Here is a 57,671-nt window from a genome sequence, read left to right on the forward strand (position 1 = left end):
GTGGACGCGTTTGGCGGGGAGGGTGAAGTCGATTTTGCCCTCTTCTTTTCGCAGAGGGGGCGCGAGGGTCGCGCGCGAATCGTCTTGTTTCTGGGGTAGAAAGTCGCCGCGGATGTAGCGCGCGAAGCACGAACGAATGGCGTCGGCGCCCATTTGGGCGAGGCGGTCGGCGAGCTCGCCGGCGGTCTCGTTCTCGCCGATGGTGGTCGGAAAGCTCGTGATCATGTTGCCGGTGTCCATGCCCTCGTCCAATTGCATGAGGGTGATGCCGGTCTCCGTTTCACCCGCCATGATGGCGCGCGAAATGGGGGCCGCGCCGCGGAACTTGGGCAGGATCGACGCGTGGACGTTCAAGCACCCCAGACGCGGCCCCGCGAGCACGTCGGAGGGTAAGATGCGGCCGTAGGCGACGACCAGCGCCACGTCCACCGCTTGCGCGCGCACCCACGCGCCGAAGGCGCCCGTCTTGAGCTTGGTCGGCTGCACCACCGGGATGCCGAGCTCCAAGGCGCGCGCCTTGACCGGCGGCGGCGTGAGGGTGAGCCCGCGGCCCACGGGGCGATCGGGCTGGCAGACCACGCCCACCACGGTCGCGACCGACGTGAGCGCTTCCAGGCAGGGGACCGAGAAACCAGGTGTTCCAAAAAAGATGGCGCGGGTCACTACTTTCCAACCTCGATATCGATCTTCGGTGACGTGAGCTCGTGCTCCGATCCTTCCATCACGTGCAGGAGCGGCGTGATGACGTGGAGCTGGTATTTCCCGGGCGGCAGCGGACCCGCCGGCTTGGTCGGATAGCCCATTTCGAGCGGCGTACCTTTGTACTTCTCGGGCGCCCACTTCGTACGCACCGCGTCCCAACCCAGCTTGACGCGCGCGGTTCCGTAGGGGCTCACGATGACCCGCGCGGTGCCGCGCGTGGCCGGCGTGCGCTCGGTGGCATCTTTGGGCGGGGGCGGCGGCTCGCCCTTGGGCAGATCGACGCGCTTGCCGCGCTTGGCGTCATAGGCCTCCACGCTGAAGCGCGGCACGGGGTCGATGAGGAAGTCGAGCGAGAGCGGCAGCTTGCCCTTGTTCACATAGGTGACGACGATGTCGAGGTGCGAGCCCGGGGTGACCTTGGTGCTGCCGGCGAGCGCCTTCACCTCGAGCACGTCTTTGACCTCGCGGTACTTCGGATCCTTCTCGTTCTCGATCTCGCACACCCTCTGGATGAGCGCCGTCTCCAAGTTGATATCGCGCCCGGTGCACACCGCGCGGCTCGTCGTGACCTCGGGCTCCGCTTCGTGCGCCGGCGCCCCCGCGTCCTCCGAGGGGGCCGCGGCCGACGAGGTCGACGTGTCGCTGCTCGCCGGCGCAGCAGGTGGCGCCGAAGAGCCTCCGCAGGCGGAGAGCGCCATCGAAACCCCCAGGGAACCTACGACGAGAACAGCCAATCCAGCGCGTTTCATCGGAACCTCTGCGTTTCAAAGTCGGGCGCCGCGGCGCACCTCCGGGTTGAAAGTCGTCCGCACCGCTGCGGACCGGATGCTGCCATCCACCACCCGCGGCGACCGCGGGCGCTGGACCTGCGGCATCCTACTCCACTATCGGATGCAATTCTGAAACTCCTCCGTGGCCCGCGCTTTCATGGCGCAGGCGAACTGCGCCTTCGACAGATCGCGGTAGCACGCGCTCTTGAACCCGACGAAGTTCGGATCCTGCGCCACCGTCGCCTTGATCATGCCGCGCGCTTGCTCGAGCTCCTTGCCTGACATGCCCTTGAGCGGCGCGCCATCGCCGGTGACCACCACGTCGATGTAGCGGTCCATCAGCTGATCGCACTCCGCCTTCGAGAGCTCCCCTTTGCCGCCGCGCGCTCCACCGCCGGAGCCGCTCGACGCCGCTGCGGTGCCCTTCGAAGTCTTCCCGCCGCTCCCTTTGCCGGACGATGCCGTCGCCGGCGCGCTGGGGGCACTCGGCTCGGCAGCCGGCGGGGGGCTCGCGGCGGCCGGCGGGGCGGCCGCTTGGGTCACATCTTCCCCCACCTCGGGATCGGGGCGCTTGGCCTCGCGCCGCGCCGACTCCGTGTTGATGGGGACCTCCTCCGTCTTGGGCGGGGGCGCCGAGCTCCCCCCGCACGCGCCGAGGCCGAGAAAAAAGGTCGTCGTCAGGGCCAAAAGAGTGACTCGCGACATCATCGACCGACAGCTTAGCGTCTTTTGCCGTCCACCGACATGGTCCTCGGTCCGTGCACCCCAGAGCTCCGAACGGCGCGGGATCAGTCCAGGCAAGCCTCCCAGTCATTCGGCGTTTTTGCGTGCATCGCGCAGTCGTACTCGTGGTGGCGAACCTTGGCTTCGCACTGGTCCTCCACCTGGGCAAAGTCCTTCTCGGTCTTGCGGATCGCGCGCTTCATCTCGCGCGCCACGTCGCGCTGGGCGGGCGAGAGGCGACCGAGCTCCGGATCGAGGTCGATGCTCATGTCGATGTAGCGGTCCAACATTTCCGTGCATTGTGCACGCGTTATCCCGCGCCCGCGCACGAGGAAGAACAGACCCGCGAGCGCACAGACCGCGGCGACGGCGGCGAGGATGGGGACGTAGTTGCGATGGCGCGGGCGGGGCATCAGGGCTTCGGGAAGAACGGCGCGAGCGCGAACGCGAACTGCATGGCCACCAGCTTCTTGCCCCGCACCGCCACGTGCGAATCGGCGATGGCCTCGTCGGGGGCGAGCTTTCCCGCGAGCAGCTTCTCGAAGACGCTCACCTTGGTCTCGATCTCGGCATCGGCCGCGCTCGTCTTCAGGCCGTGCTTCTTCCCGCCGGCGGCCGACACCCGCAGCCCCACGGGCTCGATCTTGCGCCCGATCTCCAGATCGAGCAGGCGCAGCTCGATCGTCCCGCTCGCTTGCACGAGCCGCTTGAGGATGCGCGGATCGGTGATGAGCTTCACCCCTTGCGCGGGGACGAAGCTGGGCGCGAACCGCCGTTCGCCGCCCAAGTCGTCCAGAAAAAACGCCAACCCGGGCGCGTCGACCGTGAGCCACAGATGCGCGCTCTCCTCGTCGCGCATTTGTTTCACGGAGATTTCGCGACCGCGGATCGCGCAGAAATACCCGGAGCCGAGGGGCGCGCCCTCGATGTGCACGCCCACGGCGAGCTCGCCTGCGCTCGCGTCCGCCGGGACGAGCGCGCGGTGGGCGTCGGGCAAAACTTGTTCGAAGAACGACTCGACGCTCGTGCCGGCAGGGACAAAGTTAGGTAGCATCGCCCACCCTGTATAATGCCTTCCGACCAACCCTTGATCGCCAAACGCCCGTTCCCTGGCTCGGCCACGGCAAAGCCGGCCCTCCGCGTCCTCCTCTGCGAGAACATCCACCCCAGCGCGAACGAGGCGTTCTCCGCCGCCGACCTGCACATCGAGACCCTGTCCTACGCCCCGAAGGAAGAAGAGCTTCGCGAGCGTCTGCGTGACATCGACGTCCTCGGCATCCGAAGCAAAACCCTGGTGCGCGCCTCCACCCTCGAGCATGCGCACCGTCTTTTGTCCATCGGGTGCTTCTGCATCGGCACCAACCAAGTCGACATCCACGGCGCCAATATGCGCGGGGTCCCCGTCTTCAACGCCCCCTTCAGCAACACCCGAAGCGTGGCGGAGATGATTTTGGCCGAGGTGGTCATGCTCGCGCGCCAGCTCGGGGATCGTTCGCGCGAGGTGCACGACGGCCAATGGCGCAAGGTGGCCACCGGCTGCTACGAGGTGCGCGGCAAGACCTTGGGCATCGTGGGCTACGGCCACATCGGCACCCAAGTGGGCATTCTGGCCGAAGCCTTTGGCATGAGGGTCCTCTATTTCGATATCGCGACCAAGCTCCCCATCGGCAACGCGCGCTCCGTGGCCTCGCTCGGCGAGCTCCTCGCCAACTCCGACTTCGTCACCCTGCACGTCCCCGCCACCCGCGAGACCAGCCGCATGATCGGCTCCGCGGAGCTGTCGGTCATGAAGAAGGGCGGCTACCTCCTCAACGCGAGCCGCGGCCAAGTCGTCGACATCGACGCCCTCGCCACCGCCATTCGCTCCAAGCACCTGGGCGGCGCCGCCGTCGACGTCTACCCCGAGGAGCCCGAGTCCAACGGCGATCAGTTCGCGAGCGAGCTGCGCAACCTGCCCAATGTCATCCTGACCCCCCACGTGGGCGGATCGACCGAAGAGGCGCAAGAGTCCATCGGCCGCGAGGTCTCCATCGCGCTGACCAAATTCGTCGTGGCCGGCACCACCGCGGGCGCCGTGAATTTCCCCGCCGTGGAGCTGCCGCAGGTCGGCGGCACGCACCGCGTGCTCAACGTGCACCGCAATGTCCCCGGCGTTCTCCGCGACATCAACCGCATCGTGTCCGACCGCAACGCGAACATCCACAGCCAGGTGCTCGCGACCGACGCGAACATCGGTTACCTGATCATGGACTTGGACCAAGACGTTTCGGCCGACGTGTGCAGCGACATCGCCGCCCTGTCGACCAACATCCGGACGCGCATCAGCAATTAGCGCGGGCGCGATCCGCCGAGGCTACCCACGTCCTCGGGCGGGTTGGGTACGCGAGAACCCAGTCGAAACCTCGGCCGCGCGAGGATCCTCGCGCGGCGCCCCTCTCCGTGGGCCGGCATACGCTTTGCGAATGACGCGGCATTCCAACACGGACATAGGGGTACTCGAAAATGCGTTTCTCTTATATGCGCAGCGCGACTCTCTCCGCGCTCGCGCCGTTCATCCTGCTCGCGTGCGGCGCTTCATCGACCGATGCTTCCTCGGACGTGGGCGATCCCGGCGCCGCCGAGCAGGAGGTGGCGAGCGGCAACCTCGCCGCCCCCAAGACCTCGACATTCATGGTCGTCGCGCCGCCGAGCGCGCCCAGCAACGCCCGCGTCTTCATCGGGGGCACGTACAACAAGCTCGGGGTGGAGATCGGGCCGCTGGAGACCACGGGGCATTGGTGGGATCTCGTGTCGTATCCGCTCAAGACGGACACGATTCAAACCTTGCCGCCGGGCCTCACCACGGTGCAAGCGGGCGTCTTCTCCGTCGATATCAAGAACGTGCCGCAGCCCACCCTCGGCATCAGCAAAACGGACACGCTCACGCCGTACGTCAACGTTTACCGGATCGTCAATGGCGTCTCCAAGAAGATCAATCGTGATTATCTGCCGCTCACGTCGGACGGAACGGAGACCATGGCCGTCCTTCCGGGCACGTACAAGATAGCGTATGGATACAGCGAGGCAGACGGTCCGATCTTCGATATCGCGGGCGGCGAAACCAAACGCATCCAAGCATGGGACTACGCCGCGCGAAGGGTCGCAAAAGTCGTAGCGCCGCCCGTCCGCAAGTTCGAGACCGTTCCCTGCGCGCTCGTGTACGCGGGCGCGACCGTCCAGCATTATTTCCTGTATTATGGCAGGACCCATCGCATGATCCTCCCCGATGGGACCAGCTCCGCCGAGTTTGGCGTGCCCGCGGGCTCGTCCTATGAATATCGTTTGTCGATGGAGGGCATTTACCTGACCGACGATGGAGCGCTGTTGGAGGTACCGGTCCCCCTCGGCGAGCGCGGACAAGGCGCATTGCCGTTTCGAATCGGACGCGTCGACGTCGACGACGTCGCCGTTCCACAAAGCGACGGCAGCACGAAGATGGTCCGCGGCACGTACCAGGTATTTCGGAAGTACGGCGTCGACTCGGGCGGCCGCGATCTGTTTTCGACCGCCAACGCGGCGTGCAAACGCGATTCGACGTTCTCGACGCGCACGGGCGTGGATCTCCCGCCAGGGCGGTACAAGCTCGTCGTGAGCTACCGCGCGGCCGATGGCACACAGAAACAGAACGTCAGCGTGGTCGATCTTTAGAGTGGGGAATCGAATGCGTACGATGCTCGGTAGCGCCCTCGCGCTCGTATGGATCGTGGCCGCGTGCAGCTCCAGCTCCAACGAGGATCCCTCGCCGGGGACGGTGGATGGCCGCGATGGCGGAGGCGGCAACTCGGGGGATTCGGGCGGAGGCTCCAGCGGTTCGAGCTCCGATGGCGCGCTGAAGATCGTGAGCCTCACCTCGGACGTGCAAGCCATCACGGGGCTTCACGACCCGCGCCCCACCGTGTCCCACGCGGTGACATTCGTCGCCATCGTCACCGCCCGGGACGGCCTCGACACCATCGCGGGCGGACAGATCGTCGACGAGGTGGGGAAGACGTATGCCGCCTTCGGCACCGGCGCGCAGAAGGGGACGTATACGGCGTCGGTGGAGTGGGCGCAGATCAATCGCATTTCGCCCATTACGTTCCGGGCGCCGAAAGCGGGGCGAAAGTTCATCGCGCAGTTCTTCGACAATGGCGGGCGCAAGGCCGAAGCGCCGCTCGACGTCTCGTTCTTCTGCGGAAACGATCGACACCCCGACGCTTGGAATGCCTGCAGTGGCACCTGCCAACACCCCATCGAGAACCGCACGTCGTGCGGGTGCGATGCCGTCGACTGCACCAAAGCTCACCCAGCGAACACCGTCGGCAACGACTACTGCTGGAATGGCGCCTGCAAGTTCGTGATGACGTACCAAGCGGGGGTATCCTCTGCTCCGGATCGTTGTTTCGAAGGGAGCACCGCCCTCCCCGAGCTCCTCGATTGCACCGACGTCTGCCCCAAAAGGACGGATCCACCGGCGGGCGAGGAATATCCATCGTTGACCGATTGTCGGACCGTGAAGAACGCCTCGAGGATGCCGAGCGGTTCGACATTCAAAACGGGCAAAGCCTACCGCTGCTACTGTTGAACGATGTCGGTGGAGCGGACAATCATGTGCGTATCCAGCTGAGCTGCTGCATCGTTGCACCGAGAACCGTCCATCCACCTACGCGCTCACGCTTGCGCTATTCGCTCCTCGTTCGCTCCGCAGTCCGCCCCTCCATTGGATCGAAAACCTGGTATCGCTTACCCCCCTGAAGGAGGCGAGATGGTTCGACGATTCTCGAAGTTTTCGCGGTTTGCTGCAAATGCCCTGGTGCCGCTGGTCTCGCTCGCATCGCTTGGATCGCTTGTATCGGCCACCAACGGTTGCTCGAACACCACCAACGCCCCCGCATCGGCGCCCGCTCCCCTCGTCTCCGTTCAGGCCGAAAAGGACGCGCAAGGCAATTACACGCTGTCTTGGGATCCCGTCGCGGCCGACGCCACCGTCGAGGTGACGGCGGGGACCTCGCCCGATGCCATCGATCACGGCCGAGTCCTCGCGCGCGCGGCCGCCAGCGCCCGCAAGGTGACGGTGTCGGGGCTCGACGCGGGTAAGCGGTGGTACTTCGAAGTAGGGCCCAGCGGTGGGGCGAGCACCGTGGTGGGCGAGCGCCATGTGCGGCTCACGGGTGCGAGCAATTACCGCGATCTCGGAGGCTACATCGCCGCCGATGGGCGCGCGGTGCGATGGGGCGCCGCGTTTCGATCGGATCACCTGGGGAAGATCGACGCGCGCGACGTCGATTACCTCACCGGCATGGGGGTGAAGCTCGCGTTCGACTTCCGCACGGACAAAGAGGTGCAAAAGTCCCCCGACACGATCGCCGACGGCGCGCGGATCGCGTACGAGCGCGGCGCCATCGTTCTGCCCATCGACCCCAAGGCCATCCTCGAGTCGGGGACGGTCATCGACGAGCCCTTTCTGACCAAGGTGTACACGGATATCATCGACACCAACGCCGCCGTCTTCGCCAAGCTCTTTCGCCAATTGGGCGAAACCGGCACCCGCAGCATGGTCTTTCACTGCACCGGCGGCAAAGACCGCGCGGGCATCGCGTCGGCGCTGCTCCTCGCCTTCCTAGGCGTCTCCGACGACACCATCACCCGCGATTATGCGCTCAGCGATACGTACAACGCCCAATCCGTCAAAGCGCAAGAAGATGCCATGCGCGCGCAAGGGCAAGATCCCGCCAAGTTGGGTGTGGCCCTGAAGTCCCCGCCCGGGGTGGTTCAGGGCATGCTCGACCACGTGCGATCCAAATATGGATCGGTCGACGCCTACCTGAAGTCCGGAGGGCTCGACGACCTAGCCCTCGCCAAGGTGCGCGCGGCCCTCCTGACCGAAGCGCACCCCACGCGCTGAACGCCTACAGGAGCACTTTGCCGGGGTTCAAAATCCCATGGGGATCGAACGCCTGCTTGAGCGCATGCAAGAGCGCGATCTCGTCCTTGGAACGTGTAAAGTGCAAATAATTGCGTTTCAGCAACCCGATGCCGTGCTCCGCGGAGATGCTCCCGCGGTGCGCGCGCACGAGGGCGAACAAATCGAGATCGCGGTCCTTGGCCTGCCGTAGAAACTCCTCTTTTGGCATCGCGTCGGGCTTCATCACGTTGATGTGCAGGTTGCCGTCGCCGATGTGGCCGAAGAGGCAAATCTCCAATCCAGGGTAGCGGGTCGAAAAGACCTGCTCGAACTCCGCGCAAAAGGACTCCAGCTCCGCGATGGGCAGGGCGATATCGTTCTTGTGCGGCAGCCCGGTGGCCGAGAGGCTCTCGCCGATGCCTTCGCGCAGCTCCCACAGCGCGGCGGCGTCGGACGAGTGCTGCGCCAAGGTGCCGTCTTGAACCAGCTGCCGTTCGAAGAGGGAGGTGAGCCAAGGCTCCAAGGCCTCGGTGCTCGGCGCGCCCTCGAGCTCGAGCAGCACGTAAAAGGGGCTGGGCGACGCGAAGGGGGCCCGCACGGCGCGGTGGCGCATCAGGCGCTGCAAGCAGGAGAGGGTGAAGAACTCGTAGGCCGAAATGAGATAGGGCGTTTGCTTGACCTCGCGGAAGAGGCGCAAAACATCGGCGAGATCGTTCACGGCAAAGAGGAACACATCGAGCTTTCCCGGCCGGCGCGAGAGCTTCAAGGTCGCCTCGGTGATGACGCCCAAGGTCCCCTCGCTGCCGATGAAGAGCTGCCGCAGATCGGCCCCGGTGTTGTTCTTTTCGAGCGCGCCGCCCAGCTCCAGCACGCGCCCGTCGGCCAGCACCACCTGGAGCCCGAGCACCCATTGGCGGGTCAGGCCATAGCGGATCACTTTGACGCCGCCCGCGTTGGTGGCGATGTTTCCGCCCACTTGGCTCGAGCCCTTGGACGAGAAATCGACGGGCCACGTGAGGCCGTGCGGCTCACAGTGCTCGTGCACGGCGGCCGTGACCGCGCCGGCTTGAACGCGGACCGTGTTGCCCACGGTGTCGACGGGATCCATGCGGCGCATGCGGGTCAGGGAGAGAACGAGCTCGCCGTTCGCGGCGACGGCGCCGCCTGCGAGGCCCGTGCGGCCGCCCGAGGGGACCACCGGGAGGCGGCGTTGATTGCAGAATGCAAGGATTGACGCGACGTCCTCCGTGGTGCGCGGAAGGGCCAAGGCCGACGCGTTGGGCGCGTAAACGCGGGTGTAATCGAGCCCGAAGGCCGCGAGCTCGCCCGGATCGCGGGTGACGATGCCCGGGAAAAGTCGCTCGAGTTCGCTCCAGGCAGAGTCGGAGGCGGGTTCGGATCTGTGGGGATTCGGGGGCTCGCGGTCCGCGGGCGGGGAGGTGCGATCGGACATGGGGCGCACATGATAGCGCTCGCCGGCGGCTCGACGTAGCATTCGCGGCCATGGAACGTGTCATCAACTTCAATGCCGGTCCCGCTGCCCTTCCGCTCGCCGCGCTCGAACGCGCCCGCGACGAGCTACTCGACTTTGCCGGCACCGGCATGAGCGTCATGGAGCATAGCCACCGCGGCAAAGACTACGAGCGCGTTCACGACGAGGCGATCGCCCTGCTTCGCGAGATTGCCGGTATCGGCGACGACACCGAGGTTCTCTTCGTGCAAGGCGGCGCCACGCAGCAGTTCGCGCAGATCCCGCTCAATTTCCTGCCGGACGGTGGGTCCGCCGACTACATCGTTCATGGCGCGTGGGGTGAAAAGGCGCTGTCCGAGGCGCAAGCCGCCACCAAATGGTCCGGCGGGAAGGTGCGCGTGGCCGCCACCACCGTGCACGATAAACAATATACGCGCGTGCCGGCCGAGGCCGAGATTGCGCGCGATCCCCAGGCCGCGTACCTGCACGTGACCAGCAACGAGACCATCCACGGCGTGCAGTTCCACGAGCTCCCCAAGGCGGACGCGGTGCCGTTGGTCTGCGACATGTCCAGCGACTTCCTCTGGCGCAAGACGGACTTTTCGCCGTTCTCGTTCGTCTACGCGGGGGCGCAGAAGAACGTGGGGCCGTCGGGGATCGTGATCGTGCTCGCGAAGAAGGACTTCATCGCGCGGGGGCGCAAAGACCTGCCGAAGATCTTTCAATATCGGACGGTGGCCGAGAACAACTCGCTCTACAATACGCCGCCGACATTTGCGATTTACCTGATTCGCAATGTGCTCGACTGGATCAAGAAGGGCGGGGGCCTCGCGCGCATCGAAGAACAGAACCGGCAAAAGGCGGCGCTGATCTACGGGGCCATCGACGCGAACGCATCGTTCTACGTGTCGCCCGTGGAGAAGGCGAGCCGCTCGACCATGAATGTCGTCTTCCGGCTGCCGTCGGAGGAGCTGGAGGCGCGGTTCCTCGCCGAGGCCAAGAAGCTGAAGATGGTGGGCCTCAAGGGCCACCGCTCCGTTGGCGGGATCCGTGCTTCGCTCTACAACGCGGTCAGCCTCGAGTGGACCAAGACCTTGGTCGACTTCATGCGCGACTTCGCGAAGAAGGCATAAACATCTGCGACAAAAAGGGGCCCGACCGCCGCGCAAGATCGGCCGGCGAAAAAGATCCGTCGCGGGTGACGGAATCGGGTCCCTCACGCCAAGTCATGACGAGAGGGACCAAACTTCCTTGGCTTAGTGACTTACTTCTTTTTCGTCGTCGCCGTCTTGAGCGCGCGCTCGAGGGCATCGGCGAGATCGGCCGGAACGGTCGCGCCGCGGCCCCACTGATCGGCCTTCACCAAGGTCGTCTGCGCGGCGCGCGCGATTTTGGCGCGGCGGCCCCGTCCGAGCGCGCGGAAAGCGATTTGCGATTCGGTGGCAACGATTCGGAGGGACGGCTGAAGAAATCCACGCATGACGATAATTCTCCTAGAGGATCGCGAGCGAGCGGTATACAGCCCCCGCGGCGGTCAGCGCAAGGTGAAGGAGCAATCGGCGCTTGGCTTCAGGGTCAAGCGATTTTCCGCGGGGTTCGCGAGGTCGAAGACCAGGGCGCCCGTGAGGGTGGCGGTGCCGGTGAGCGCTTTGTTGCCGAGGACGGAGCCCAAAAGCCCCAGGGGGCCGGCCAAATTCGGCTGCGAGGCGGCCGTACCGCTGCCGAGCTCGGTGCAGGGGATGGGCGTGCTCTCGAAGGTGAAATCGAGGCGCGGGGGGATCCCGCGAACCGTTCCCCCCAGGGTGCCGCCAAAGGGGCCGACGGCGACGATGCCGTCCTGAATCGAGGCGCGGTCGCCTTGGCCCTTCCACTTGCCGCCGATCTTCACGTCGAGGGCGCTCGAGAAGCGGCCGACGTGTACGCCCCACGATTGAAAGACGAGCGCGCCTTCCGTTTCGGGGGCGGCGGTGCCGGGCGCGGCGCTGGGAGCTGACGCGCCGGAGGTGCCGGGGGCGGGCGATGTGGTGAGGGCGCTGGCGTCGACCTCGATTTCCGGATCGTCTTCGGCCGTGAGGCCGAAGGCCGAAAAGGGGAGGCCCAGGCTCTTCAGGTGCGTGCGCGGTATTTTGACGTCCAGGTTCTCCTTGCCGGCGCCGCGCGCCAGAATCACCTGCGGAACCTGGGGCTTCGACGGATCGAGCATCACCCGCAGGGTCATCGTATCGCGCGTGCGATCGAAGGTCGTTCGCCAGGGGCCGAAGGGGCTCGCGCCCAGGGAGCCCGTGATCTTCTCCGCGCCCAGGTGCGCTTCATCGCCCAGCGCCGGGGTGGAGAGGAGCTCGCCGCTCACGCCCTCGACCTCCAGCGACGTGCTCGCCCCCGCGAAGCGCGCCAAGTGAACCAGCGCGTTCGCAAACGTGACCCGCCGCAGATCGCCCCCCGCGGGGCCGGCCCCGCGCGCACTCTCCAGCTCGTTCGCCGCGACCAAGAGATCGGGGACGGTGACATCGAGCCCATGAAGATGGATAGCGGCCGCCGAGAAGCCCGCCAGATCGACGTTGGCCTCCTCGGCCTTGGCCACCGCGCCGGGGATCTTCTCGTGGCGCGCCTCCAGGCCAAAAAGCCGAACGCCCAAGAGCGAGAGGCGCGCTTTGGCGACGGTCAGCTGAATCCCGCGGGCGGCCGCGTCCGAGATGGCCCGGCGGCGCACGATCTCGGGCAAGACGAAGAACAAGGTCACGAGCCCCAGCGCGACGATGGCGAGGGCGATACCGAAACGTGAGCCCAAACGGGAACGAGACTTGGTCGCCATCGTTACGTGGTCCACGTGGTGCCGATGCGGCGGCGAAGGGCGATGGCCTCCCCGGAGAGCGCGAAGCGGGCCACGTCGCCGCCGAACGAGTGCTCGAGGACCGCCGCGAGCGCGGGGGCGCCGAAGCGCTCCATGGAGCGCGCGAGGCTGGGATCGATGGTGCAGAGCTCTTCGAGGGTGGCCAGAAGGTCGCCCGTGATGAGCGACGTCGCGCGCATCTCGGCGCGGGCGAGGGCGCTGATGAAGCCGTCCACGGGGATGGGGCGGCCTTGCGGCGCGGCCAGGTGGGGGCCGAGCTCCTCGAGCACCTTCTTCTGCTTTCGCGACATGGCGCGCGCGACGTTGGGCTCGTACTGCGCGACCAGCTTCTGCGAGAGCACGTCGAGCTCGTCGGCGCCGTAGCCGTGCACCACTTGGCGCGCGCACGCGATGAGCAAGCCCTCGATGTGCGGAGGCGGGAGCTCCTCCAGCCAAGGCACGCCGAGCGAGGCGCGGGTGAGCGCGCGGGCGATCGACGCCAGCTGCGCGGGCTCCGGCATCTCCGAGAGCCGCTTGGGCACCACGATCCAGAGCGTGTCCTGCGCGAGCACGCGGGTGCGCGTGACGCTGGGCGAGATCACGAGCTCCAGATCCTCCATGCCGAGGGTGCGCAGCACGCGGTCGAACAGCACCCGGGTGGGGTGCCCGCTGCGCGAGCTCACGCGGTCGCGGCTGGTGATGCCGAGCTCCGACAGATCGGCGCGCAGGATCTTCGACTCGATGCCGGCGACGGCGGCCGCCACCTCGAGCAGCACGTGGCGGCCCTCGACGGGCAGCACGTGGGTGACGATGGTGGGGCGATCGAGCTGCACGTTCTGGCTCTCGGTCGAGGCGATGAGCCGGCGCGATCGCAGCCACGCGAGGCGGCCTTCGTCGACATCGCCCGCGACCGCGCGCAGCTCGCTCACCACCAGCGCCTCTTCCATGCGGCGATCGTTCTGCAAGGTCCGCTCCAGCAGCGCGATGGCCGCCGGGGGCTCGCTGAGGGCGAGGAGTGGCGCGGAGGTGGGGAGCACCATGCCGAGCAGGTGCCGCGCCGCCTCGTCGTTGGCGTTGGCCCGGGCGAGGGCGCGCGCGAGCTCGAAGCGCGTCTCGTGCATGGTCGCGTTGAGCTGCACCGCTTGCTGCAGGTGCCCGATGCCCTCGCGCAGCCGCTGGAGCGACTCGATCTCGAGCTGCCCCAAGGTGGCGAGCCAGCGCGCGTCCACCACGCCGACCTCGCGCCCGCGGGCGATGACGGCCATGAGCGCGCGCGCGAACGCCACGTGATCGCGGCCGCTGGAGGTGCGAAAGTGGGCCGAGAGGCGGCCGAACGCCATCATGCTGGCGGGGGTTCGGGCCACGGCCTCCACCAGCGCGCGCTCGACGGCCACCGGATCGCCCAGGCGCATGCGCAGATCGGCCAGCTTGAGCAAGAGCTCGCACCGCTGCTCCGGATCTTCTTCGACCCGCGCGAGCCGCTCGACCAAGTCGGCCACCTCGGTGCGCGTCTCGTCATCCATGACGCTCACCGGATCGAACGCCACCCCGGTCTCGAGCTCGGGCGGCGCCGTGTGCTGCGCGGTGATGTGGCGCAAGACCCCCCGCAGCGCCCGCGCGTTCAGCGGATCGAGGGCGAGCGCGGTGCGCAAGGTGCGCTCCGATTCGGAGGGGCGGTTCATCACGTGCTCGTAGATGCTCGAGAGCGAGAAGAGCGCCGTGAGCCGCGGCCCCGGCTCGCGCCCGAGCGCCACCACCGACTCGAGCGCGTCCACCGCCTCGGGCCACGTGCGCTGCGCCACGCAGAGCTCCGCCAAGGTGAGCAGCGAGGAAATATGGTTCGGCGCCGCCTCGCGCACGCGCCGCATGGCCGCGATGCCGAGCGGCAGATCGCCCAATTTCTCGCGCGCCACCCGGGCGATCTCCGCGCCCAGGAGCACGATGGCGCCTTCGGCGCGCGCCCGCTTGAGCGCCTGCCGGAACACCTCGACGATCTGCTCGGACTGGTTCGTCTCGCGCCGCACGGTGGCCAGGCGCCCGGCCGCCATCACGCTATCGGGGTTGGCCGACAGCGCCTTCTCCAGCAAGTCCGCCGCGCGCGCGGTGCGGCGCTCGGGCGAGCCGAGGACATCGGACGCCACGGGGCCGAGCAAGAGCTCCGCCGCGTCGATCAAGTAGCGGGCGCGCGCGCTCGGCAGGATGGAGAGATCGGCGAGCGAGATGGCCGCGGTGACCGCGGACTCCACGTCCGCGAGCCGCGGGGCGATGCGGGCGATGCCGGTGGCGGCGGCCACGCTGAGCGGATCGTACGCGAGGATGGTGCGGTAGCGGTCGAGCGCCTCGCGGAGCATGGCCAGCATCGGCGCGTCGGTGATGCCCTCCACCTCGACGGTGCCGCGCAGCGAGGGGTCGTTGGCCGCGTTCTCCAAGATGAGCGCCAGCCGGAGCTGGATGGCGCGGCGCGTCCCCTCGTCGGAGGCGAGGGCGTGCAGCGAACGAAGCGCGGTGAGCACCGTCTTGCGCGTGCGCTTGTCGCCTTTGCGCGCGCTCGCCATCTCGCGGCGTTCGATCGCGTAGAGCGCGCCCGGCTCGGTGGGATCGAGCTGCAAGATGCGCTGGTAGGTCTGCAGCGGATCGCCGCCAGCCTGCCGCCATTCTTCGAGGCTGGCCAGGTGCCAGAGCGCGCCGAGGCGGGCGCGCAGGTTGGAGAAGACGTCGCCTTGGCGCGACAGGACATGGGCGAGCCGCGCCCAGTCGTTGGTCCTTCGGCTGACGCCTTCCAAGGTGCGAAGCGCGGGGATGTGGCGCTTGTCGATCTCGAGCACGATCTCCAGCAGCTTGGTGGCCTGCGGAATATCGCGCCCGGTGCGGAGATAGAGCTGGGCCAGGCCGAAGGAGAGGCGCGCGGCGGACGCGGGGTGCATCTTGTGCTCGAGCCGCCGCACCTGGAGGCTCAAGAGGTTCGTGGTGTTGAACGACAGCGCCTTGCCCTTGGCGGTGGCGATCACCGCGTGGCGCATGATCGCGCGCTCGAGCCGCTCGGCGATCAGCTCGTCCTCGGGCGTCTCGGCCAGCGCGCGCGCGTAGGTGGTGGCGGCGCGCTCGTCGTTGGCCAGGCGGTGCTCGTCGATCTCGGCGGCGCGCACCAAGTAGCGGGCGCGGTCCTCCAGGCCCGAGCAATCGTTCGCCAAGGTCTCCATGGCGTCGCGCAGGGTGACGTAGTCGCCGGTCGCCTCCAGCATGCGCACGATCTCGTCGGGCGGCACGGGGTGGTTCGGATCGATGGCCCGCGCCGCGGAGAGCGAGACCATGGCGTCCTTCGGCGAGCGAAGCCGCAGCTCCTGGATCTGCGCGAGCTCCAGCCACAGATCGAGCCGGTCCCTCGGCACCGGCGCGCACTGGATGCGCGCCTTCAACGAGGCGGCCGCGCGCTCCCAGCGCCCCGCCTCCGCATGGAACCGCGTCTCGAGCGCCCGCGCCGCCTCGTTCGTCGGATCGTAGGCGAGGACCTCGTCGAGCAAGGCGAGCGCCCGCTCGCGATCCACGCGCGCGAGCACGCCGATGGCGCGCACCCGCAGCGCGATCATATCGTCCCGCTCCGTCGCCAGCCGCGCTTCGTCGAGCAGCGCCCGCGCCAGCGCGCGATCGTCTCCGATCTTGGTCGCCGTGCGCGCGAGCCCCAGCACCGCCCCGCGCCGATCGGGCTCCAGCCGCAAGATCTGCTCGTACGTGCGCGCCGCGCGCCTCACGTCGCCCAAGAGCTCCTCGCACAGGAGCGCGATCTTCTCCAGGCTCGAGACCTTGCGCCCGGGATCCTTCGTCAGCTCGACCGCCTGCGCATACAGGTCGATGACCGCCCGCGCCTCGCGATCCGTGGCCTCCGAGGTGGCCGGCGCCAGCAAGCGCGCCAGCGCCTCCAGCACCTCGGGATCCCCCGGCGAAACGACCCACGCCGCGCGCAGATGCTCGACGGCCGTACCGGGCTTCGCGAGCTCGTGCTCGGCAATTTGCGCGGCTCTGACGAGCGCCCGCGCGCGCCGGGCGGCATCTTCCGCGCGCGCGGCCTCGGTGACCCACAGGTCGACCCTTTGCTCGTGGAGGCTCGAGGCGGAGAGGAGCCGGTCGAGCGTCTCGAGCAAGGTGATGTCGCGCGGCTCGATGGCGAGCGCCGCCTGGGTATGCTCGATGGCGGAGTGGATCTCGCCGAGCTGCTCGTCGATGCGGGCGAGCATGCGCAGCTCGTGGGTGAGCACCAGCGGGTCGACCAAGAAGCGCAGCCGCGCGCGCCGCGCCCGCGCGGCCTCCGCCCAGTCGTTGAACTGCTCGTGCAGCCGCACCAGCTCGTCGAGCACCCGCCGATCGACGCTGTTCGACGTGGGCGCACGCGCCGCGGCCCGCTGGAGGAAGCCGATGGCCCTCTCCGGCTCGTTCAGCCGATGGTACGCGATGCACGCGGCGTCGAGCTCGAGCCTCGCCGCGCGGTTCGGATCCGTCTCGAGCTCCGCCTCTTCCTGGAGCAAGAGGCAGAGGGCCGCCGGATCGTCGTGCGACGCCACGTGCCGCACGGCCTCGTCGCGCACGGGTCCCACGCTGGGATCGAGCGCCACCGCCCGCTCGAGCGCCGCGCGCGCCTCCTCCACTTTGTAGAGCTTGAACTCGAGGATCTGCGCCCGCTCGGCGTGGAGCCACGCCGCCAATTTCGGCTCGCTCGCGTACGCCTCGGCCATGCTGGCCAGGTGCCGGGCCAAAACGTCGTACGCCTCCGCGTAGGCGGCCGGATCGTCGGCCGCGCGGCTGGTCGCGGTGTACGCGCGGGTGGTGAGATCCGCCTCGAGCCCCTTGAGCGCCGCGGGGTGATGCGGCGCGCGCGCCCGGGCCTGCTCCCAAATGGAGCGCACGAAGTCGGGGCTCTCGCCGCGCGCATCGAGCAGCCGCGCCTTCTCGACCAACAGCTCGATGGTCGACCCATCCTCCGTGGACGCCGCGAGCTCGTTCTCGAGGTGCTCCAACATGGCCGGCAGCGCCGCGCGCCCATGGCATTTGCGCCGCAAGAGCGCGTGCGCCGCCGCCATCCTCGGGTCGACGCGCAAGGCAGCCTGCGCATGCGCGATCGCCAGCGCATCGTCCCCGCGCAACATCTCGGCCGCCACCGACATCTCGATGTGCGCGCGGGCGAGCCCGATCTTGTCGAGCTCGGGGGAGGTATCGGGATCCGCGATGCGCCCCGGGAGCGCGCTCGTGCGCCCCGCCGCACCCAAAATGTCGATGCGCGCGCGCAAAAGGTCGAGCAGCGCCTCGGGGTGCGCAGCATCGTGCGCCGCCCGCCGCGCCACCGTACCGCCCGTCAGATCGGGATCGATCTTCTTCGAGGCGCCGTGCGCGCCATTCTCACCGTTCGCCTCGAGGGCAGGCGCGAGCTCGAACGGGGCGGGCAGCACGATGGCCACCTTCCTTGCCCCCGGCGCCGCATCCTGCCGGGCCACGGGCGCCGCCGCCGCGCGCAGCACGTGCACTTCGCGGTCGATATCCCACGTCTCACCCGCGCTGGACGCGAGGAGATGATCGATGGAGGAGACACCACTTACGGAATCCACGATTCGGTGCAAACCTCAGGCTCGGTGAACCGAAGTGGACGGAGTCCACATAGGCAGTCGGAGCGTAGCGAAGTGAAAGGTTCCATCGTTGCACGATTTTAGCCCTGATCAGACACCCTTGTGTTGCCCCAAAGAGCCGCCGCATAAAATGCGGACGCACCGGCGATGGTGGCTCTTGGTATGTCCAGTGGTCCTGAGCCTCGGCTGTACATTTCTTGCAAACTTCGACGACCCGTCGCCCAAGCCGGGGCCCGGCGGCGAAGACGGTGGGGTGGAAGCCTCCGCGGTGGCCGACGGGGGCCCGAGCAACTGCCCCGGCTACATGCTCGACCCCAAGGCACAACCCTGCTCCGTGAACCGCGGTCGCGCGCGGGGGATCTACTGCGCGTGCAACGGATTGGCAAATTACCAGGGCTCCCGGGACGATCTGGTCATCTGCGATGGCGACGGCGGCATCGTCGAGGTCACGGCCTGCTCCAATGGATGTGCATTCTATCCAGCCGGCATTCCCGACTCGTGCGATCCCTGCGCCGGCCGCGCCGACGGCAAATGGTGCGCAACGGAGTTCGGCGTCGACGCGGGCCGCGTGCTCATGTCGTGTCAAGCTGGGCGGCAAGCGCCAGGAAGTGCGTTTCAGTGCCCTGCACGGTGCACGGGGGCAGGTCCCGGAGCGGCGTGCAATTAACGCAACCTGCGTTGGAACGGGTCCGATGAATCCGATGAATCGGATGAACCCCATGAAGGATCGTGCGAATGGATTCGGGTTTTCAGGCTGCGCATCGAAGGAGAGCGTGGTGCACCCTCGCTCGTTGGGCTTGGCCGCTTCTGCCCGCATCCACGATCGCCTGCAGCGCACCTTCCGAAGCCAGCTTGCACGCGGAGGGCGCGGAACATCGCGCGGGCAACGCCCTGTCGTCGACCATCCTCGAAGGAAGGCCACCGGAACACTACCGGCGCGATGCCGAGCCAGGGCTCGATGCCGCCTGTGAGGCGATCAACACGTGCTACCGCGGTGCACCGGTGGTCGTTCGGGTTCGAGCTCGATTCGATACGGATGGTCAAGCGACGAACGTCAAGCTCGAGGAGCCTCGGGCCGTGTTGCGGGACTTCATCGCCAGCTGCGTGGAGAGTCGATTTCGACATGCTCGGATAGGGCCCCTTCCCGACGGGCCGATCACGGTGGAGAAGCCGTGCATCGTGGGCCAAGCCGAGTCGTGGGAATGCCCGCCCGGCGGCGAATGCACCGCCGTTCCCGCTCCGGAGATACCGATTCGTCCCATGCCGCGATGGTGAACGTCATCGCGGAGAGGGCACCTTTGCAGCGCCGCAGCCGAACCCTACACTCGCGCGCTGCATGCAACTCCTCCCCGATTCGCGCGATCTCGCCCTTTTCATTTCGGCTGCCCTGGTGCTCTTCGTGATCCCAGGTCCCGCCGTGCTGTACACCGTTACACGAAGCGTCGATCAAGGACGCGGCGCGGGGGTGGCGTCGGCTGCCGGGGTGGCGACGGGGAGCCTCGCGCACGTGCTCGCGGCCGCGGTGGGGCTCTCGGCGCTGCTCGTGTCGTCGGCTGCGGCCTTCTCTATTGTTAAGTACGTGGGCGCTGCGTATCTCATTTATCTGGGGATCAAAAAATTTCGTGAGGGCCCGGTGGCGGCCGACGACGTAAAGCGTGCGGCGCCTGTTCCGCTTCGTGAGGTGTACGCGCAGGGGGTGCTGGTTGGCGTCTTGAATCCAAAAACGGCGCTGTTCTTCTTTGCGTTCCTTCCGCAGTTCGTCGATCCGGCGCGCGGACATGTGGCCTTGCAGTTCTCTGCCTTGGGGGTGCTCTTCGCGGTGATGGGATTTGCGAGCGACTCGATTTGGGCCCTCATGGCAGGATCGGCCGCGCGCTGGCTCCGTGGCAATGCCGGCTTCTTACGCCGTCAGCATTATGTGGCGGGGACGGTGTATGTCGGGTTGGGGCTCGCTACCGCCGTGAGCGGGGCAAAGCACAAATAGTCGCGGCGACGCGATCATCGCGCGACGACGTAGCGTACTTCGTGCGCCTCCGTCATGTCCGGTACCTCCCAGCGGTCCAACATGGCGTGGATGTTCTTATCGGGAACGGCGGCCTCGCGCGCGCGATTCTGCGACCAAAGCACGTCATTGGGCGCCTCGATGTACACGACGGTGATGCGCGCGTGATAGTCGGCCAAAAGCGACAGGAGTGGCGCGCGAAAGCGGCGTGAGATGTTGGTCGCGTTCCATACGAAGCGCTCGCCGCGGCGCAGGTGTTCTTTGGCCCGCTCGCGCGCGGCTTGAATGACCTGGCCCTGATTGTCGGTGGGATCGATGTCGAGCTCGTCCCGCAGGCCATCCAAGGAGACGACCGGCCAATCGGCGAAATGCGTTCGCACGTAGGTGTCTTTGCCCGAGCCTGGAAGTCCGGACATGACCACCACGGAGACTTTGGTGTCGTCCCACGCCTCGATGTCGGGGTGCCGGCCCTCGGAGTGAAAGAAGGTGTAGCGGGTGTGCGGCGATGCAAATGCGCGCGGCGAATCGAGGCAGCCTTCGTCGCGGCAGTACTCGCGGTAAAGGTCGATGTTGTCCACGATGCGCTGCAAATCGCGGCAGATGCGGCCGCGGATATCGGCTTCGGCCACCAGCGCGAGCAAATGGCATTGTGCCACCAGGCTGATCTCGGCCGCCAGGCGCCGGGCGTCGTCGCGCTCGATGAGAAAAAACGGAACTTGGTGGTGCCGGATGAGGCCGCACACCAGCTCGCGGATCGCAAAGGGCTCGCCGAGCTCCCACAGGATCCGGCGCGCCATGAGCTCGCCGCGGCGGGAGTGGCCCTTGGCCGTGATCCGGCCATCGTCCTCGGTGCGTGTGGTCGCGGGCTTGGCCACGTCGTGCAAGAGGCAGGCAAGGTACACGGCGCGCCTCTGGGGATCGGGGAGGTTGCGCCATGCGGGCATGGCCGCCAAGGTTTCGAGCACCATGCGCGTGTGGATCCATACGTTGCCCTCCGCGTGGTGAATCGGATCTTGCGGGCAGGCTTCGAGCGCGCGCAGCCAGGGGAAAACCTGCAGCGCGTCCCAGGGCACGCGGTAGTCGGGCGCCTCGGGCAGATCGATGCGTGCGGGTGCGACCATCGCCTTGCTATAGCGCGAAGCCGCGCGGGGCGCGATCTGCTACGGTGCAAGGGTCGTGTCGTCCAAGTATCCGCGCTCGTTTCATCTGCCATGGTCGCCGGGGGGCACGTCGGACGACAAGCGTCTGCGCGACGTGTCGGGGCTCCTCGGGGTTCCCGTGGTCGTCACCGAAAAGTGCGATGGCAGCAACCTGACGTACACGCGCCAAAATGTCTTTTCGCGCTCGCACGCCGGGCCGCCTTCGCACAAAAGCTTCGACCTCGCCAAGGCCACGCACGCGCGCCTGCGCCACCTCATTTCCGAGGGGACCTCGATTTTTTGCGAGTACTGCTACGCGGTGCACTCGATACCGTACGAGGCGCTCCCGGACTACTCCCTCGTGTTCGGCGTGCGCGACGACGAAGGCGAGCGATGGTGGGAATGGGATAGGGTCGCCGCGCAAGCCGCCGATCTCGGCCTCCCCACGGTGCCCGTCCTCTTTCGCGGCGTCCTCGCGAAGGAGCGGGATCTTCAGGAGCTGACCGAGGAGCTCTCCGCCGAGCCCTCCGTCTTCGGCGGCACCCGCGAAGGCATCGTCGTGCGGCGCGCGGCGTCGTTCTCCAGCGCCGAGTTTTCGAAGAGCCTCGCCAAGTGGGTCCGCAAGGATCACGTGACCACCGATGAGCACTGGATGCACCAGAACATCACGCCGCAGCGTCTTCGCGCAGGGCCCGGCGGCTCGGCGTAGCGTCTTCGCTCAGCGCCCGGCGGCTCGGTGTAGCGCTTCGAGGAGCGCGCCTCGGATCGGCTCGAAGTCGCGCGCGATGGCCTCCCACGTTTCGTAGGCGCCCGCGCAGAGCTGCTCCGACCAGGGGACGGCCACGCGGAAATCGGCGATGCGCCCCGTCTCCGCGATCTGCGCGGCAAAGGCCGGCACCCGCAGCGCGTGCACGATCCGCTTTCGCGCGGCTTCGGGCTCGCGGTCGAACGTCTTTCGCGCCTTGTTCCAATCCGAGTCGGATTTCCCCTTTGCCGACGCAAAGAGGCGGTTCGTGTGGGGCCGATACCGAAACGGCGGACGCGCTTCTTTGAGCCGGTGCTCGGCGGGCGCAAAGAGGCCCTCGAGCGCGAAAATGCTCTGCTCCTCGAGCGCCTTGGCGTAGGTGCCGGCGCCGTGCACCACCACGTTCAGGTCCTCGCCCCAGAGCAAATCCTGGCGGGCTCGCTCGTCGGCGAGGACCACCAGGAAGTCCCGATCGGACCCGGGGCGCGCGGTGCCATACACGTGCGAGCCGCAACGAACGCAAAAGCGCACCTGGCGGTCGTCGCGTCGCAAGGTGTGTAGGACCCGGGCATAGTCATCCATGCGGCGGCCGAGTCTACGCCGATTTGCGAGGGTCAGTCCGCGGTTCGGGTGTCTCGCAGCCATGCGCTCGGCGCGCGCCCGGTCCATCGCCGAAAGGCGCGGGTGAACGAGGCTTGCTCCTGGAACCCCAAGGTTCGTGCGATGCGGGCGAGCGGCTCGCGGGATGCGAGGAGGCGCAGCGCCTCGTCGTGGCGCACGTCGTCGAGCAGCGCGCGGTAGCTCGTGCCCGATTCACGCAAGCGGCGCTGCAGCGAGCGAGTCGATACGGAGAGCTCGCGCGAGAGTCGCGCCTCCGTGGCCCTCGCATGTCGGAGCAGGCGGAGGAGCGCGGTGCGCGCCACGAGGAGAAACGACGGTTGCGAGGTGAGATGATCGCGCGCCACGTCGCGCAAGGCTTGCTGCAGGCGGGGATCGGCCGTCTTCAAGCGAATGGCGCAAGCTCCCTCGGCGAGGCACACCGCCGACGCGCGGCTCCCAAAGCGGACCTTCGTACCCCATAGCTGCTCCCAGCGCGCCGCGCTCGCCACCTCGGCGCGCGCGAGGTGCACGTGCGCGGCGCGCCAAGGGGCTTCGGCGAGCGCCTGCAGCCGCGAGAGCGTGATGGCGAGGGTGAGCTCGTCGCTCCATTCGTGGCCCTCGAAGAGGGGCACATTGTGGATGCGGACCCACACGCATCCGCGATGGCTCCGGTCGATCTCCAGGGAGACGCCCTCGGCGACCAGTCCGAAGCTCGCGCGCAGCGCTTCGAGCGCCTCGCCCACGGTGCCGGCCGAGGCGACCAGGTAATCGAAGATGCCGAACGATCCCATGGGCAGCCGCTGGGCAACTTCGACCGCCAGCGAGTCGCGCCCGCAGAGGGTCATGGCGTGCTTCCACATGCGCGCGAAGTGCTCGTCGGTGAGGTGCGCGCCGGGGATCGCCAGATCGCGGTCGGCGATGCCGGCGGCGGCGCGGATGGCCTCCGCGTCCAGGCCCACCAACTCAAGGCCCTCGAGCATGGCGCGCGCCGCGATCGCCGGGAGCGACATGGATCAGCGGGCTCGCGCGAGCCCGCGGCCGCGGCGCTGGTCCCGCCCGGGCGCGGTCACCGATTGTCGCAATTGGACAAAACATCGGCGCGTGCGGGCAAGCGCGGGCGGGAAGGGGAGCGCAAATAAGGGAGTCGAATGGATACGATGGCGCACCAAACGTTTCGTAGCATGGTTGCCGTGAGCTCGCGGGTGCCGCCCCCAGGATGGAAGACGATGGTCGCCTTGATGCTGTTCGGCGCCGTCGCCATGATCGTCTATTGGGGCATCTGGTTCTTCGGCGACCGAAGCATCCTGGCCACGCAGTCCACCGATGCGTATTCTATCTTCGAGAACGCGTTCCCCTTGGCCGACGCGTGGCTGGGGGCGACCAGCCTCCTCGCGTCCATCGCCCTGATCCGGCAGAGGCCCGTGGGGCTTCTGTGGACCTTGCTCGCTGCGAGCGCGGCCATCTACCTCGGCTGCATGGATGTACTCTACAACCTCGAGAACGGCGTCTACCGGGGTGGAGATGCGGGCGCCGTCGCGACCGAGGTGGCCATCAACGTGTTCTCCTTCGGTACCGGCATCTACGGGATCGTCTTTGCGTGGCGCGGCCGCGCGTTCCTCGCGCAGGAATCGTGAGAGCCCGCACGCGCCCCGCGCCTGAGTCTGGTGGCCTCCGCGGCTTCCACGCGACTCCGCGCCGGGCGATGCTAACTTTATCGGCGCACGCATGCTTACGAACAACGAAGACGTCGCGGCGCTGGAAACCATGGCCGCGCAGCTGCGCGGGCGGCGGGTGGTCGCGCTGACGGGCGCGGGGATCAGCACGGAATCCGGGATACCCGACTACCGCAGCCCCGAGTCGCTCGCGCGCCCTCGGCGGCCGCTCCACGGTCCCGAGTTCATCCGCTCGGCGGCCCTCCGGCGCCGCTATTGGGCGCGGTCCATGGTGGGGTGGGAGCGCTTTCGCCTGGCGCGGCCCGGCTTGTCGCACGCGGCGCTCGCGCAGCTCGAGGCGCGCGGCGTGGTGACCGGCGTGATCACGCAAAACGTCGACCGCCTTCACGCCGCGGCGGGCAGCCGGCGCGTGACCGAGCTTCACGGCGCGCTGGCCGAGGTCGTCTGCCTCGAGTGCCACGCCATCGAGGATCGCGACGCGCTGCAGGCTCGCATGCGCGACCTGAACCCCGACTGGCTCGATGGCCCCATCCCCATGGCGCCCGACGGCGACGCCGATTTGCCCGAGGACATGGTGGCGTCGTTTCGAGTCCCCACCTGCGTGCAGTGCGAGGGCGTGCTCAAGCCCCGCGTCGTCTTCTTCGGCCACAACGTCGCGCGCCCGGTCGTCGACGAAGCGTACGCCAAGGTGGACGATGCGGACGTGCTCCTCGTCGCGGGCACCTCGCTGGCCGTCTTCTCGGGCTACCGCTTCCTCCTTCGCGCCGTGGACCGCAAAATTCCCATCGCCATCGTCAACCGCGGCCCCGTTCGCGGCGAGGAGCGCGCGACCCTCAAAATCGAGGCGAGCACCGGGGAGACGTTGGCGGCGCTGGCCCGTGCCCTCTGCGATTCACCGCATGACTCGGACGTGGTTTGGTGACGGGGTGACGGGGGACGAGCCCGCCCGAGACGTCGATGAGGCCGAAAAGGGCGAGGGCGCGCGCCCGACCGTCCTCCTCGTCGAAGACGATGCGCGCCTCGCCGCCTTGGTGCGCGGCTACCTCGACGAGCACGGGTTCACCGTGGACGTGGTGACCCGCGGCGATCGCGCGGCCGACCGGATCCGGCAGACGAACCCCGACGTCGTTCTTCTCGACATCGGCCTGCCCGGTCAGGACGGCTTGTCGGTGTGCCGCGAAATTCGCGCCGGCTACGCGGGCGCCATCGTCATGATGACCGCACGCGGCGACGAGATCGACGAGGTGCTGGGCCTGGAGATCGGCGCCGACGACTACGTCGCCAAACCGGTCCGGCCCCGCGCCTTGGTCGCGCGCCTTCGCGCCAACCTGCGCCGCATCGCCGAACGCACGCCGCGGGCGGGCGAGCGGGGCGTTCGGGTGGTGGGCGCTCTCTCGATCGATCCCGGGCAGCGCACGGTCTGCTACCGCGGGGCGCGCGTGCCCGTGTCCACCTCCGAGTTCGAGCTGCTCGAAATCCTCGCGCGCCGCGCGGGGCACACCGTTTCGCGCGAGGAGCTTCTGGGCGAGTCGCGCGGGCTTCGCTACGACGGGTTGAATCGGTCGATCGATTTGCGCATTTCGCGCCTTCGCCGAAAGCTGGGGGACGACTCGGAGAACCCGGAGCTCATCGTCTCCGTGCGCGGCGTCGGGTACATGTTGGTCACGCGGCCGTGAACCGGCTCTTTCTTCGTACGTACATTGGATTGTGCGTCACGTACGTGATCGCGACCTTGATTGGCATGGCGTTTCTGTATCCCTCGACGCGCGCCGATGTGAAAGAGTCGTACGAGCGGACCTTCGGCGGAGGGCTCTCGCTGGCCGTCGATCGCATCGCGGGTGCACCGCGCGGTGAGCGCGCGAAGCTCCTCGCCGAGCTCGAAGTGCGGTTCGGTTGCCCCGTCGCCGTGCTCCCGTGGGACTCCGCGCGCATCGAGGATGCCGTGCGGGCCGATCTCGCGGCGGGGGCCTCCAAGAGCTGGTGGTTTTCGGCGCTGGAGGGGGGAGCGTTTCTCGCGGCGGCGTTGCCGGATTCGGCGGCGTTGCCGGATTCGGCGGGTTCGGCGGGTGCGGTAGGGTCGACGGGTGCGGTAGGGTCGACGGAACGGCTCGAGGTGGTTCGGCTTGGCCCGCTGCCCGGTCCGAACACCCCGGGCCCGCTGCGGGTCGGGATCGTGCTTGCGGCGATGGGCGCGATCGCGGCCATCGGCGCCTTCGTCTTGCTTCGCACGATTGCGCGCCCCTTCAACGCGATGGCGGACGATCTTCGCCGTCGGGTGACGGCGCAGCGCGATCTGCTCCGCGCCGTATCGCACGAGCTACGCACCCCGCTTTCGCGCATTCGGTTCGCCATCGACCGTCTCGCGGACACCGATTCGGCCGACGCGCGCGCCGAGCAGCTCCAGGAAATCGACGGCGACTTCGGCGAGCTGGACGCGCTGGTCGACGAGCTCTTGACCTTGTCGCGCTTGGAGCACGGCGACGATCCGCTCCGCCTCGAGCGCATCGCGGTGCGCCCCTTTCTCGAGGAGCTCGCGACGGAGTTTCCTCGGATCGAGGTCGACCTCGCCGAGGACATCGCGCCGCTTCGAGCCGATCGGCGCCTCCTCCGGCGCGCGCTCGTCAATGTCGTCCGCAACGCCTGCCGGCACGCCAAGGCCCGTGTTCGCGTGCATGTGCAGGCCGCGCCGGCGCCATCCCACCTTCGCATCGTGGTGGAAGACGATGGCGATGGCATTCCGGAGAGCGAACGCGAACGCGTCTTCGAGCCGTTCGTGCGGCTCGCAACCGATGGCCGCGGGGTCGGGCTCGGGCTCTCCATCGTGCGCCGCATCGCCTCGCGCCATGGCGGCTCGGTGTGGATCGAGCAGGCGTCGCTCGGCGGTTGCCATGTCGTCCTCGAGCTTCCGGTAGGCGGATAGCCGGCGAGGATACGAACCGATACACACCGTTACCATCGGTGACGGCCGTCCGCCCCCGCCGCGAGCTACATGAAGCTTCGAACATGGAGCCCCGCGAAACACCGAACCCCGCCGTCCCGTCCTCGATGCCCAAGCCCGAACCCCGCCCGCGCACGGAGCCGCGCCCGCGCCCAGGCGCGTGCTCCCGCGCGCTCCGATGCGGGGCTCTCGCGCTGAGCGGCGCCCTTGCCCTCGGCTGTAGCTCGTCGGAGGATCCGCTCCCGCCGCCGGACACGTCGGGCGTCTTGACGATCGACATCTCCGTCTTCGCCCGGCATTTTCCGCCGAACGACTTCGCGTCCATCGCGAAATACCAAGCAGCCGTCGGCAAACCAAGCCGGTACATGGGCGACGCGTACGGCCTCCACGTCATGCAGCCCATCGCCAAAGCGACCTTGCTCCGCGATCTGGTGCCCTCGTCCGCGTCGCTCGTCTCCGACCATGGAAACAGCGTGACGCTCGCCTTCGGCCCGGCGAATCGCGTCGTATTTCACTTCAACAAGACCTTGAACGTGCCCAATAAGTTCACGGACACCGGCCACGATTACGCCTTCATCGAAGCCGAGAACGTGGACCAGCTGCTCGCCGGCCTCGACGCATTCCACGCGGCGCTGGACGCGCGGGGCCTCACGGCCACGTACTTGATCCCCAACCCGAGCTTTGCGCTCGAGCAAGAGGTGACGGCCCTCGCCGCCGCCTCGGACGAGCGGATCGCACCGACCGAGGATCGGGATCTCCGCGGCTTTCGCGCAGCAGGCGCCGACGCCCTCCTGGCCGTGCCGGACGGGCAGCACGGAGACCAGGCGCGCTACGACGAGCTGGTCGGCATCTTGGAGCACGAGACGTTCGACTGGTTCGGCATCGAAATGTATCCCCGCGACCTTCAGCCCCAAATCGACACGTACCTCACGGCACCGGAGGGATCGGCCGAGCTCGTCCTCGCGAAGAAGAAGCTGCTCGCGGCGTCGTGGACGTACTTCCACGAGCCGAACCTCGAGGACAATCACTACCTGCGGCTGCTCGACATTTGCCGAAGGCGAAAGCTTCGCGCGTACGGGATGGACACCAATCGATTTCAAGACTTCTTCGGCCATGGCGAAGTGCCTTTTGGGGCCATGGTTCGAAACAAGTATTGGGTCGATAGCCTCCCCGAGTCCGGCCGCGGCGTCGTGTTCGGAGGCTCGCTCCACTTCAACGACGAGTCGCCCGTCGCGGGGCGCCCGCCGCTGCACGTTTACGACTTCCTCGCGCCCGTTTACCGCGGCCCGCGGCTCTCGATGTATCCGTCCAAATCCAATTAGCGCGCCGGAGCGGCGCCTTTAAAACGGCCGGCCGTGGCCTTTGCCCTCGGCCACGGGGAGCAAGTCGCTGCACGCCTCGAGCGGCAGCGGCTGGTGCTCTTCGGGATCGCGCGCCACGTCGAAGCAGTTCCACGCGTGGTCGCTCTGATTGCCAATCAATTTGCGGGTCCCGCGGATGGCGCCCCAGTTCTTGAAGGCGCACGCCCAGAGCTCGCTGCAGTTGGTCAAAAAGGCGACCTTGTCGGGCGAGCTGCCGCCGCGCAAGAGGCTCTCGCCCGGCATGCGCGCGCGGAAGGTGGCGAGGCGGGGCTCGTCCCAGAGGCCCATCAAATCGAGCACGGTGGGGAGCACGTCGAAGGTCGTGAGCGGGGTGTCCGAGAGGGCGCGAAGGTGGCGCTCTTCGTCTTCGGTCAAGGTTCCGGCGGGGGCGTCGATCCAGAAGGGGATGCGGATCTCCTCCTCGTAGAGGGTGCCGGTGTGTCCGACCGCGCCCTTTTCGCGCAGCTGCTCGCCGTGGTCGGAGAGAAAGACGATGACCGTGCGCGCTCCATCGGGGCGCGCGCGCACCTCTTCGATCAGCCGGCCCACCGCACGATCCTGCAGATAAACGGCGTCGTGGTAGCGGTTGCGGATCTCCAGCTCGTAGCCGGGGCCCGTGGCCTCGTCCTCCGGGAGGAAGGGCGCATAGGCGTGATCGACCTTGTAGGGGAAGTGCGTATTCGAGAGGTGCACCACGCCCGCGTAGGGCTCGCGAAGCTGTCCCACGTCGCCGATGACGTAGTCGACCAGCTTTCCATCGTCGGCCCCCACCTCGAGGCTCGGATCGCGTTCGAGCTGGGTGGCGCTCACGGTGCGCGTCACCGGAATTCCGCTGAGCCACGCGCCGGAGTTGCCGAAGAGCATGTTCTGCGACGTCCAATACGCCGAGTCGAGCTGTGCGGCGTGCAGGTACTCCCAGAGCAGCGGCGCCGAGTGCAAGGTCTTGCGCGACTCGTCTTGGCCGACGCCGCTCCACATGACCGACAGCGAAATGGCGGTGGTCGAGTCCACGCTGCGCATCTGGGTCATGGCGATGCGGTGCGGGGCCTGCGCGTGCGAGAAGGGCGTGACGAGGCAGTTCGAATCTTGGGGCCGCAGGCACACGCTCATGGCGCGCACCGACTCGGTGAGCACCAGCAGCACGTTGCGCCGCACGGTTGGGTGCGCGCGGACGGAGGGGACGTCTTCGGGCGAGCGCGCGCCCGGGTGCACGCGCTCCACCGTCTCGTTGTGGTCCCAGCGGGCGCGCGAGAGCTGGCCCATGGCCGAGAGGTACATCACGTCGGGGGGCTGGCCCTGCTCGGCGCCGTGCGTCGGCGATACGAAGAGCGCGCAAAGCAGCGCCACCACCGCCGTGTCCCGTGCGATGTGCGTGCTTCGCCGGCGCGGCGGGGCGAGGACCCGCACGATGAGCGGCAGAAGGAGCGCGATGAGCACCGGGGGCAAGATGGTCTGCGCGAAGGTGGCGCGATCGCTCCAGAGCTGCTGGCCGATGCTGGGCATCATCGAGGTGCCCACCAGCACCGCCTGATGATCCATGTACGCCATGTAGCGGGTGTAGGTGTACGACTGGGCGCCGAGCGCAAAGCCCGCGAGCACCACCAGCACGGCCCACGCGATCCAGCGCACGCCGCCGCGCTTGCGCGCCGCCATCACCACCAGCGATGCCCAGAGCGCTCCGCTGACCCCCACGCACGCCAGATAGAAGACGAGGCCCGGGGTGTCGAAGTGGCCGAGGTGCCCCGGGCGCCGGATGGCATCGGCCAGGGCGATGGCCAGCGGCGCGAGGACGAGGAGCGCCCGTGCGGCGCGGCGGCGAAAGCGAACGAGCCGTCTTCGGACGGGGGGAAACAGACGCAGGACGCTTGGCTGCCGGGCGGCGTCCACTCCTTCGGCATTCGGGGCTCTACGCGACATGGTGCCTCGAGGCCCTTGCGCACCTCGACTTGTGACGGTGCCGCGACGAAGCCGTGGCGACACGGAAACGGCGTCAATACACCACGCGACTCACCGCACAGGCAAGCAACGTTATGTGCCGGCCCGGTATTGGCACACCCTGGACGCGCTCCGTGTCATGCGCTTCACAGAACGAACGTTCACACGCCACACGGTCGGATGGCATTTTCGCGCAAATTCGCGCTAGTTCGGTCTGGTACGCGACTTGAAGGAAGCCCCGCAACTCGACGCCCTACCGCGTGCGAGCACTTGCTCTTCCCTGCTTCCTTATCTCTTTCCTTCGCTTCTCGCTTTTTGATGGGGGGAGCTGCTTTTCCGATGCTCTCGACTGGGGGGTGGAGAGCCGCTTCGCCTTTCTTCGCGTGCTCTCGACTCCTGTCCCTTGGCGGGGAAGCTGGGCGGGAGCTGCTTCTCGGAGGCTCTCGACCTTTCCCTGGTGGAGTGGGGGAGGCGGGTTGGGAGCCGCTTCATCTTTCTTTCTTCCCGTGCCCTCGACCCTTGCCCCTCGCGGCGGGATGGGTTGGGGGAGCCGTTTCTTCCGGTTTGCCTGTTCGTTCCCGGTCGCTTCTTCTCTGTTCTTTCTTTTTTCGCAGCTCGTCTCTTTCGTTCCGGTTCCCGGTTATGCCGTCCCGGCCGCTTCGTGCCCGGCCGCGGAGGGCCTCGCGGATTCGTCCCGACCTGCCGCCTCCCCGCTCCTCGTCGGAAGAGGAGCGGGGTCGGGCTTCCTTGCGTCTATTCGCATCATCGCATATATGAGAGGGGATGCTCGAAAGCGCCCTCCCTCCCAATCGCTGGGACCTGTATCGGGTCCTCTCCGAGCCTGTTCGGCTGCGGCTCCTGGCGTTGGCCGCGGAAGAGGAGCTGGCGATTGGCGAGCTGGCGGAGCTTCTTGGCGAGAGCCAGCCCAATGTGTCGCGCCATATCGCACCGCTCAAGCAAGCGGGCCTGGTGGTCGTGCGCAAGCAAGGCACGCGCGCCCTGGTCCGCCTTCGCGATGGCGCGACCGCCGATGCCGTGATCGCCGATGCGCTGGCGAGCGGGCGCTCGCTCTGCGAAGCGGATTGCGCCGCCGTGGGCACCTCGGTCCAGGCGCGCATCGATGATGTGCTCCGCGCCCGGGATGCGGTCGCCCGTGAGTACTTTGCCGCGCCGCGTGCAGGCGGTGCAAACGGTGCGGTCGGCGATTCGTCGGCGGGGCCCCGTCCGCCCGTGGAGCTGGGCGCGTACCTCGCGGCCCTCGCCGTGCTCTTGCCGCGTCGCGGTGTCGCGGTGGACGTCGGGACGGGCGATGGAGGCCTGCTCGAGGTCCTCGCCCCCGTGTTCGAGCGCGTGATCGCGCTGGATCGCTCGGGCGTGCAGCTCGCCGAGGCGCGGGCGCGCGTGAAGGCCCGCGGATTTTCCAATGTCACCTTGCTCGAAGGCGATCTCGCGGGTGACGAGGCCCGGCGCGCGGTGGGGCAGGGGGCCGACGTCGTGTTCGCCGCCCGATTGTTGCATCATGCAGCCAAACCGGCGGCGCTGGTCCAAACCCTGGCCGCGCTGGTCGCGCCGGGCGGCTCCTTGGTGGTGCTCGACTACGCCCGGCACGAGGACGAGTCGATGCGCAACGCCGCCGATCTCTGGCTCGGGTTCGAGCCCGCGGAGCTCAAAAAATTCGCGCGCGCGGCGGGGCTCGAGAGGGCCCTGGTCGTGCCGCTTTCGTCCGCACTCATCACGTCCGGACCGGATCATCACCTCCCCTGGCAGGTGCTCGTCGCAACCAAACCGACGGCGCACCCGGCAGGCGAGGCGGCGGCCGGCACGTAACGTTTCATTTCGCGTTCATCAATGGAGTACAGGGAGAGACCGATGGCTGAAAATTACAAAATCAAAGATATCAAACTTGCCGAGTGGGGCCGCAAAGAAATCGAGATTGCGGAGTCGGAGATGCCCGGTCTCATGGCCCTTCGCCAAGAGTACGGCGCGAGCAAGCCGCTGGCGGGCGCGCGCATCGCCGGCTGCCTCCACATGACCTTGCAGACGGCGGTCCTCATCGAGACCCTGACGGCGCTCGGCGCCGAGGTCACCTGGACGAGCTGCAACATCTACTCGACCCAGGACCACGCGGCGGCGGCCATCGCGGCCACCGGCGTGCCGGTCTTCGCCTGGAAGGGCGAGACCGAGGAAGAGTACTACGAGTGCATCGAGGCGCAGCTCAAGGCCTTCAAGGGCGGCAAGGGCCCCAACTTGATCCTCGACGACGGCGGCGACCTCACGCTCGTCGTCCACCAGAAGCACCCGCAGCTCTTCTCGGGCCCCGATCCGATCCGCGGCCTGTCCGAGGAGACCACCACGGGCGTGCACCGGCTCTACGAGATGCACAAGAAGGGCGAGCTCAAGGTCCCCGCCATCAATGTCAACGACTCGGTCACCAAGTCGAAGTTCGATAATCTCTACGGCTGCCGCGAGTCGCTCGGCGACGGTCTGAAGCGGGCCACCGGCGTCATGTTCGCCGGCAAGGTCGCCGTCGTGTGCGGCTACGGCGATGTCGGCAAGGGGTGCGCGCAGTCGCTCCGCGGCCTCGGCGCCCGCGTCATCATCACCGAGATCGATCCGATCATCGCGCTCCAGGCGGCGATGGAAGGCTACCAGGTCACGACCCTCGAGAAGGTCGCGCCGCTGGGCGACATCTTCGTCACGGCCACGGGCTGCATGAACGTCATCCGCGGTGAACACATGCGCGCGATGAAGGACCAGGCGATCCTCTGCAACATCGGCCACTTCGACACCGAGATCGACGTCGCGTGGCTCGAGAAGAACCCGGAGATCAAAGAGAACAACATCAAGCCGCAGGTCGACCAGTTCATCTTCCCCGACGGCAAGCGCATCACCTTGCTCGCCCGCGGCCGCCTCGTGAACCTCGGATGCGCCAACGGTCACCCGTCGTTCGTCATGTCGAGCTCCTTCTCGAACCAGACCCTCGCGCAGATCGCCCTCTGGACGGAGACGAAGAACTACCCCGTCGGCGTCCACGTTCTGCCGAAGAAGCTCGACGAAAAAGTCGCGGCTCTCCACTTGGGGAAGCTCGGCGTCGAGCTGACCACGCTCACCGCCGAACAAGCGGCTTACCTCGGCGTTCCCGTCGAGGGCCCGTTCAAGCCGGATCACTACCGCTACTGATCCTTCCGCAGCCGTAGCGCGGTCGTGGCTCTTCGAGCTTCGACGCATTTCGACGGGCACGTCATCGCGACGTGCCCGTTAGCTTATCTGCGGTCCGACCTCCTTCCGTTGGTCTCGTTGAACTACCTTGGAGCGCGCTCGATCGCGCGGGATCCCGCTGGATCTCGTTGGATCGAGTCGCGGAGCGCGATTTGGTTGCAGACTAGTTTGAAAATCGCGCGTTCTGATTTAGACTAAGTCTTATTCTCTCTCAGCGGTGAACGCACGGCGCTGCGCGCGTGTGTGTGGCGATCGCATCGATCATGGTAGGCTGCGTTGACGCGTCGAAAGTCGGGAGGTCCCGGCCTGGGCGACGATGATCGCGATGATCAGGTGCGTGATCGTCGCGATCGCGCGAACGGGGAAGTTCGCAAAACGAAATGGCGATGATTCCTCCCGGCGGTGTGCGTCGAACGCCGGCACGCGCAGTGCAATCCGCGCGGCGTCTCCGGCCGTTCGCAGGGAAAGCGTTTGTCGTGCGGGAATGGTCGAATGCTCTTACGCCGACCCCGCGAGCGCGCCGGAGGCTTCTGCAGCTCGAAATGCGCGAACGGCCATAATTCGTAAGGTCTGTTCCCATATTCATGTCGAGACGCGAAGCCCGTTCGAGACGGCGCGTGCCGGGCTCGTTCGCAAATTCGAAATCGACGACCATTCACCAGGAGGGATGACATGCACCGTTGGAGCGGCGGCATCCTTGCCATTGTCATTGTCGCTGCCGCCTCGTTCGCGGGGCCCGCGCGCGGCGCCGATCCCGACGCGGCCGGCAGCAAGGAAGCAAAACGGATCTTCACGCAGCGCTGCACGGCGTGCCACACCTTCGGAAAGGGCGCGAAGGTTTGCGCGGACCTCAAGGGCGTTACCGAGCGCCGCGATCGGGCATGGCTGATCAAGTTCATTCGCTCCGCGCAGAGCCTGGTCGACGCCGGCGACCCCACCGCGACGGCGCTCTACGAAGAATACAAACGCATGCGAATGCCCGATTGGAACGATCTCTCGGATGAGCAGATTGGCACCTTGCTCGATTGGTTTGCCGCCAACGGCCCCGAGCACATCGACCTCGACAATCTGTCCGCCGATCTGGCGACACCAGGAGACATCGACGCAGGCCGCGCGCTCTTCGCGGGCGCGACCCGGCTCACCAGCGGAGGGATCGCGTGCAAAAACTGCCACAACGTGAGCGATGGCCGCGCGGGCACCGCCGGGAGCCTGGGGCCAGACCTCACGGGCACGTATACGCGCTACGGCGATCGCGCGCTCGGCGCGTTCCTCAAGCGCCCCTGCTTCCGCCGCGCGCCCGACTCCGCCGCCAACGAGTACCTGACGGCGCAGGAGATCTTTGCCTTGAAATCTTACCTACGCCGGGTCGCGCTCGATACCTCGAGCCATCCCATTGGAGCAAAGCGATGAAGTTTGCGATCCTCTTCGCCGTCATTCCTTACGTGGCCGCCGCGACCTTCGTCGTGGGGCTGATCGGTCGCTTTCTGCTCCTCGGCAAGCGTTGGCCGGCGCAACCCGTATGGTCCCGCGCGTCCCAGCGCCGCAAGCCGGGTCATCGCGCGCTCGCGGGCGCCGTGATCATTCTGGTGACCCTGGCGCACCTCGCGGTGCTCCTCGCGCCGGGCGCCGTCCTGGCGTGGAACGCGGTCGCGTGGCGTCTGTACGCGCTGGAGGGGGCCGCGTTCGCCGTGGGCCTGCTCGCGCTGGTGCTCGGCGCGCGCGCCCTCCGGCGCTGCTTCGGGAATCGAGCGCCCTCGGCGGCCGCCGAGATCACCGACGTGGTCTTTCTCGCGCTCCTGCTCACCGGGATCGTGAGCGGCTTGGGCCTCGCGGCCTTCTACCGTTGGGGCTCCTCGTGGGCCGCGGTCACCTTGACACCGTACGTCGCGTCGTTGACCCATGCGCGCCCGCAGACCGAGTTCCTCTCCGAGATGCCGTTCCTGGTGCAGCTCCACGTGTTCACGGCCTTCGCCGCCCTGGCGCTCTTTCCCTTCAGCAGCGTGGCGTTGGCCGCCATGATGGCCACCCGGCGCGCGCTCACCCCGCCGGGGGAGCAGCCGCAATCCGGATCGCGCTGGCGCATCCTCGGTGACCGGCGGCGTCGCGCATGAAAGCCGTCAAAGCCCTGGCGCTCACCGTGACCGTGGCCGGCACCGCGGGCCTGGTGTACCAGCCGCCGGTCGACCTCACGGACATTCCCAACCGCATCCCCGAGGCGCCGCCGTATGTCACGGCCGAGGCGGAGAGCTTTCCGCCGCCCTACGAAGAGCTCTGGCGCTCGCAGAACCACCCCGCCCAGTGCAAGAACTGCCACGCCACCATCTTCGAGCAGTGGAACGGCTCCATGATGTCCAACGCGTGGCGCGATCCGGTCTGGCGCGGCGCGTTCCTTTTGCTCGCGCGCGCCGTCTCCACCAACGGAGAGTGCGACACCCCCGCGCCGCCCGATGGCACGCCCAAGGCCCGCCACAATCCCTTCGCCAAGGAGGGGGCGTGCGCTTCGGAGTTCTCCCTCGCCTCGGGCACCCACACGGTGTCGCGCCCCGGCTCGTTGCTCGACGGGTTTTGCTCGCGCTGCCATATGCCGGCCAATTTCATCGACAACGTGCCCCTGCACAACGTGACCGTCGATCGCGAGACCGGGCTGGAGTCGGGCAAGCTCGATCCGCGCTTCAATCCCACCTCCGACAATGGGACGGGGTTCGCGTTCGCAACCCTGGATTCGCAATATCGAAATACCGAGCCCGGCAAAAACGGCGTCTTCTGCGCCGTCTGCCATAGCTTCACGGCCACCCGCGATACGCCCTTCCACAATTATGCGCGCAGCGGCAACGAATACGCTCCGGCCGTGGGCGAGCGGACCCGCGCCGAGCTGCTCCCTCCGGCCCAAGAGGACGCCTTTGGCGTCGCCGACCCGACGGTGCGAAACCTGGGCTACAGCATCGGCGCCGGCTCCTACCGCCTCTCGCCCCACGCCATCGCCAACCCCGAGCGCGTGGGGCCGCTCGCCGCGAACGCGCCGCTCTCGCCCATCGATACGAACACCAGCCAGGTCTTCGGACAAGACGTCCCGTACCAGGTGGTGGACCCCTCCAAGCACCGCGGCTTCCACCAAGCCATGTTCGTTCGATCCGAGATGTGCGCCTCCTGCCACGACGTGACGAACGCCTTGCCCATCCGCAACCACGTGGGCAAATGGGTGGGCGGATTTCCCATCGAGCGCACGTACACGGAGTGGGCAAACAGCCGCTACGCCGATCGCCCCGGCAATCGCAACTTCGATCCGCGCACCAAACGCGATTGCCAGAGCTGCCATATGCAACAAGATTTCGGCCAGCCCGGCACCGCCCAAACCCTGTACGAAAACGGCGAGCCGGGACGCCCGCTGCCCATCCCCAACGCGCCCGTCGCCGAGGGCGGCAAGCCGCGCCCCTTCTTTACGCACCACTTCGTGGGTGGAAATGCGCTGGTGCCCCATCTCATCGGCAAAGGCATCGACTCGGCCGGCCGCGTGGCGCCGTACCCCGAGCTGCTCGCCACCAGCTTCTCCTCGGCGGACCACAAGAGCCCGTACTCACGCGCCGTCTGGGCGCACACCGACCGCAAAGGCCCGTACGCGCAGCAAGCGCGCATGGCGTGGGACCGGCTGCGGCACGTGCTTCGAATGGATCTCACCAGCTCGCGCTCCGCGCGCGCCGGCGAGCCGCTCCCCATCGCCATCACCTTGGCCAACACCGGCAGCGGGCACGATTTTCCCACCGGCTTCCCCGAGGGCCGCAACGCGTGGCTGGCGGTGCACGCCTACGACCTCGCCACCGGCACCGAGCTCCCCATCCGCGACGCGGTGTGGGGCCGCACCTCGGTCGGCATCGGCAACTTGACCACTGAAGAAATGGTCGACCCCAGCTTCCCCGGCTGCAACTGGAAGCTCCCGGCCGGCTCCGCCGATCCCTATGCGCCTCAGTTCAAGGCGGTGGCATCCCTCGGCGATGGCTGCCCCACGCTCGATCTGCCCTATGCCGCCCCGCTGAACCTCGTCACCAACAAGGCGGGCTTGCCCATCGACGAGGGCGGCCGCGTGGTGGATGCCTCGAACCCGACGGGGCTCGTACAGTTCAAGGACATCAACGGCAACGGCGATCTGTTCGACGATTCGTTCTTGAGCGACACGCGCTTCAAGCCCATGCCGCAGCCGGAGGCGACGAAGGCCATCCATCGCTACTCGGTCATGGTCCCCGCCGGAACGCGCGGCCCCATCGCGGTGGCGGCCTCGGTGTACTACCAATCCGTGGAGGCCATCGTGGCCCTGAAGTTCCTCGGCAACATGGCCGACACCAACGAAAACTTCGTGCTCGAGCCGTGCGTCCTCGGCGGCCGTTGCGATGGCCGCAAGCCCTCCACCGAGCCCGCGGTGGTCGAAGGCGCTCCGCCCGTTCCCATGGTCGCGCGCAGCCTGGAGATCCCCATCGATGGCGTGGCGCCAGACACCTCGGCGCCGCGCGTGCAGACCTACCCCGCGCCCAACGCCGACCGCGTTTACCCGGACGTGGTGGTCAAGGCCTTCGTCTCCAAGCCCATACGCGCCCTGGATGCGCGCACCTTTACCCTGGAGGGCCCGCACGGCCCCGTGCCCGCTTGGGTCGATCCCATTGGCGACGGCGCCTGGGGGCTCTTTCCGAATGCCATTCGCCTCGAGCCCGGGAAGACGTACACGGCGCGCATCAAGGCCGGCGTCTGCGACCTCGCCAGCAACTGCACCACCCGCGATCTCGTCTGGTCGTTTACGGTGGCGGCCGACGACACGCAGGCCGCCGGCGACACCACCATCCTCGCGGGGTTCATACGCTGAGCGCCCTCCGCGCGCGGCGTGCACGGTGACCGGCGCTACTCCGCGCGCGTATCTTTCTTGGCGGCCGTGGCCAGATCCTTGGCCCAGATCACCAGCTGATCGGGGTTCGGCCCCTCCAGCATGATGCGGAGCTTGGGCTCCGTGCCGCTCCAGCGAATGAGGATGCGCCCCTCGTCGCCAAGCCCCTTTTTCACCTTGTCGCTCAAGGCGCTGAGGGTCGGCATTTCCTCCAGCGGCTTTCGTGCAGCGAGGTTTACGTTTTCCAGCACCTGCGGCACGCGCTCCATCGAGGCGTGCGCGAGGGAGGAGAGCGGCTTTCCGGTGCGCATCATCAGCGCCAGGACCTGCAGCGCCGCGATGGTCCCGTCGCCGGTGGACGCATGATCGAGAAAGATCAAGTGCCCCGATTGCTCACCGCCCAAATTGTAGCCGCCCGAGCGCATGGCCTCGACCACGTAGCGATCGCCCACCGCGGTGCGGATCATCTTGCCGCCCATGGTCTCGATCGCCCGTTCCAAGCCCAAGTTGCTCATCACGGTGGCCACCAATGTATTTTTTTTCAGCTCGCCGGCCATGAGCATCCGGCTGGCGCACATGGCCATCACCGCGTCGCCGTCGACGATTTGACCTTTTTCGTCAACCACGATGAGCCGGTCGGCATCGCCATCCAGCGCAATACCGATGTGTGCACGACGTCGCACCACCTCGGCCCGCACATTATCGGGGTGCAATGCACCGGCGTCGCGGTTGATGTTCGTGCCATTGGGCTTGACCCCCAGGCACCAAAGGCTGGCCCCCAGCTCCGCAAAGACACTGGGCGCCGTTTTGTAGGCCGCGCCATGGGCGGCGTCGACCACCACGCGCACACCGTCCAAGGTGAGATCGCGCGGGAATGTGTTCTTTGCAAAAGTGACGTAGCGTCCGCGCGCGTCTTCCAGTTTTTCGGCGCGCCCGATGCCGGGCCCCGTGGGGCGGGGGCTGAGGAGCGCGTCTTGGCCCATCAAGCGCTCGATTTCCGCCTCTTCTTCGTCGGGCAGCTTGAAGCCGTCCTCGCCAAAAATCTTGATCCCGTTGTCCTGATATGGATTATGGCTGGCGCTGATCACGATTCCCGCGTCGGCCCGCATGGCGGTCGTCAAATGGGCTACCGCAGGGGTGGGGACCGGCCCGCAGAGAATGACCCGACCGCCCATCGAGCAGATTCCAGCGGCGAGGGCTTGCTCCAGCATGTAACCGGAAAGCCTCGTATCTTTGCCAATGAGGACGCGCGGAACGTGCTTTTTCCCGCGCCCCACCAGGAACGTGACCGCGCGTCCGAGCTGCATCGCCAGCTCGGGGGTCATCGGCATTTCGTTGGCCGTCCCCCGCACACCGTCGGTCCCGAATAAATTGCGCATCACCGTGGGCCGTGCAGGAAGCACGGGCTCTGGAGCGTCTGCAGCCGTCGCGGGGATAGAGCCCGCTTCCGATCCATTACCTTGTGTCGAGCGCGCGTTCCGCTTGTTCGTGCTGGGCGTTTTTTCGGTCGATCTCATTCGGGCCCGGAACATTACACGAAAGACGACCCCGTACGGGGCCGAGAGCACCCCATCCGAACGGCCTCCAGCTGCTCTTGCAGGTGCCTAAGGCGCCCGCCTCGCGCAGAAAGCGCGACCCACCGCGATCGACGATCTCGTCATGTCTGCTGAATCCCTGCTGGATTCGTTTTTGTGCGACCCTATTGCTCCCTCCGGAGCGCGAAAACGAATGCGGAACGCACGTGCAGCAGTAGGCCGGGCCCTCCTTGCGGTGTTGGGGCTTATCCTGGTCATTGGAATTCTTGGTGGAGTCAAAGGTTGGCAAATCTCCAACCTGATGGCGATGGGAAAGGAGGCCGCCAAACAAGGGCCGCCACCCGAGTCGGTCGGTACGGCCGTCGCGAGCGAACAGACCTGGGAGGGAACGTTGTCGGCCGTGGGAAGCGTAACTTCCCTCAAAGGGGTGGCTCTGAGCAACGATGCCCCAGGTGTGGTAACTCGGATCAGCTTCGAGTCCGGGCAGGTCGTTCGACAGGGTCAAGTTCTCGTCGAACTCGATGTGAACGTCGAGCGCACGCAGCTTGCATCGGCCGAAGCTCGTAAGGAGCTGGCCATGACGAACGTCACGCGCACCCGTGCGCTCGTCGAGAAGGGCGCCATCGCGCAGTCCCAACTCGACACCGACGACGCGCAGCTCAAGACCGCCACGGCCGACGTCGAGAACATCAAAGCGCAGATCGCGCGCAAGCAGATTCGGGCGCCCTTCTCGGGCCGGCTCGGCATTCGCAACGTCAACCTCGGTCAGTATTTGAGCCCGGGCACCTCGCTGACGGTGCTCGAAGCCATCAACGCCGTGTACGTGGACTTCACCCTCCCGCAGCAGCGGCTCTCCGATATTACGGTCGGTATGCCCGTTCGCCTCGAGAGCACCGAGGACGCGGGCGCGCCGCGTGAAGGAACGGTCGCGGCCGTCGACCCTTCCATCGATACGGCGACCCGCGCGATCAAGGTGCGGGCAAGCGTGCCGAACAAGGACGAGAAGCTTCGGCCCGGTATGTTCGTCAACGTTTCGGTCGTTCTGCCCACGCGGGCGAGCACGGTGACCGTGCCCCTCCCGGCCGTGGTCCACGCGCCGTACGGGGACTCGGTCTTCGTGGCCGAGGACAAGAAGGCGGATGCTCCGGGTGGTACCAAGACGCCGGATGGCAGGCCCATCAAGACCGCGCGGCAGCAGTTCGTGCGGGTGGGGGAGGCGCGCGGCGACTTCGTCGAGATCCTCGATGGGATCAAGGCGGGCCAGGAGGTCGTGACCTCGGGCGCGTTCAAACTGCGCAACGGCGCGCCCATCACGATCGATAACAAGGTGCAGCCAAAACCGCAGCTCAACCCTGCGGTCGAGAACAAGTGAGCGGAGAAGGCCATGAAATTGACCGATCTGTTCATCCGCCGGCCCGTTCTGGCCATCGTCGTCAACTTGGTGATCATCGTCGCCGGGTTGCAGGCGATTCGCACCTTGAACACGCGGCAGTACCCGAAGCTCGAGAGCGCGACGGTCACTGTCAAAACGGTGTACGTCGGCGCCGCCGCCGACTTGGTTCGAGGCTTCATCACCACCCCGCTGGAGCGCGCCATCGCGGCGGCCGACGGCATCGACTACATCGAGTCGCAGAGCGTTCAGGGATTATCGACCATCAACGTCCGCCTGAAGCTCAACTTCAACGCGGGTGACGCGTTGGCCGACATCAGCGCGCGCGTCAACCAAGTGCGCGCCGATTTGCCTCCAGAAGCGGAGGTGCCGGCCATCAACATCGAGCCCTCGGACGCGGCCATCGCCGCGATGTATCTGAGCTTCAGCTCCACCATCCTGGCGGAGAACCAGGTCACCGACTACCTGACCCGCATCATTCAGCCGCGCCTCACGGCCATCGACGGCGTGCAGCGCGCCGACATCCTCGGCGGGCGCTCGTTCGCCATCCGCGCGTGGCTCAAGCCCGAGCGCATGGCGGCGCTCAACATCAGCCCCGCGCAGGTTCGCCAGGCGTTGGCGGCGAACAACTACCTGTCCGCGGTCGGTGAGACCAAGGGCCAGCTCATGACGGTCAACCTGTCGGCGACCACCGACCTGAAGACCCTCGACGAGTTCAAGAAGCTGGTGGTCAAGCAGCAAGGCGACACCTTGGTCCGCCTCTCCGACGTGGCCGACGTGGTGCTCGGCGCCGAGACCTACGACCAAGACGTGCGCATGAGCGGCACCCAGGCCGTCTTCATGGGCGTGTGGGTGCTCCCCAGCGCCAACTCGCTGGACGTCATCAAGAAGGTGCGCCGCGAGATCGAGATCGTGCAGAAAGAGCTGCCGACCGGCATGCAAGCCTTCGTGGCCTACGACTCGACGCAGTACATCGAGAGCGCCATCCACGAGGTTACGCACACGCTCATCGAGACGATCCTCATCGTCATGGTGGTCATCTTCCTGTTCCTCGGGTCCATCCGCACGGTCATCGTGCCGGTCCTGGCGATCCCGGTGTCGCTCATCGGCGCCGTGTTCCTGATGCAGGTCATGGGCTTCACCGTGAACCTCTTGACCCTCCTGGCCATCGTGCTCTCGGTCGGTCTCGTGGTCGACGACGCCATCGTCGTGGTCGAGAACGTGGACCGCAACATCCAGCTCGGAAAGAACTCCCTGCAGGCGGCGCTCGCGGGCGCTCGGGAGCTCGTCGGGCCCATCATCGCCATGACGATCACCCTCGCGGCCGTGTACGCGCCCGTCGGCTTCCAGGGCGGATTGACGGGCGCGCTCTTCCGCGAGTTCGCCTTCACCCTGGCGGGCGCGGTGTTCATCTCGGGCGTGGTGGCGCTCACGCTCTCGCCCATGATGGCCTCCAAGGTGCTCGCCGGGCAGCACAGCAACCGGTGGCTGGTCACGCATGTCGATCGCGCGTTCGACGCCGTCCGCCGCGCGTACACCCGCATGTTGAACGCGACCCTCGCGCACCGCGGCATGGTGTACTTCGCGTGGGGCGGCATCACGCTCCTCATCGCGCCGCTGTACATGTTCTCGCCCAACGAGCTCGCGCCCAACGAGGATCAGGGCATCGTCTTCACGTCGCTCCAGCTGCCGCCCAACGCGACCATGGAGCAGATGACGCCTTACGTGACCGAGATCGACCGCATCTTCAAGACGGTGCCCGAGTTCGAGCACAGCTTCCAGATCACGTCGCCCAAGTTCGCGGTCGGAGGCTTGCTGGTCAAGCCGTGGGATCAGCGCAAGCGCAACATCTTCGACATTCAGAACGAGGTCACGCCGGCGATGTCCGGGATCACGGGGGTTCGGGCGCCGGCCTTCTTGCTCCCGCCGCTGCCGAACCCGGGCCTTTTGCCGGTGGAGTTCGTGATCGCGTCCACGGCGCCGCACGACGAGATTTTGCGGTTCGCCGAGCAGCTGCAGCTCGAGGCGATGAAGAGCGGTCAGTTCATGTTCCCGCCGTTCGCGGACGTGCTGATCGACCAAGCCAAGACGGAGATCGTGCTCGATCGCGACAAGGTCTCGACCATGGGCCTGAGCATGCAGGCGGTGGGCGCGGATCTCTCGGCCATGTTGGGCGGTAACTTCGTGAACCGCTTCAACATCGACGGTCGCAGCTACAAGGTCATCCCGCAGATCGAGCGCGCGGGGCGCCTCACGCCCGAGGATCTGATGAACGTCCACGTGACGGGTCCGAAGGGCGAGCTCATTCCGCTCAGCTCCATCGCCAAGCTCAAAGACGGCGTGGAGCCGAGGACGCTCAACCGCTTCCAGCAGCTCAACGCGGTCAAGCTCTCGGGCATGGCCACGCAGTCCGTCGACGGCGCGCTGCAGGCGCTCGAGAAGAAGGCGCAGGAGATCCTTCCCCAGGGCTACCGCGTGGACTACACCGGCGGCTCGCGGCAGCTGCGCACGGAGAGCGGCAAGTTCCTCCCGGCCATGGGGCTGGCGCTCTTGCTCATCTTCCTGGTGCTCGCGGCGCAGTTCAACTCGTTCCGCGATCCGTTCGTCATTCTGGCGGGCTCCGTTCCGCTGGCCATGTTCGGTGCGCTCATCTTCACCTTCCTGAAGTTCACCGGGCCGCCGGGCATGCGCTTTCCGCTCACGGAGGGGTGGACCACGACCTTGAACATTTATTCGCAGGTCGGTCTGGTCACCCTCGTGGGCCTCATCGCGAAGAACGGCATCCTCATCGTGGAGTTCGCGAACCATCGGCAGGTGGAGGGTGGGCTGAGCAAGCTCGAGGCGGTGCGCGAGGCCGCTCAAACGCGCTTGCGTCCCATCTTGATGACCACCGTCGCGACCATCGCCGGGCACTTTCCGCTGACCCTCGTGACGGGGCCGGGCGCCGTGGCGCGTAACTCCATCGGCATCGTGCTGGTGGGCGGTATGTTCATCGGTACGCTGTTCACGCTCTTCGTCGTTCCGTCGGTGTACGTGCTTCTTGCGAAGGATCACAGCAAGGAGCGCGCGCACGCGGAGGAGCCGGAGAAAGAGGAGCACCACGCGGAGCCTTCGGCGACGAACGGTGGTGGGATGCTGCGCGGTGAGGAGCCGAGCGTGATCATCGAGTAGGGGATCGCACGGGGCCAAAAAAAAACGGGAAGCGTCGGTGAGACGCTTCCCGTTTCGTTTTTGTCCGCGCGTGAGCTGAGCCGCGCGCGCCCTAGTCGCGGAAATTGATGAACTGCAACTCGAGGGGGAGATTCGCTTCTTTGACGAGTTGAATCGCGGATTGCAGGTCGTCGCGGTTTTTTCCGCTGACGCGCACTTGGGCTTCTTGGATGGACGCCTGGACCTTGATTTTGCTGTCCTTGATGCGGCGGACGAGGTCCTTGGCGTGGTCGCCGTCGATTCCCTCTTTCACTTTGACGAGCATTTTCGAGCCGCCTTTGCCGGTGGGCTCCGGCTTTTGCGGATCGAGATGCTTGAGGCTCACTTTGCGCTTCACGAGCTTGTCCTGCAGAACGGAGTAGGCAGCCTTGACCCGCTCCTCGCTCGCGGACCGGATGGTGATTCCTTCTTCGTTGCGCTCGATGGCTGTACCGGTGTCCTTGAAGTCGAACCGCTGCGCGATTTCCTTCTGAGACTGGTTCAAGGCGTTATCGACCTCGTTCCACTGCACCTTCGAGACGATGTCGAAGCTCGGCATGACAGAAACCTCCCAAGGGACTCCCCGATGAGTACTGCACGGGTGCGAACGTAAGGGATGCGAAGTTTATCACAAGAGGTGCGCCCTCTCTAGGGCGAGACGCGCCGCGCGATCGCGCCCCGCGAGCCCGCGCGCGACATGTCTCGAAACGCGACACTCGAACGAGGACGCGACATCGCGATCGAGGCTGGCGCGCCGTGATTGCTAGAGCGCGACCGGCGGATCGCCTTCGATGCCGAGCAGCTTTCCCCGCGCCTCGCCCACGAGAAAGATCGATCCCGTCACCAGGACGAGCCCGCGTCCCACGCGCGTGCGCGCCTCCGCGATGGCCTCCTCGAACGAGCCCGCGACCAGCCCCGCGCAGCGCGCCGCGATCGCGCGCGGATCGGCCGGCTTTCGCCCCTTGGGCGTCACATAGATGCGCGTGGCGGCGAAGGGCGCGATGCGATCGATCATGTTCGGCCACGCCTTGTCCGCCAGCGCGCCGAAGATCAAGGCCGTCTCCGATGGAACGAGCGCGCCTCGCGCTTGCAACGATCCGAGCTGCTCCGCCAGCGATCCCGCCCCGTCCGGGTTGTGCGCCGCATCGAGGAGAACGGGGCCCTCGGCCGTCTCGAGCCGCTCGAGCCTCCCCGCCCATGTCACGTTGGCGATGCCGCGCGCGCGCGTCTCGGGCGCGATCCCGAGCCGCTCGCCGATGACCCACGCGATGCGCGCATTGTCCAGTTGATGCGCGCCCGGCAGCCCGATGTGCGCGATGTTCGCGCCGGCCGCGAGCTCCGCCGCGCGGGACGTGGTGGCGCCGGCGCGGGACGCGACCTCCACGATGGCGCTTTCTACCTCGGCGCTCATGGGCCCCAGCACGATGTCGAGCCCCGGCTTGGCGATGGCCGCCTTCTCGCGCGCGATCTCCGGCAAGGTGTTGCCCAGCTTGTCCTGGTGGTCGAACGCGATGCGCGTGATGGCCGCCGAACGCGGCGAAGGGATCACGTTGGTCGCGTCCAGCCGCCCGCCGAGCCCCACCTCCAGCACCGCCAGATCCACCCGCGCCTCGCGAAACGCCAGGAACGCGGTCAAGGTCGCCGCCTCGAAGAACGTGAGCCCCGGCTCGCGTCGGAGCACGTCGTGGAGCAGCTCGGCCAAGACGGCGTCGTCGAGAGGCTCGCCCCCCACGCGAATGCGCTCCGCGAAGCGATGCAGGTGCGGCGACGTGTAGAGCCCCGTTTTTTTCCCCGCCTCGCGCGCGATGCGCTCCACCATGGCGGCCGTCGAGCCCTTGCCGTTGGTGCCCGCGATGTGCACCGCCTCGTAGGCGCGCTCGGGAAAATCGAATCGCGTGCATGCTGCATGCATCGACGCCAAGCCCAGCTCGATGCCGCGCGGCACGCGCGCGTAGAGGTCCTGCAGCACCAGCTCGAGGCGCGGAGCACCCACGGGCTGCTCTCTACTCGGCGGCGCCGTCGGGTCGAGGGCGCGAGGCGCCGTCGGGCCGGGGACGCGCGAACGGGAGCGAAAACGGAGCGAGGTGACCGAGGACCAACGCCAGCTCGTTCTTCATCTCGAGCCGGCTGGTGATGCGGTCGACCATACCGTGCTCGAGCAAAAATTCACTGCGTTGAAAGCCCTCGGGGAGCTTTTGGCGGATGGTCGTCTCGATGACGCGCGGCCCGGCGAACCCGATGAGCGCCTTGGGCTCGGCGATGTTCACGTCGCCCAGCAGCGCAAAGCTGGCCGCCACACCGCCGGTGGTCGGGTGCAAAAGAACGCTGATGTACGGCAGGCGAGCCGTGCGATGGCGCTCGAGCGCGGCCACCGTCTTGGCCATTTGCATCAGGCTGAGGATGCCCTCCTGCATGCGCGCGCCGCCCGACGATTGCAGGAGCACCACCGGCAGCCGCGAGCTGGTCGCGCGCTCGAAGAGCCGCGCGATCTTCTCGCCCACCACGGAGCCCATCGATCCGCCCATGAAGCCGAAGAGAAAAGCTCCCCATGCGATGGGGCGCCCGCCGATGGAGCCATGGCCGATCTCGATGGCCTCGGCGGCCTTCGAGGCCTTTTGCGTGGCGGTGATCCGCTCGCCGTACGGCTTGCCGTCCGAAAATTGAAGGGGATCGGCCGGCTTGAGATGCGCGTCCCACTCCTCGAGCTCGCCATTGTCGAGCAGCAGGTCCCGCCAACGCGGCGCAGCAAGCTTGTGGTGCTGCCCGCAGTCTGGGCACACTTCGAAGTTGGCGAAGAGCGTTTCGGTGGGGATGGTGGCGCCGCACCCGTCGCATTTGCGAAAAACGCCCTTACCGAAGCTTTTCTTTTCGCTCGCATCGAGCTCGGAGGTTTTGCGGGTCGGCCAATCCATCACGTGGGTGCCCTGGTCCTAGCACAAATTGTTGCCCATTCGCTCCTCTCGCGGAATCCTTTCGAACGATGCAAAGTGCACTTCGCGGTGCGCGCGTGCGCACGTGCCGCCACTCGACGGTCGGTCTCGGACGGATTTGGCTCGCCGGCCTTGCGCTCCTCGCGCCCATCCCACCCTCGTTCGCGTTATCCGCGTGCGGAGGTGGTCATGCCAGCACGCGACCAGCCGAGGCGGAGCATAACGCCCACCTGGAGCTATCGACCGTTCATCGGAGCGATGGGGCGAGCTCGGGCAACTCGGCGCTTCCCGAGGGACCTCGAAAGCCCGCCGAAGAACCCGAAAAGCGCGACAAGCGCGATCCGCGGGCCGAGTTTCGCGCGTGGCTCGAGCCGCGCATCCCCAAGGGCGGCGCCATCGAGGCCGGGGGCGGTGAAGCGATCCGCGTGGTCCACACCATCGATCCGAAGGACACGCACCTGTCCATCGCCAAGGCGTACCTCGATATCACCGATGTGTACCTGGCGGACGATCTGGCCGCAGAGCTCAAGAAAAAGAAGCCGCGGCTCGCCGGCACGGTGGAGATCCCGCACCTGCTCTCCGAGCCATACAAAGACGCAGAGCACGATCGCCTCGGCTGGCCCGAGGACAAGGCGCTGCGGGGCATCTTCCTGGTCGGCGCCATGGCGGCCAAACCCTGGATTGAAACGCTGGATCGCCTGGTCGCGCACGGCATGAACGCGGTGGTGCTCGACGGCAAGGACTACATGGGGCCCGTCACGTACCCCTCGAAGGTCCCCGTGGCCATCGAGACCGGGGCCACGAAAAAGGCGCCCATCGCCGATCTCGCGCGCGCCATCCGCTTTGCGCACGCGCGCGGCGTGCGGGTCATCATGCGCAACAGCTGCTTTCACGATCCCTGGGCCGCGGTGAAGGCCCCGCGCCTATCCATCCGCGGCAAATGGGGCGGCCCGTACCCGGTCGACTGGCTCGATCCCGCCAACGAGGAAGCGCAAAATTACATCGTCGAGCTGACCAAAGAGGAAATCGACGCCGGCGCCGACGAGATCCAGCTCGACTACGTGCGCTTCCCCGTGCAGCGCGGCCTGGGCAACGCCGTGCTGCCCCCGCCCGATGGATCGCGCGAGAAGGTCATCGTCGGCTTCGTGCGCAAGGTGCACGAGGTCACCAAGGCGCGCGGCGTTCCTCTTTCACTGGATATCTTTGGGGTGACCGCCACCGGCACCATCACCGACGTGCACAACCTGGGGCAGGACATCGCGCTGCTCGGCCCCGAGGTCGAAGCCCTCTCGCCCATGACCTACCCGGCCCACTACGACAAAGGGTTCATGGGCTGGGACGCGCCCGGCACGCACCCGGAGATCGTCGGCATCGGCACGCGCGAGACCTTGGCGAAGCTCTCCAAGGTGAACGGGGCGAAGGGTGCCGGCGGCGACAACGCCAAGCCTCTGGCGGTGGTTCGCCCGTGGCTGCAAGCCTTCGGGTGGCGCGCGCCCAACTACGGGCCGAAGTACTTGCTGACCGAGGCCGCCGAGGCCGAAAAAGCCGGCAGCACCGGCTGGCTAATGTGGAACCCCGGCTGCAACTACGCCGAGGCGTGGCGCGGCTTTCCCCTCGTCGCCAAGGAGCGCAAAGAGCGGGTGGCGAGCACCCGCGACTGATCGCGCCAGGTCGTCCTTCGCGTTGCCGCGTCGTTCGCGTTGTCGCGTCGTTCGCGTTGCCGCGTCGTTCGCGTTGCTCGCGTTTTGCGCGCCCCAACGTCATTCGCGGGCATCGCCCGGCGGCGTGCACCCCAGCGTTCGTGCGTGGGTTCGCGCCTCGTCGGCGGTCTTCGAGCGCGGCTTGGCGCTGCCCCAGCGCTGGAGCACCACGCCGTAGGCCTCGCACGCGCCGGGCACGTCGCCCGCGCGCTCCTTGGCGAGGCCGAGCCAGAGCTCCCCCTCGGTGTAGAGGAAGGGCCTGGACAGATCGCGGCAGCGCCGGGTCGCCGGTTGCAGCAAGCGCACGGCCTCCTCCGCGTGGCCGGCCATGAGCGCGATGCGCCCCTCGAGCACCTGCGCGGGGGACACGCCCAAGCCGACGCTCGCGGCAAATTCGCCCTCGGGCGGACGGCTCGCCCAGATGCGTTCGGCTTCCGCGCGCGCATGGCTCACGGGGCCGTAGCCGTACGCCCACGCATCGCGGGGGCCCAAGGTCGCGCGCGTGCGCTGCTCCCAGGACTGCGCCTTGCCGCGCCAGCTCGGAGGCGTAAGCCGGCCCTCGCCAAAGAGGAGACCCAGCATCCTCGGCTCGAGCCCGAAGACGTTGTCGCGGCTCTCGTGGGTCATGTCGATGTCCGAGCCCATCCACACGTCCTTGCGGAGAAGGTACTGCTCGGCGATGGCCGCGGCCTGCTTCGTTTGGCCCGTCTCCGCGAACAGCTCGAAGAGCAGATCCAGCGCGCGCTGGTGCGCGGCCAGCGCCGACGAGCTCTCCACCTTCTTCGCCAGCTCGTCGGCCAGCTCCCTAGCGCGCTCGAAGTGGCCGCGGAGCGCCGCCAGCCGCGCCCGATCGTGCAGCCGCACGACGGGCACCAACTCGGGCGGCAAGAGGCTCCAGCGCCGCGCGAGCACCTCTTCGACCGCCGCCTCGGGGGCGCCGGCGCTCGCCTTGGCCTGGGCGAGGAGCGCGTGCCCGCGTTCGCTGTCCGGGGCGCGCTCCAACCATCGTTCGATGCTCTCGGCCGAGCGCGCGCAGTCGCCTTGGTCGAGGGCGATGGTGCTGGCGTCGAGCAGGCAATCGGTGGACGCCGGCCGCACCGTGAGGCACCTCTGGAACGCGGCGAGGGCCTCGTCGAGCTTGCCCATGCGCCAGAGCGCGCGGCCCTCCGCCTGCCACGCATCGCCGCTCTCGGGATCGAGCACCGCGGCGCGCTTCGCCAGCTCGATCGTGTGCACGTGATACGCCGCGGTCTTCACGTAGTTGACCCGCGCGATGGCCGTCGTGGACAGGAGCTCCGAGTCGAGCGGGTATCGCGCGATGGCCTCTTCGAGCACCTTGATCTGGGCGATGCGATCGGGCGGCTCGAAGAGCACCACGTTCGACCACGCGTCGAGCAGCATGCGATCGCGCTCGCTCAGCGCGTCGCGGAGCCGGGTCGCGCGCTGGAACTGCTCGCGCTGTTTGGCAATGGGATAATGGCTTTCACCGGTAATGACCAATCGCAATTGGACCTCCGGGCAAAACGGGTCCACCTCCGCCGCCTTTTCCATGGCCATATGCCCGCGATCCCAATTCGATTCTTGCAAATACGATAACCCACTTCGATACAGCGCCGCCGCCTGGGGGCTGCACTGGGGCGAAATGGGAAGATCCGTCACCACCGTCGCCGCCGGGGCCGGCGCTGCCCCTGCCCCCGCCCCTGGTGAGACCGAGGTCGCGCGCCGCCCGGCGATGAAGCTCCCCGCCACGGTGACGCCGGCCGCGAGCGCCAAGATCGCGAGCAAAATGCGGGCCCGATGCGGAGCATCCCACCACGAAGCCCGCCCGCGCGCCCGCTCGGCGTTGCGCGCCCGTTCGGCGTTGCGCGCCGGCTCGGCGTTGCCCGCCGGCTCGGCGTTGCGCGCCGCATCGTTCGTGCGGCCCGTGCCCATGGCGCGGTTCGAGCCGAAGGCGTCCGCCGCGCCGTTTCCGCCTTGAAGCGCCTGGGGCGCGGCGGCTTGGAGCGCCGAGAGCACATGGTTCATCGACGGAAAGCGCTTGTCGCGGTCCTTGGCGAGCGCCCGTCCCAGGATGCTCGCGATCCGGGGCGGAATGTCGCCGCGCAGCGGCTTCATGGTGCCATAGGAGCCTTGGAGATCGAGCCCCTTGGTCCAAGGCAGCTCGCCGGTGAACAGCTCGTAGGCGGTGACCGCCCACCCAAATTGGTCCGCGCGCCCGTCGGAGTCTTCGCTGTGCAGCTGCTCGGGGGCCACGTAGCCGGGGGTTCCCAGGTGCCGCGTGGTCAGGCTCTCCGTCGTCCGTTTCTCATCGCCGGGGGCTTCGAGCTCCTCGAGGGTCGAATCGTGGTAGCGCGCGATCCCGAAGTCGAGCACCTTGATGCTCCCTTCGGCGGTGAGCATCACATTGTCGGGTTTGACATCGCGGTGCACCAGGCCTTTGTCGTGGGCGGCGGCCAAAACGCCTGCAACTTCCATCATCCAGCGCACCCGCTCGTCGAACGGGGCGCTCGATCGCGTCCCCACCAACGTGCGGAGCGAGCGCCCCTCGACGAGCTCCATGGCGATGAAGGCCACGCCATCGTGCTCGCCCACATCGTGAATGGCGACGACCCTCGGATGATTCAGCGCGGCGGCGGCGCGCGCCTCGCGCAAGACGCGTTCCGACTCTTTGGACAGCGCGCTGCGCGTGCGATCGCGGTGCAGCACCTTGAGCGCCACCACGCGCTGCAGTTTCGTATCGAAAGCGCGAAACAAAACGCCCATGCCGCCGACGCCCACATAGCTATCGATGCGATATCGGTCCGCAAATGTCGTACCCGGCTGAAGTTCCGATTCACCGGCCACGGTGCGCAAACGGTGCAGAACGTCGTCGGAGAGGTATCGCGCCATGGACCGGGCCTGGAAACCACGCAAAACACGCGCCTTCCATCATCAGCCGATTTTGCCAGCGTTGCCTAAAACCACAGATGTCATCGAGCTGTCAATACGTCGATCCATGTGGTCATGTGTGACAATCGTAGGTTTTTGCAAATCGAATTCTTGTTGTATGGTGTCTCCTGCAGGCGGGAGTCTGCATGGATCGGAACGAAGTCTGTTCCACTTGGTCCCGCGTGTTTCTCGCGCGGGGCATATGAAACGGAGGCCATCATGTCCGCTCCGGGCATTCCGCAGAATCGCATTGCGTCGCTCATGGTTGCCAAGGCATCGATTTCGGCTGCAGTTTTTGGCGCCGCGGTCATGGCTTGCAGTCAAGGAAATTCCGAATCGTCGTCGTGCCCCGCGGGTACTTCTGGCGAGATCTCTCCTGTCTCGGTGTCGCAGGCACCCCTCGGAAAAACCTTCAGAGTCGGCCCAGGCAAGGAATATTCGACCATCAACGCGGTTACTTCGCTCGTTGGTCCTGGGGATCTGGTGGAAGTTTACGCTCAATCCTCGCCGTATGCGGGGGGCGTCATCTTCAAGAACTCGGGCACGAAGGAGAACCCCATACGCGTGCGCGGCATTCGCGCAGGTACCGCACGCCCCATCATTTCGGGCGGCGACACCACAGTTCAGTTCGATGGAAGCCACTATGTTTTCGAAGGCTTCGACATCAAATCAGGAAATATTCGCAATGTCTTCCATCACGCGGACGACATCACCATCGCCGACACCGTCGTCCACGACTGCGTAGGCCACGGTATCCTCGGGGCCGACGACGACTCGGGATCCCTCACACTCGATCACGTCGAGGTTTATGCTTGCGGCAGCGGCACCACCAAGCACCCGATCTACATCGCGACCGACGAAAATACGCATCCGGGCTCCGTATTCCGAATGCAGTACAGCTATGTGCACGATGGCAAAGGTGGGAACAACGTCAAAAGCCGGGCGGAGCGAAATGAGCTCTATTACAATTGGATCGAGGGCGGTTATTACCGCGAAATCGAGCTGATTGGGCCCGAAAACGGCGTCGCGGAAGGGTTGAAACGCGAAGACTCCGATGTCGTGGGCAACGTATTCGTCAAAACGACAACGCAGCCAGAGACCACCAATGTCGCCCGCGTCGGTGGCGATGGTGACGCCGATACGTCGGGCCGGTACCGATTCGTCAACAATACGTTCATTTTGCGAGCGAATTCGACCGCGGCCGTGATTCAAGTTTTCGATAAGGTCGAATCCATCGAGCTCCACAACAACGTGTTCTACAAGGTGGGCGGCGGTGCAGTGAACGTCGTTCGTACCACCGAGGCCAAGTGGGTCGCAGGCGAAATCATCGCCGGCTCGAACAATTGGCTTCCCGCGGGCACCACGCTCCCCAGCACGGTGACGGGTAGCATCACCGGCACCGATCCGGGCTTCGTGAATATCGGAAATTACGATGTGCGCGTGACGGCCTCCAGCATACTCATTGGCAAAGGCCTTATTCCGACGGTGAGCCCCGCCGGACATGTGTTCCCATCGCCCCTGGTCGCTCCGCGTTCCAGTCCGCCCATGCGCACCGTCGATCCGGCGGGTACCGCCGTGGGTCGCGCGTCGCTCCCGCGCATCGCCCTCGGCGCCTTTGAAAATGGCGCGCAATCCACCGCGCCGTCCCCCGGCGGGGCCGTCGTGCCGCCCACCGGTGGCGGTGCAAGCTCTGCGGGCGATCCTGCTGCACCTGGCGGCCCGGGAGGCGGCGATCCCTCCGGCGCCGGCGGTGAAGGGTGCCACTGAGCTGGCGTGCGAGCGTGCGAGCGTGCGAGAAGGAGCCTCGAGGAATTCACCGCCAGGGCGCTAAGGTCGCCAAGAGAGAAGATATAAAATTCCAACCATGCTTGGTTGTCCTGGCGGTTCACTCTCTTGGTTTGGTTGGTTTTGATCCTGGGGCTGGGCGGTCACGAGATTCGGCGTAGGTCTTCGGGGCCGGGGGCAACGACGACCCGGTTGCGACCGAGCTCCTTGGCGCGGTACATGGCCATGTCGGCGCGCTGCTGGAAGGATTGCAAGGTTTCGGCACCATCCCAGGTGGCCACGCCGATGCTCACGGTTTGCGCAATGGCCCGTTCGCCGGCCACGTCGAGCGGATGAAGGTCGAGGTTCTCGCGAATGCGCTCGGCGGTGGCGTGGGCGTGGTTGCGGGTGGTGGCGGGCATGACCAACGTGAACTCTTCGCCGCCCCGGCGGACGAAGATATCGACCCTCCGCACCCGCGTGCGCACGCGATCGGCGAAGACGCGAAGCACCGCGTCGCCGACGGCGTGGCCGTGCGCATCGTTGACCCGCTTGAAATGGTCCAGATCCATCAAGAGCATGCTCAGCGCCTGACCCGTGCGCCGCGCGCGCTCCATTTCTTCGTGCAGCCGCGGCACGAGGTAGCGCAGGTTGTAGGCGAGGGTCAGATCGTCGGTCATGGCCAAGCGACCGAGCCGGGCACGCTCGATGGGCGGCGACGAGCAGTTGGCGAGCAGCCGCCCGAGCAGCTGATGGTCGCCCGTAAAGCGCCCGGGGTGCGGCGAGGAGACCGACAGCACCCCAATCACCGATCCGCCGGACCAGAGGGGCTCCGCGAGCAAGGAGCGCACGTGAAAGCCCTGATGATTCGGTGTGCGATTGGGCAGAAAGCGCGGGTCCGCGTGCACATCGGCGACAATCACGCCCTCGGCTTGGGCCACCACCCACCCGATGAGCCCCTCGCCCCGGCGAAAGGTCATCGGACGATGCTGGCGGCCCTCACCCGATCGCGCTCCTACAAGTAGCTCATTGTACGAACTGTCGAGCAGCCGAATCGACGCGTGGTCGCCGGGCAAAAGCCGCAGCGCCGCATCGGTGACGTTTTGGAGCGCGTCCTCGAGGCGGCGGTGGCTTTCGGTGAGGTGCGCCGTGAGCTCCAGCAAAACGACCAGCGCATCGCGATCGCTCGGCTTCCTCGGCTCGTTCTGTGTCCCCACCTCGTTTGGCATCCCCACCCGGCAGAATGTTACACGGACATCTGGGCGAGATCGCTCGGCACCTTCAAGGTGGGCTCCGTTTTCTCCTGAACGTCGCGTGCGCTGAGCCCGGGTGCCACCTCGCGCAAGACGAGCCCGTCCGGTGTCACATCGATGGTGGCCAGATCGGTGATGATCCGGTGCACCACGCGCCGGCCGGTGAGGGGGAGGGAACACTCGCGGAGGATCTTTGGCGCACCGCCCTTGGCCGCGTGATCCATGATCACGACCACGCGCTTGGCGCTGGCCACGAGATCCATGGCGCCGCCCATGCCTTTGACCATCTTGCCGGGGATCATCCAGTTGGCGAGATCGCCGAGCTCGGAGACCTGCATGGCGCCCAGGATGGCCAAATCGATGTGCCCGCCGCGGATCTGTCCAAAGCTCTCGGCGCTGGAGAAGATCGCGGAGCCGGGCAGCATGGTGACCGTCTCTTTGCCCGCGTTGATGAGATCGGGATCGAGCTCGCTCGCGTGCGGGTAGGGGCCGATGCCGAGCAGCCCGTTCTCGCTTTGGAGCACCACCTCCACCCCTTGCGGGATGTAGTTGGCGACCAAGGTGGGCATGCCGATTCCGAGGTTGACGTAGTAGCCGTCCTTGAGCTCCTGGGCGGCGCGCTGGGCAATTTGTTCGCGGGTAAGTCCGACTTGGGACATGGACTAGCTCCTCACCGTGCGGCGCTCGATGCGCTTCTCGTACGAAGGCCCTTGGAAGATGCGGTGCACGTAGATGCCCGGCGTGTGAATCTGCGAGGGCTCGAGCTCACCCACGGGGACGATCTCCTCCACCTCGGCGATGGTGACGGTGGCGGCGGACGCCATCATCGGGTTGAAGTTCATGGCCGTGTGGCGGTAGACGAGGTTGCCGAAGCGGTCACCCTTCCACGCTTTCACGATCGCGAAATCGCCGCGGATGGCGCGCTCGAGGACGTACGCACGCCCGTCGAACTCGCGCACTTCCTTGGCGGGAGAGGCCTTGGCCACCGAGCCATCGGCCGCGTACTTCAGCGGTAGCCCGCCGTCGCTCACCGCGGTGCCGGCGCCGGTGGGTGTGTAGAATGCAGGTATTCCGGCGCCGCCCGCGCGCAAGCGCTCGGCCAGCGTGCCCTGGGGAACGAGCTCGACCTCGAGCTCACCGGAGAGGTACTGTCGCTCGAACTCTTTGTTCTCGCCGACGTAGCTCGAGACCATCTTCACGATTTGTTTGTTCGCGAGGAGAATGCCGAGGCCGAAATCATCGACCCCGCAGTTGTTCGAGACGAACGTGAGATCCTTCGTTCCGAGCTCCCGTAGGGCGCGGATGCAGTTCTCGGGGATGCCGCAAAGCCCGAATCCACCTGCCAGAAGGGTCGCGCCGTTCGGAATGTCGGCACACGCCTCGCGGGCGCTCTTGACCACCTTGTCCACGGATAACCTCCAACGTGCCGCACGGTAGCCCGAGGCTCTGCTCCTCGTCGAGGGGTAGCTGCAGCACATTTTTTGGCCGCATCCCATCGCGTGTGTTTGGTTTGGCCCATGGTGCCGGCGCGGCTTGGCCTCTTCGTCACGGTCTGCGCCGTGATTCTCTCATCGACCGCGGGGGCCCGGCCGGCGGGCGCGCCCCGTGTGATGCACAGCGCCGTAGCGATGAGCGCGGCGGCCATGCGCATCGGACGAAGCGTGGGCTCGCCGACGACGGGCCACCTGATCGGTGGATCGCACATCGAAGAAACGCCGTACTTGCGCGTGGTGCCCTTCTATGCGGGCAGCGATGCGCGCTGGGGCCTCGGTCCTCTGGTGGACATGATCGAGCGCGCCGCGCGGCAGGTGCGCAAGAAGTACCCCGACGCGGTGCTCTCGGTGGGGCACCTCTCGCGGCGCGGCGGAGGCGAGATCGATCGGCATGCCTCGCACGAGAGCGGTCGCGACGCGGACATCGCGTTCTATGTGAAGAACTACGCGGGCAAGCCCGTCCTCTCCGATCGCTTCGTCCCCTTTCGCGCCGATGGCACCGCCGGCACCTGGCCGGGCGCCTACTTCGACGATGAGCGCAACTGGCTCCTGGTCACGTCGTTCGTCACCGATCCGGTCGCGCACGTGAGCCACATTTTCGTGGCCTCGCCCCTTCGCGCGCGCTTGCTCGCGTACGCGGCCCGCATCGGGGCCCCCGTCGCCGTTCGCAACCGCGCGGCGGAGCTTCTGATGCAGCCGCGCGGCTCGCTTCCGCACGACGACCATTTCCATGTGCGCATCACGTGCCCGAGCGGGATGCACGAGTGCATCGAGTTCCCCATGCGCAAGGGCGGTCCGGTGTATGCGCGCGTCCCGGCGCCGCACCCACCGCATGCGCGAGGGCGCGCGAACCCCGGGAGCGTGGCGCATGGTGCGGGGCGCACGCCCTCCGCCGACCCGGCCGCGCGGCCGGCGCAGGCGGGATCGAGCCAATCCAGCAAGCCGGATCGAAAGGGTCCGACATCGGCATCCGATGCGC

The 57,671-nt window shown here is 67.1% G+C and carries 45 protein-coding genes (2 of these 45 cut by a window edge); 24 read left to right on the forward strand and 21 right to left on the reverse strand.

The genetic code is table 11. The features are described 5' to 3' along the window. From fmt to LZC94_06930, 5 genes are all read right to left on the reverse strand, one after another. Window positions 1-663 carry the 5' portion of a methionyl-tRNA formyltransferase gene (fmt, locus tag LZC94_06910; GenBank protein WXB16998.1) on the reverse strand. The gene continues 282 nt to the left of window position 1, outside the view, so 663 of the gene's 945 nt are visible here — the first part of the coding sequence; it begins with the start codon at window positions 661-663; its stop codon lies beyond the left edge, outside the window. Further along, complete coding sequence (locus tag LZC94_06915; GenBank protein ID WXB16999.1) at window positions 663-1,451, reverse strand: hypothetical protein; 789 nt, start codon at window positions 1,449-1,451, stop codon at window positions 663-665. Before LZC94_06915 ends, fmt begins: the two co-directional genes overlap by 1 nt. 135 nt (window positions 1,452-1,586) lie before the next feature. Then, a complete protein-coding gene (locus LZC94_06920; GenBank protein ID WXB17000.1) occupies window positions 1,587-2,180 on the reverse strand; it encodes a hypothetical protein in 594 nt (197 codons plus the stop codon). Window positions 2,181-2,260: 80 nt separating this feature from the next. Continuing rightward, a complete protein-coding gene (locus LZC94_06925; protein WXB17001.1) occupies window positions 2,261-2,608 on the reverse strand; it encodes a hypothetical protein in 348 nt (115 codons plus the stop codon). Continuing rightward, on the reverse strand, window positions 2,608-3,249 hold the full coding sequence (locus tag LZC94_06930; protein ID WXB17002.1) for an SCP2 sterol-binding domain-containing protein: 642 nt from the start codon (window positions 3,247-3,249) through the stop codon (window positions 2,608-2,610). Before LZC94_06930 ends, LZC94_06925 begins: the two co-directional genes overlap by 1 nt. A 33-nt stretch (window positions 3,250-3,282) precedes the next feature. Between LZC94_06930 and serA the strand changes: the two genes are divergently transcribed. The 4 genes from serA to LZC94_06950 all read left to right on the forward strand — a co-directional run bounded on the left by serA (window position 3,283) and on the right by LZC94_06950 (window position 8,118). After that, window positions 3,283-4,527 (forward strand): phosphoglycerate dehydrogenase, encoded by a 1,245-nt coding sequence (serA, locus tag LZC94_06935; protein ID WXB17003.1) that lies wholly within the window; start codon window positions 3,283-3,285, stop codon window positions 4,525-4,527. Window positions 4,528-4,697: 170 nt separating this feature from the next. Then, a complete protein-coding gene (locus tag LZC94_06940; GenBank protein ID WXB17004.1) occupies window positions 4,698-5,882 on the forward strand; it encodes a hypothetical protein in 1,185 nt (394 codons plus the stop codon). A gap of 13 nt (window positions 5,883-5,895) precedes the next feature. Beyond that, entirely contained in the window at window positions 5,896-6,798 is a 903-nt protein-coding gene (locus tag LZC94_06945; protein WXB17005.1) for a hypothetical protein, read from the forward strand. 180 nt (window positions 6,799-6,978) lie between these two features. Continuing rightward, window positions 6,979-8,118 carry a tyrosine-protein phosphatase gene (locus tag LZC94_06950; protein WXB17006.1) on the forward strand — a complete coding sequence of 380 codons (1,140 nt, stop codon included), beginning with the start codon at window positions 6,979-6,981 and terminating at the stop codon, window positions 8,116-8,118. A 4-nt stretch (window positions 8,119-8,122) separates the two neighbouring features. Here LZC94_06950 and LZC94_06955 read toward each other — a convergent pair whose 3' ends face one another. Continuing rightward, window positions 8,123-9,571 (reverse strand): FAD-binding oxidoreductase, encoded by a 1,449-nt coding sequence (locus LZC94_06955; GenBank protein ID WXB17007.1) that lies wholly within the window; start codon window positions 9,569-9,571, stop codon window positions 8,123-8,125. Window positions 9,572-9,621: 50 nt separating this feature from the next. Between LZC94_06955 and serC the strand changes: the two genes are divergently transcribed. Then, the gene (gene serC / locus LZC94_06960; protein ID WXB17008.1) at window positions 9,622-10,722 is read left to right on the forward strand and encodes a 3-phosphoserine/phosphohydroxythreonine transaminase; all 1,101 of its coding nucleotides are present in this window, start codon (window positions 9,622-9,624) and stop codon (window positions 10,720-10,722) included. Between the two features lie 131 nt (window positions 10,723-10,853). On the opposite strand, the gene LZC94_06965 is transcribed toward serC, so the two are convergent. The 3 genes from LZC94_06965 to LZC94_06975 are packed head-to-tail and all read right to left on the reverse strand — an operon-like array spanning window position 10,854 to window position 18,013. Next, a complete protein-coding gene (locus LZC94_06965; GenBank protein ID WXB17009.1) occupies window positions 10,854-11,069 on the reverse strand; it encodes a hypothetical protein in 216 nt (71 codons plus the stop codon). A gap of 54 nt (window positions 11,070-11,123) precedes the next feature. Continuing rightward, a complete protein-coding gene (locus LZC94_06970; GenBank protein ID WXB17010.1) occupies window positions 11,124-12,401 on the reverse strand; it encodes a hypothetical protein in 1,278 nt (425 codons plus the stop codon). A 2-nt stretch (window positions 12,402-12,403) separates the two neighbouring features. Then, on the reverse strand, window positions 12,404-18,013 hold the full coding sequence (locus LZC94_06975) for a hypothetical protein (GenBank protein ID WXB17011.1): 5,610 nt from the start codon (window positions 18,011-18,013) through the stop codon (window positions 12,404-12,406). 187 nt (window positions 18,014-18,200) lie between these two features. On the opposite strand from LZC94_06975, the gene LZC94_06980 reads away from it, so the two are divergent. The 3 genes from LZC94_06980 (at window position 18,201) to LZC94_06990 (ending at window position 20,015) form a co-directional block, all read left to right on the forward strand. After that, complete coding sequence (locus LZC94_06980) at window positions 18,201-18,698, forward strand: hypothetical protein (GenBank protein WXB17012.1); 498 nt, start codon at window positions 18,201-18,203, stop codon at window positions 18,696-18,698. A 68-nt stretch (window positions 18,699-18,766) separates the two neighbouring features. Then, on the forward strand, window positions 18,767-19,306 hold the full coding sequence (locus LZC94_06985) for a hypothetical protein (protein WXB17013.1): 540 nt from the start codon (window positions 18,767-18,769) through the stop codon (window positions 19,304-19,306). A 61-nt stretch (window positions 19,307-19,367) separates the two neighbouring features. Then, window positions 19,368-20,015, forward strand: a complete 648-nt coding sequence (locus LZC94_06990) for a LysE family translocator (GenBank protein ID WXB17014.1) — start codon at window positions 19,368-19,370, stop codon at window positions 20,013-20,015. 14 nt (window positions 20,016-20,029) lie between these two features. Here the strand turns inward: LZC94_06990 and LZC94_06995 are convergent, their stop codons facing one another. After that, entirely contained in the window at window positions 20,030-21,154 is a 1,125-nt protein-coding gene (locus tag LZC94_06995) for an AAA family ATPase (GenBank protein WXB17015.1), read from the reverse strand. 55 nt (window positions 21,155-21,209) lie between these two features. On the opposite strand from LZC94_06995, the gene LZC94_07000 reads away from it, so the two are divergent. Continuing rightward, window positions 21,210-21,881 carry an RNA ligase family protein gene (locus LZC94_07000; protein ID WXB17016.1) on the forward strand — a complete coding sequence of 224 codons (672 nt, stop codon included), beginning with the start codon at window positions 21,210-21,212 and terminating at the stop codon, window positions 21,879-21,881. Window positions 21,882-21,890: 9 nt separating this feature from the next. Here the strand turns inward: LZC94_07000 and LZC94_07005 are convergent, their stop codons facing one another. After that, entirely contained in the window at window positions 21,891-22,499 is a 609-nt protein-coding gene (locus LZC94_07005) for a hypothetical protein (protein ID WXB17017.1), read from the reverse strand. A gap of 32 nt (window positions 22,500-22,531) precedes the next feature. Further along, entirely contained in the window at window positions 22,532-23,527 is a 996-nt protein-coding gene (locus LZC94_07010) for an AraC family transcriptional regulator (GenBank protein ID WXB17018.1), read from the reverse strand. A 171-nt stretch (window positions 23,528-23,698) separates the two neighbouring features. Between LZC94_07010 and LZC94_07015 the strand changes: the two genes are divergently transcribed. From LZC94_07015 to LZC94_07035, 5 genes are all read left to right on the forward strand, one after another. Next, window positions 23,699-24,151: a hypothetical protein gene (locus LZC94_07015; GenBank protein ID WXB17019.1), complete on the forward strand. Its 453-nt coding sequence runs from the start codon at window positions 23,699-23,701 to the stop codon at window positions 24,149-24,151. A gap of 91 nt (window positions 24,152-24,242) precedes the next feature. After that, window positions 24,243-25,112: an NAD-dependent protein deacetylase gene (locus LZC94_07020; protein WXB17020.1), complete on the forward strand. Its 870-nt coding sequence runs from the start codon at window positions 24,243-24,245 to the stop codon at window positions 25,110-25,112. Next, window positions 25,090-25,866, forward strand: a complete 777-nt coding sequence (locus tag LZC94_07025; protein WXB17021.1) for a response regulator transcription factor — start codon at window positions 25,090-25,092, stop codon at window positions 25,864-25,866. Before LZC94_07020 ends, LZC94_07025 begins: the two co-directional genes overlap by 23 nt. Continuing rightward, the gene (locus tag LZC94_07030; protein WXB17022.1) at window positions 25,863-27,110 is read left to right on the forward strand and encodes an ATP-binding protein; all 1,248 of its coding nucleotides are present in this window, start codon (window positions 25,863-25,865) and stop codon (window positions 27,108-27,110) included. The genes LZC94_07025 and LZC94_07030 overlap by 4 nt, the downstream gene beginning before the upstream one ends. An 83-nt stretch (window positions 27,111-27,193) precedes the next feature. After that, entirely contained in the window at window positions 27,194-28,450 is a 1,257-nt protein-coding gene (locus LZC94_07035; GenBank protein ID WXB17023.1) for a hypothetical protein, read from the forward strand. Window positions 28,451-28,468: 18 nt separating this feature from the next. On the opposite strand, the gene LZC94_07040 is transcribed toward LZC94_07035, so the two are convergent. Continuing rightward, window positions 28,469-30,406: a sulfatase-like hydrolase/transferase gene (locus tag LZC94_07040; GenBank protein ID WXB17024.1), complete on the reverse strand. Its 1,938-nt coding sequence runs from the start codon at window positions 30,404-30,406 to the stop codon at window positions 28,469-28,471. An 801-nt stretch (window positions 30,407-31,207) separates the two neighbouring features. On the opposite strand from LZC94_07040, the gene LZC94_07045 reads away from it, so the two are divergent. From LZC94_07045 to LZC94_07065, 5 genes are all read left to right on the forward strand, one after another. Beyond that, entirely contained in the window at window positions 31,208-32,251 is a 1,044-nt protein-coding gene (locus tag LZC94_07045) for a metalloregulator ArsR/SmtB family transcription factor (GenBank protein WXB17025.1), read from the forward strand. Window positions 32,252-32,272: 21 nt separating this feature from the next. Continuing rightward, window positions 32,273-33,604: an adenosylhomocysteinase gene (ahcY, locus tag LZC94_07050; protein WXB17026.1), complete on the forward strand. Its 1,332-nt coding sequence runs from the start codon at window positions 32,273-32,275 to the stop codon at window positions 33,602-33,604. Between the two features lie 711 nt (window positions 33,605-34,315). Then, window positions 34,316-35,053 carry a cytochrome c gene (locus tag LZC94_07055; protein WXB17027.1) on the forward strand — a complete coding sequence of 246 codons (738 nt, stop codon included), beginning with the start codon at window positions 34,316-34,318 and terminating at the stop codon, window positions 35,051-35,053. Continuing rightward, complete coding sequence (locus LZC94_07060; GenBank protein ID WXB17028.1) at window positions 35,050-35,754, forward strand: respiratory nitrate reductase subunit gamma; 705 nt, start codon at window positions 35,050-35,052, stop codon at window positions 35,752-35,754. Before LZC94_07055 ends, LZC94_07060 begins: the two co-directional genes overlap by 4 nt. After that, on the forward strand, window positions 35,751-38,492 hold the full coding sequence (locus tag LZC94_07065) for an Ig-like domain-containing protein (GenBank protein ID WXB17029.1): 2,742 nt from the start codon (window positions 35,751-35,753) through the stop codon (window positions 38,490-38,492). Before LZC94_07060 ends, LZC94_07065 begins: the two co-directional genes overlap by 4 nt. 35 nt (window positions 38,493-38,527) lie before the next feature. Here the strand turns inward: LZC94_07065 and glmM are convergent, their stop codons facing one another. Further along, a complete protein-coding gene (gene glmM, locus LZC94_07070) occupies window positions 38,528-39,889 on the reverse strand; it encodes a phosphoglucosamine mutase (GenBank protein ID WXB20355.1) in 1,362 nt (453 codons plus the stop codon). A 391-nt stretch (window positions 39,890-40,280) separates the two neighbouring features. Between glmM and LZC94_07075 the strand changes: the two genes are divergently transcribed. Further along, window positions 40,281-41,417: an efflux RND transporter periplasmic adaptor subunit gene (locus LZC94_07075; GenBank protein WXB17030.1), complete on the forward strand. Its 1,137-nt coding sequence runs from the start codon at window positions 40,281-40,283 to the stop codon at window positions 41,415-41,417. Window positions 41,418-41,429: 12 nt separating this feature from the next. After that, complete coding sequence (locus LZC94_07080) at window positions 41,430-44,606, forward strand: efflux RND transporter permease subunit (GenBank protein WXB17031.1); 3,177 nt, start codon at window positions 41,430-41,432, stop codon at window positions 44,604-44,606. A 91-nt stretch (window positions 44,607-44,697) separates the two neighbouring features. Here LZC94_07080 and LZC94_07085 read toward each other — a convergent pair whose 3' ends face one another. From LZC94_07085 to accD, 3 genes are all read right to left on the reverse strand, one after another. After that, a complete protein-coding gene (locus LZC94_07085) occupies window positions 44,698-45,156 on the reverse strand; it encodes a YajQ family cyclic di-GMP-binding protein (protein WXB17032.1) in 459 nt (152 codons plus the stop codon). 231 nt (window positions 45,157-45,387) lie between these two features. Continuing rightward, entirely contained in the window at window positions 45,388-46,617 is a 1,230-nt protein-coding gene (locus LZC94_07090) for a bifunctional folylpolyglutamate synthase/dihydrofolate synthase (protein ID WXB17033.1), read from the reverse strand. A gap of 10 nt (window positions 46,618-46,627) precedes the next feature. Then, window positions 46,628-47,536: an acetyl-CoA carboxylase, carboxyltransferase subunit beta gene (gene accD, locus LZC94_07095; protein ID WXB20356.1), complete on the reverse strand. Its 909-nt coding sequence runs from the start codon at window positions 47,534-47,536 to the stop codon at window positions 46,628-46,630. A 68-nt stretch (window positions 47,537-47,604) separates the two neighbouring features. Between accD and LZC94_07100 the strand changes: the two genes are divergently transcribed. Beyond that, a complete protein-coding gene (locus tag LZC94_07100) occupies window positions 47,605-49,215 on the forward strand; it encodes a putative glycoside hydrolase (GenBank protein WXB17034.1) in 1,611 nt (536 codons plus the stop codon). 99 nt (window positions 49,216-49,314) lie between these two features. Here LZC94_07100 and LZC94_07105 read toward each other — a convergent pair whose 3' ends face one another. After that, window positions 49,315-52,143, reverse strand: a complete 2,829-nt coding sequence (locus tag LZC94_07105; GenBank protein ID WXB17035.1) for a protein kinase — start codon at window positions 52,141-52,143, stop codon at window positions 49,315-49,317. Between the two features lie 522 nt (window positions 52,144-52,665). Here LZC94_07105 and LZC94_07110 point away from each other — a divergent pair. Continuing rightward, complete coding sequence (locus LZC94_07110) at window positions 52,666-53,949, forward strand: hypothetical protein (protein ID WXB17036.1); 1,284 nt, start codon at window positions 52,666-52,668, stop codon at window positions 53,947-53,949. 161 nt (window positions 53,950-54,110) lie between these two features. On the opposite strand, the gene LZC94_07115 is transcribed toward LZC94_07110, so the two are convergent. From LZC94_07115 to LZC94_07125, 3 genes are read right to left on the reverse strand one after another with little or no spacing between them, the layout of a single operon-like run. After that, entirely contained in the window at window positions 54,111-55,175 is a 1,065-nt protein-coding gene (locus tag LZC94_07115) for a sensor domain-containing diguanylate cyclase (GenBank protein WXB20357.1), read from the reverse strand. Window positions 55,176-55,192: 17 nt separating this feature from the next. Continuing rightward, window positions 55,193-55,858 (reverse strand): CoA transferase subunit B, encoded by a 666-nt coding sequence (locus LZC94_07120; GenBank protein WXB17037.1) that lies wholly within the window; start codon window positions 55,856-55,858, stop codon window positions 55,193-55,195. Between the two features lie 3 nt (window positions 55,859-55,861). Further along, entirely contained in the window at window positions 55,862-56,608 is a 747-nt protein-coding gene (locus LZC94_07125) for a CoA transferase subunit A (protein WXB17038.1), read from the reverse strand. Between the two features lie 108 nt (window positions 56,609-56,716). Between LZC94_07125 and LZC94_07130 the strand changes: the two genes are divergently transcribed. Next, on the forward strand, window positions 56,717-57,671 hold the 5' portion of the coding sequence (locus LZC94_07130; GenBank protein WXB17039.1) for a penicillin-insensitive murein endopeptidase. It continues 92 nt past the right edge of the window; only the first 955 of its 1,047 coding nucleotides appear in the window; its start codon is at window positions 56,717-56,719; its stop codon lies beyond the right edge, outside the window.

Source organism: Sorangiineae bacterium MSr11954, from assembly GCA_037157815.1.
Taxonomy (GTDB): domain Bacteria; phylum Myxococcota_A; class Polyangia; order Polyangiales; family Polyangiaceae; genus Pendulispora; species Pendulispora albinea.

Coding starts and splice junctions, on each gene's coding strand:
- LZC94_06915 (WXB16999.1), bottom strand. CDS start 1,451: ATGAAACGCGCTGGATTGGCTGTTCTCGTCGTAGGTTCCCTGGGGGTT.
- LZC94_06920 (WXB17000.1), bottom strand. CDS start 2,180: ATGATGTCGCGAGTCACTCTTTTGGCCCTGACGACGACCTTTTTTCTC.
- LZC94_06925 (WXB17001.1), bottom strand. CDS start 2,608: ATGCCCCGCCCGCGCCATCGCAACTACGTCCCCATCCTCGCCGCCGTC.
- LZC94_06930 (WXB17002.1), bottom strand. CDS start 3,249: ATGCTACCTAACTTTGTCCCTGCCGGCACGAGCGTCGAGTCGTTCTTC.
- LZC94_06940 (WXB17004.1), top strand. CDS start 4,698: ATGCGTTTCTCTTATATGCGCAGCGCGACTCTCTCCGCGCTCGCGCCG.
- LZC94_06945 (WXB17005.1), top strand. CDS start 5,896: ATGCGTACGATGCTCGGTAGCGCCCTCGCGCTCGTATGGATCGTGGCC.
- LZC94_06950 (WXB17006.1), top strand. CDS start 6,979: ATGGTTCGACGATTCTCGAAGTTTTCGCGGTTTGCTGCAAATGCCCTG.
- LZC94_06955 (WXB17007.1), bottom strand. CDS start 9,571: ATGTCCGATCGCACCTCCCCGCCCGCGGACCGCGAGCCCCCGAATCCC.
- serC (WXB17008.1), top strand. CDS start 9,622: ATGGAACGTGTCATCAACTTCAATGCCGGTCCCGCTGCCCTTCCGCTC.
- LZC94_06965 (WXB17009.1), bottom strand. CDS start 11,069: ATGCGTGGATTTCTTCAGCCGTCCCTCCGAATCGTTGCCACCGAATCG.
- LZC94_06970 (WXB17010.1), bottom strand. CDS start 12,401: ATGGCGACCAAGTCTCGTTCCCGTTTGGGCTCACGTTTCGGTATCGCC.
- LZC94_06985 (WXB17013.1), top strand. CDS start 18,767: ATGGATTCGGGTTTTCAGGCTGCGCATCGAAGGAGAGCGTGGTGCACC.
- LZC94_06990 (WXB17014.1), top strand. CDS start 19,368: ATGCAACTCCTCCCCGATTCGCGCGATCTCGCCCTTTTCATTTCGGCT.
- LZC94_06995 (WXB17015.1), bottom strand. CDS start 21,154: ATGGTCGCACCCGCACGCATCGATCTGCCCGAGGCGCCCGACTACCGC.
- LZC94_07005 (WXB17017.1), bottom strand. CDS start 22,499: ATGGATGACTATGCCCGGGTCCTACACACCTTGCGACGCGACGACCGC.
- LZC94_07010 (WXB17018.1), bottom strand. CDS start 23,527: ATGTCGCTCCCGGCGATCGCGGCGCGCGCCATGCTCGAGGGCCTTGAG.
- LZC94_07015 (WXB17019.1), top strand. CDS start 23,699: ATGGTTGCCGTGAGCTCGCGGGTGCCGCCCCCAGGATGGAAGACGATG.
- LZC94_07020 (WXB17020.1), top strand. CDS start 24,243: ATGCTTACGAACAACGAAGACGTCGCGGCGCTGGAAACCATGGCCGCG.
- LZC94_07025 (WXB17021.1), top strand. CDS start 25,090: ATGACTCGGACGTGGTTTGGTGACGGGGTGACGGGGGACGAGCCCGCC.
- LZC94_07035 (WXB17023.1), top strand. CDS start 27,194: ATGGAGCCCCGCGAAACACCGAACCCCGCCGTCCCGTCCTCGATGCCC.
- LZC94_07040 (WXB17024.1), bottom strand. CDS start 30,406: ATGTCGCGTAGAGCCCCGAATGCCGAAGGAGTGGACGCCGCCCGGCAG.
- LZC94_07045 (WXB17025.1), top strand. CDS start 31,208: ATGCTCGAAAGCGCCCTCCCTCCCAATCGCTGGGACCTGTATCGGGTC.
- ahcY (WXB17026.1), top strand. CDS start 32,273: ATGGAGTACAGGGAGAGACCGATGGCTGAAAATTACAAAATCAAAGAT.
- LZC94_07055 (WXB17027.1), top strand. CDS start 34,316: ATGCACCGTTGGAGCGGCGGCATCCTTGCCATTGTCATTGTCGCTGCC.
- LZC94_07060 (WXB17028.1), top strand. CDS start 35,050: ATGAAGTTTGCGATCCTCTTCGCCGTCATTCCTTACGTGGCCGCCGCG.
- LZC94_07065 (WXB17029.1), top strand. CDS start 35,751: ATGAAAGCCGTCAAAGCCCTGGCGCTCACCGTGACCGTGGCCGGCACC.
- glmM (WXB20355.1), bottom strand. CDS start 39,889: ATGCGCAATTTATTCGGGACCGACGGTGTGCGGGGGACGGCCAACGAA.
- LZC94_07080 (WXB17031.1), top strand. CDS start 41,430: ATGAAATTGACCGATCTGTTCATCCGCCGGCCCGTTCTGGCCATCGTC.
- accD (WXB20356.1), bottom strand. CDS start 47,536: ATGGATTGGCCGACCCGCAAAACCTCCGAGCTCGATGCGAGCGAAAAG.
- LZC94_07100 (WXB17034.1), top strand. CDS start 47,605: ATGCAAAGTGCACTTCGCGGTGCGCGCGTGCGCACGTGCCGCCACTCG.
- LZC94_07105 (WXB17035.1), bottom strand. CDS start 52,143: ATGGCGCGATACCTCTCCGACGACGTTCTGCACCGTTTGCGCACCGTG.
- LZC94_07115 (WXB20357.1), bottom strand. CDS start 55,175: ATGCCAAACGAGGTGGGGACACAGAACGAGCCGAGGAAGCCGAGCGAT.
- LZC94_07120 (WXB17037.1), bottom strand. CDS start 55,858: ATGTCCCAAGTCGGACTTACCCGCGAACAAATTGCCCAGCGCGCCGCC.